Source organism: Agrobacterium vacciniicorymbosi, assembly GCF_040427045.1.
Taxonomy (GTDB): domain Bacteria; phylum Pseudomonadota; class Alphaproteobacteria; order Rhizobiales; family Rhizobiaceae; genus Agrobacterium.
The window spans coordinates 1-56,857 of record NZ_JBETMF010000006.1 but is presented as its reverse complement, the minus strand read 5'-3'; the positions used below and the strand labels follow the sequence as shown (position 1 = coordinate 56,857).

Here is a 56,857-nt window from a genome sequence, read left to right as displayed (position 1 = left end):
GCGGCCACGACGCAATGCATCGGCTCGGTTTCCGCCAACGCTATGGCGCGCGCCCAGGGCAAAATGGTGGCGTCGTAGTCCACGCCCGTGCGTTCGAATATGATCTTCAATTGGTCCATATAAACGCCAGTCGGCTGCCCATCGGCACCACGGGAATTATAGGGCGGGTATTCCTCGGTAGAAATGGTCAGATGTTCGGCGGAGGCCGGTAGAGCGATGGAAAAGACCATCCATGTCAAAATGTTTCGCCACATTGACTTCATCCTCCCCGATGCAGTTATGTTCCAACCTTCGCGACTATCTGACTGTTCTGCTGCTCGAAAGCGGCGATGTAAGCGCTGATCGGCTGCGGTCTGGCGAAGAGATAACCCTGGCCGCAATCGACGCCGATCTCCTTGAGCATGGCTTCCTGCTCGCGGGACTCGATGCCTTCGGCAATCACCACGCAGTTCATCTTGTGCGAGATCGCGCTGATCCCCTCCACCAGCATGCGGCTTCTCTGGCTGATTTCCGTGATGTTATCACCGATCGAGCGCGTAAAGGACTGGTCGATCTTGACGATATCGACCGGGAAACGGTTGAGATAGCTGAGCGACGAATAGCCGGTGCCGAAATCATCCAGCGCGATGCGGCAACCCAGGTGCCGGATGGCGTCGAGGACGGCACGAATCTGCGGATCGTCATGCATCAGCACCGCCTCGGTGATCTCGATCACCAGTCGGCTGGGCACGATGTCGTGGCGGTATAGGAGCCCGGCAATCCGGGTCGGCAGGCCGGGTTCGAACTGCAGGGCGGAGAAGTTCACCGCGACATAGGCGTTTTCCAGTCCGGGCAGCTTGGAGAGGGTGGCCAGATTTTGGACGGAACGCTCCAGAATGGTGTTGCCGATGCGGCCAATCGTGCCGTTCTCTTCCGCAACCGCGATGATGGCGGCGGGCGGGAGGATGCCTTTGCGCGGGTGGTTGAGGCGCATCAGGGCCTCGAAACCAACCGTCTCGCCGCTTGCCAATTTCTGGATTGGCTGAAAATGAGCTTCCAGCCAGTTCCCATCCAGAGCCTGCTCGATATCCTGTTCCATTTCCGCCCGCTCGCGCGCTTCGTTCATGATGGCGGGGTCGAACATCTGCGCGCCGTTCTTGCCAGCGCGCTTCCTGCTATACATCGCCATATCGGAGTTTTGCAGAAGTTCGGCAGCCGTCTTGGCGTGGGTCGGGTAGAGCGCCAGACCGATACTTGCGCTGAGGCGCACGCTGTGGCCGAAAGCGTTGAACGGTGTATCGAAGATCGCGCAAATTTCGTCGCAAATGCGGGTTGCCCGCTGTTGTGTCATCGGGCCGGTGAGCAATACTGCGAATTCATCACCGCCAAGGCGCGATGCGCTATCCTGCGGCGACAGCAAAGTCTCCAACCGCTCGACGAAGGCTTTGAGAACAGCGTCACCGGCGGCGTGGCCGAGATTGTCGTTGATGATCTTGAAGCGGTCCAGATCGATGAAAAGGCATGCGAGTTCGGTGCGGTTGTCGTCTGCTTCCAGAATTTTTTCGTCCAGAATGGCTTCGAAACCCTGACGATTGAAGAGGCCTGTCAAATGGTCGGAGATAGCTTGCAGACGGTTGAGCTGTTCGGAGCGGCGTAGTTCCGTCACATCGGTCATGACGCTCAGACCTTCGGAGCGGCGCTGGCCATCACCGACGCTCAAGGCTTTTTCCGCGATCAGAACGTCCATCAAACGGCCATCGCCGCATTGAAAACGGATCGTCAGTTCAGAGCTTCCTGCCATGCCATGCGTGGTGGATTCATTGTGCCTACGCAGCACGAAGCGGGCGCGGTCCTCGGCGTAAATGAGATCGGCGAAACCGAGTCCCAGAACTTCGGCGCGCTGATAACCTGTGGCCTCCACCCAGTAATCGCTGACAGCGGCGATACGGTCCGTCGGATCGAGCGAGAAGAGCATGGCTGGCGTGCGGTTATAGATTTCCGTGGTGCGCAGATGCGCTTTCTTGATTTCCTGCTCTTCGCTATCGAGCTGGATTTGCATTTCGTTGAAGCTCTGCGCCAAACGGCCCATCTCGTCTTTCGAGCGCCAGTCCACATGGTGGCGGGAGCCAAGCCGTCGTGTCGCCTCGATGGCCGCAGTCAGCCGCAACAGCGGCTTCATGATCATCAGGCGATTGCCGATAATGGCGGCGGCGAAAATGGTCAGAATGGCCAGAACAAAAATAGAAATGAAGGCCAGTTCGAGATTGCTAAGCGAGGTGAATAGGCCGACATTCTGGAAGAACACTGTGATGGTGCCGACCTTCGTCTCGCCATCGAGGTTCTTGTAGGTGATGTCCCGGGTAATCGAAGAGGTGTCGTCGGAGGCGCTAGCACCCGCCGTCTGCGTCACATCCAGATGGCCAAACGTATCGCGCACCTTGACCATATAGACGGCGGGGTCTGCAACCAGCGTACCGGTGATCTGGTTGATGCTCTCGTCGTCTAGATCCCAAAGCGGGCGACCAAGCGCCTGCGAGTTGGCGACGAGCAGAATTTCAAGGCGGTCCCGCTGATTGACGACCGATTCATGGTGGGAGAGCATCAGGAGAATGGTGAAGAGCGGTGCAACCAACGCGAAAAGTGCGCCGGAAACGATCGCAACGAAGCGACTTTCTACGGAATGGGTCATCTGCCTTTACTACCGCCCCTTGCCCTTCAAACCCCTGTCACGCAATCCCAGCCTGCGCGATAAAAAGTCTCGTTCTCAAATACTTACGAGATTTAGATTTTCGGTGGAGTCATGCGTAACTCCGAACGTGCTAATGTGTGATTTATAAACCTAAAGTTTTGATTGAACGTTTCCGGAAATGCTTAATTGTTGCTGAAGAATTTCATTGGCGAACAATACAATTTCTCAACATTGCAATAAGACATAAAAAATGCCCCGCATCTTGCGATGCGAGGCATTGAATAAAAAGAAAAATACAGCGCCGTAGCGCAGATATTATTCTTCGGAAGCTTCTTCTGCCGGAGCTTCTGCTTCGTCAACAACCGCGACCGTTGGTGGCACGATGGTTGCAATTGTGAAGTCGCGGTCAGTGATGACTGGCGATACGTTCTTTGGCAGCTTCACATTCGAGATGTGGATGCTGTCGCCGATCTTGGCGCCGTCGAGATCAACCGTGATCGCTTCAGGAATGTCGTTTGCAGGAACGTGAGCTTCGACAGTGTGACGAACGATGTTGAGAACGCCACCCTTCTTGATCTCGGACTTGTCTTCATTGATGAAGTGGACCGGGATTTCGACCGTAACCTGCGAATTGCCGGATACGCGCAGGAAGTCTACGTGTACCATGAAATCGCGGACTGGATCGCGCTGGTAGTCCTTTGGCAGAACCTTGTACTTCTTGCCATCGACGTCGATCGTCGCGACAGTGGTCATGAAACCGCCAGCCTGGACGCGCTTGGTGACTTCGTTGGTCGAAATCGCGATAGAAATTGGGGCTTGCTTGTCACCATAGATGACAGCAGGAATCAAACCGTTGCGACGAAGTTCACGAGAGGACCCCTTACCAACTCGTTCGCGCGCCTCGGCCTTGAGCTCATACGATTCTTTGCTCATGGCATAATCCTTTTAGGTTGTCTGGAGAGTTCATTCCGGCGTACCGGAGCAAACTGGAGAAGGCGTTTGACAGCCGTCTCGCCCGCGTTGCCTCCAAGGGTGTCTACACGGATGCGGGCGCTATAGTATAAAGAGGGGGCAAAGGCAAGCCTTCGTCATCCGCATGACACAAAGCTCTCCCGCTCATCTCCTGCTTTAACTGCGCGGAGGCGGCACCATTTAGGGGAGAGTATTTTAACCTCTGCTTATCTATATCGATAAACGCAGTAAAAACCCATCATCATTATGCTCTGCAACAATTCAACAGATGCGTGATGTTAATGTATCAAATTCTGACCTGCCTCGCTGTAGACCACGACGTTCGCTATACATTAGCCGCAGTCACTATCTGCGTTCTGGGCAGCTTCCTGACCATGCGCCTGTTTTCCCGTGCGCGGCAGTCAACCTCCATCCAGCGCGTCAACTGGCTGTTTCTGGCGGGCATGATTGGTGGCACCACGATCTGGACCACGCATTTTGTGGCCATGCTGGGATATCAGGCACCCGGCAATGTTGGCTTCCTGCCAGTTTTCACCGGCCTGTCCTTCATCATTGCCGTCGCTGCAACCATGGCTGGGCTGGCCATTTCCACCTATGGCGGCCACACGGCGCTGGCGGAAGGCGGCGGCCTTGTCGTGGGTCTTGGCATTGCCAGCATGCATTACACCGGCATGGCAGCCTATGCCGTTCAGGGCTCACTCGTCTGGGATCAATATTACGTCGTTGCGTCCATGGTCTTTGGCGCTGTTTTCGGCATGCTGGCCACAAACCGCATCGTGCGGCCGGTCAACTGGTTCTGCAAATATAGCGGCATGACCTTTCTGGTGCTGGCCATCGCCTCCACGCACTACACCGCCATGGCCGCCTTTTCGGTCGCCTTCGACCCGTCCTTTATGATCGCCCCTTCCTTGATGTCGCCAGCCCTTATGGGTGGTAGCGCAATCATCATCACCTTCGTGCTTCTGGCCTTCGGCTTCTCCACCTATGTCATCGATTCTGAAACCAGTTTGCAGGCCGTTGCGCGCTACCGCCATCTGTCGCTGCATGATGCCCTGACCGGTATTCCCAACCGTGCCGCGTTTCAGGAGCATTTGCAGGCGCTGTTGAAGCGCAGCGCTGACCCAACGGCGCGCATTGCGCTTCTGTCTTTCGACCTCGACCGTTTCAAGGAAATCAACGACGTCCACGGCCACGGGGCAGGGGATGCGGTGCTGCGGTCTCTGGCAGACCGCATGAGCTCCGTTCTCCAGCCGGGTGAATTCGTAGCGCGCGTGGGCGGCGATGAATTCGTGGCCGTGCTGCACCGTTATTATTCGCGTGCGGATGGTCTGGCATTCGCCAACCGCCTTCTGGCCGAGGTTCTGAAGCCCATCGAGTGGAAAGAAACGGTTCTGTCGGTCGGTGCCAGCATCGGCATTGCTATCGGCAACTCGCACACAAAGAATGTCGATACGCTGATCTCGCAGGCGGATGTGGCCATGTACCGCGCCAAGAGCGATGTGACCGGCACGATCTGCTTTTACGACAAATCCATGGATGAAGCCTCGCGCGCCCGCAACGCCCTTGCGGTCAGCATGCGCTCCGGGCTGAGCAACGGTGCTTTCGAGCTTTATTTCCAGCAGCAGAACGATACCAGCAGCGGCGCAATCGTCGGCTTCGAGGTGCTGTTGCGCTGGAACCACCCGGAACGCGGCATGATTTCGCCTGCCGAATTCATTCCGATTGCAGAACAGACAGGCTTTATCATCGAAATGGGTGAATGGGTGCTGCGCGAGGCCTGCTTGCACGCCGTGCGCTGGAGAAACCCGCTGAGCGTTGCTGTCAACGTCGCGCCTTTGCAGCTGTCCGATTCCGATTTCGTGCAGAAGGTGCAGCGCATTCTCAAGGAAAGCGGTCTGGAGCCCAGCCGACTTGAACTGGAAATCACCGAAAGCGGCATCATTGCCGATCACCGCCATGCGCTGGTGACGATCCGCCGTCTGAAGTCGCTCGGCGTGCGCATCGCCATGGATGATTACGGCACGGGCTACTCGTCGCTATCGACCTTGCAGAGCTTCCCCTTTGACAAGATCAAGATCGACCGTGGCTTTGTGGAAGGCTTGGGCACCAGCATCCAGTCTCAGGCCATCGTCCGCTCTACGCTCATCCTTGCCAACAGTCTCGACATTCCGGTTTTGGCGGAGGGCGTTGAAACGCAGGCACATATGGAGTTTCTGCGCCGCGAAGGATGCCAGCATGTGCAGGGATATTATTTCGGTCGTCCGGGGCCAGCGGCAACCATCGATGCCATCGTGAATTTTGTGCCTGACATCGACAAAATCGTCGAAAAAGCGGGCCTTCCACTGGCAAGCTGAGCGAGGTCCGCACTCATAACGCTTTTTTTCATTGAAAGAGCGGCACTTCCGGCGCACCATCCCGAAAAAATCGGGAGGAGCATATGTCCATCGGCACGGCACATGCGGAGCATGTGTACCAAAGCGCCAGTCAGCCCTCGGCTGCTGCCAGCTCGCCTATCATTGCGTCCTGGCGGCGCTGCATGACAATGCACCATCTGGCACCGGAAAAAAGCAGCAAGCCGATCTTTCTGGCTGATGCCGAGTTTCGGCGTGCGCGGGAAATCTCTGCCGGACTGATTGCCGAAAGCGCCGACGAGTTGGACCGGATTTTCACAGCAGTTGGCAAGGCCGGGTGCTGCCTGCTTTTGACGGACGCCGATGGCGTGGCGCTGGAAAGACGCGGTGCCGCGACCGACGATCAGGATTTCCGCCAGCTTGGCCTGTGGTCCGGTGCGGTGTGGAGCGAGGCGAGCGTGGGCACCAACGGCATCGGCACGGCGCTTGCCGATGAGCGTTCCGTCACCATCTACCGTGACCAGCACTTCTTCTCATCCAATATCAGCCTGTGCTGCACCACTGCTCCCATTCGTGATCATCTGGGGCAGGTCACGGGCGCGCTCGACATTTCCACCTGCCGCGATGACGTCAACGAGTTCACCTTCTCCATGCTGACGCAGGCGGTGCGTGATGCCGCGCAGCGCATTGAGGGCAATCTGTTCCGGCGAGCTTTCCCCGGCGCACGCATTCTCATGCTGCCATCCGGCAACGCGACCGCCCTTTCACTTTTGGCGGTGGATCAGGACGATATCATCTTAGGCGCGACACGGGCGGCAAGGCTTGCGCTGCGGTTGGATGATGCGCATCTGGCCGCTGGCATTCCTGCATCGGACGCGTTGCGGGAAGATCGCCACGACCGGGGTGCCGAGCTTGCCGAGGCAGAACGGGCAGCCCTTCGCCGCGTTCTATCCCGTGCCAATGGCAATATCACCCAGGCAGCCTCCCTGCTCGGCATCAGCCGCGCGACCCTGCACCGCAAGATGAAGAAGCTTGCGGTTCACTGATCGCGTTTATGGTGCATTGATGGATTGTGCTGTCGCAGAAGTGAAACACTGTGCAGTGCGGAATGTCCCCTCGGCCCTATGAAATGCGCAATTCTGCGCCCACCTTCCTCTCACGCGGTCAGACAAGGGCCGCCTGTCATCAGGGAGGATGAACTCATGAACATTCAGGTCCAGCACAAGGCCGGTGAAACGCCGTTCAAGCTGAAATATGGAAACTACATTGGCGGCCAGTGGGTGGAGCCGAAGTCCGGTCGCTATATGGACAACCTGTCTCCGGTCACGGGTCACAAGATTTGCGAAGTGCCGCGCTCCGACGCCAGCGACATTGAATTCGCTCTGGATGCCGCCCACAAGGCGCGCGCCGCATGGGGCCGCACAAGTGCGACAGAACGCTCCAACATTCTGCTCAAAATCGCCCAGCGTATCGAAGACAATCTCGAGCTGATCGCACGCGCCGAGACATGGGACAATGGCAAGCCGCTGCGCGAAACCACCAATGCCGATATTCCACTCGCCATCGACCACTTCCGCTATTTTGCCGGTTGCATTCGTGCGCAGGAAGGCTCGATTGCCCAGATCGACAATGACACGGTAGCCTATCACTTCCATGAGCCGCTGGGCGTCGTCGGCCAGATCATTCCCTGGAACTTCCCTATCCTTATGGCGACATGGAAGCTGGCTCCGGCGCTGGCCGCAGGCAACTGCGTGGTGCTGAAGCCTGCGGAACAGACGCCCGCATCCATTCTGCTCGTTATGGAGCTGATCGAAGATCTGCTGCCGCCCGGCGTGGTCAACATCGTCAATGGTCTTGGCACCGAAGCGGGCAAGCCGCTGGCGCAAAGCAACCGCATCGCCAAGATCGCCTTTACCGGCTCCACATCGGTCGGCAAGGAAATCATGCGTTATGCTGCCGATAACGTCACCAACATCACGCTGGAACTGGGCGGCAAGTCGCCGAACATCTTCTTTGCCGACGTGATGAACGAGGATGACGCTTTCCTCGACAAGGCACTCGAAGGCTTTGCGATGTTCGCGCTCAATCAGGGCGAAGTCTGCACATGCCCATCCCGCGCGCTGGTGCATGAATCCATCTATGACCGCTTCATGGAAAAAGCCATCAAGCGCGTCGAAGCCATCAGCCAGGACGATCCGCTGAACGCCGGAACCATGATCGGCGCACAGGCCTCGCAGGAACAGTTCGACAAGATCATGAGCTATCTTGAAATCGGCAAAAAGGAAGGCGCGAAGGTGCTGACTGGCGGCGACAAGAAGTCGCTCTCCGGCAACCTGAAGGACGGCTTCTACATCCAGCCGACTGTGTTCGAAGGCAACAACAAGATGCGAGTGTTCCAAGAAGAAATCTTCGGCCCCGTCGTCTCCGTCACCACTTTCAAGACCGTGGAAGAGGCCATCGAAATCGCCAATGACACAGTCTACGGTCTCGGTGCTGGTGTGTGGAGCCGCGATACCAATACGGCTTACCGGGCAGGGCGTGGCATCGAAGCCGGTCGCGTCTGGACCAATTGCTACCACGCCTATCCAGCCGGTGCCGCTTTCGGCGGTTACAAGCAGTCGGGCATCGGTCGCGAGACACACAAGATGATGCTCGACCATTATCAGCAGACGAAGAACCTGCTGGTTTCCTACAGCCCCAACAAGCTCGGCTTCTTCTGAGGGCTGTCACTTTTCTCCCCGGAGCCGGCGGTACCTGCCGCCGGTCTACTCCCGGAGGTTCTCATGAGCTTCCGGGAGGCCCTGAAAATCCCTGACAGCGGATCACGCGATCCGACTTAAAACTGTAACCTGTTTGGCGCATATCGTTACCGTTCATCAAGCGGTGGGGCGATATGCGCCACTTTATTTATAGTATTTTACGCGACCAGCGGGGGCAGGTTGCCTTCATGAGATATTGCGAAGCCGGATTTTCAAAAGCGAAGAGCCACGACCTGCCGACTCATTGCGATGCGGGTCGTTCTCTCCTCCACCTTACCATCGAGGCAGGGCGCGTTATGGCCCGTCGTTCAATCACGCGGATCGTTTCGCGGGCGCAGCGCAATTTTGGCTTTGGGCTGAAGTAACCCTTCAGCGCTTGCTGGTTAAACGCATAGGGAATTCCGACAATGCAACCTGATCTCCTTCACATGCGCATAACTGTCTGGCTCATGATCGTCACGTTGTGCGCCGTCATCTTCTTTGCCGTGTTCCCATTCGTAGACCTCTACGTTGCCCAATTTTTCTTCAAGAACGGCCATGGTGCCTGGATCGGGGTTGAGAAGCCTTTTCCAATGTGGCGGAACATCTTGCGCCATGCCACCGGAACCATCGTCGTCATCACCTTCCTTGTTTTCGTCGGCAATCTGATGCTGGCTTCAGAACAGAAAACAGGATGGCGTGTCTGGGCGTTTCTCTGGTCGCCCATGTTTCTGTGCGCTGGAATTCTGGTGAACATGACGCTGAAAACGCATCTCGGACGGGCGCGGCCCAATGGCGTCATGGAATTTGGAGGCTCGCAGACGTTCACGCCTCCCTTCCAATGGTCGGATCAATGCGTTTCGAATTGTTCCTTTTCCTCCGGCGAGGCCGCGATGATGGCGTGTTTCGTGTTGCCGCTCTGCGTGTTGATCTGGCCGCAGCTTTCACGTCTCCGAAAGATCATCTGCGCCAGCACCGCGAGCTTTCTCATCGTCAACATGGGTCTGTTGAGAATGGCGGCAGGCCGTCACTTCCTAAGCGACGTCGTGATGTCCGTCCTCTTCGCGGCCCTGACGACGCTGTTTCTTTATCGCCTGCTCGGCATCGGCCAGCACCGCGAGGTCTTCACGCTCTCAGCGGTCTGTCATGACTGTCACAGGCTATTGCGCGATGCTTTTGTGTGGGGACGCAAGGCAACGGTCCGTGGCCGTAAAGCTGTGGCAGTCGCTAGAAATTTCATTGCGAATGATAACGGTCGCCGCTCCACCGAAAATCGTGTGAGCACATCGAATTCGGGCGGTACCGTGTAAACGGTACCGCTCCAAATTCAGAAGACATGCGTCAGTGCCGGTTGCCTTAGTCGAACAGGCCCGAAACCGACTGTTCCATCGATGTACGGTTGATTGCTTCGCCGAGCAGGGTGGCCGTGGTGATGACGCGGATGTTGTGCGCAGATTGCACGGCTGTCGTTGGCTGGATGCTGTCGGTGATGACGAGTTCGCGCAGCTTGGAGGAGGCCACGCGGGCGACGGCTCCACCGGAGAGAACGCCGTGGGTGATATAGGCGGTGACGCTGGTTGCGCCGTTCTTGAGCAATGCCTCAGCCGCGTTGCAGAGCGTGCCGCCGGAATCGACGATGTCGTCGATCAGCAGGCAGTCCTTGCCGGTTACGTCACCGATGACGTTCATCACTTCGGATTCACCGGGACGGTCGCGGCGCTTGTCGACGATGGCAAGCAGACAGTCCAGGCGCTTTGCGAGCGACCGAGCACGCACCACGCCGCCGACGTCAGGCGAAACGACCATGACGTTCTTGGTGTCGTAATGTTCCTTCACGTCGCGCGCCAGAATGGGCGCTGCGAAGAGGTTGTCGGTTGGAATATCGAAGAAGCCTTGAATCTGGCCCGCATGCAGGTCGAGCGTCAGAACGCGGTCGGCACCGGCTTCTGTGATGAGATTGGCGACGAGCTTTGCGGAAATCGGTGTGCGGGGGCCGGCCTTACGGTCCTGGCGGGCATAGCCGAAATAGGGAAGAACCGCCGTGATGCGCTTTGCCGAGGAACGACGCATGGCGTCGATCATGATCAGCAGTTCCATCAGGTGGTCGTTTGCCGGGAAAGACGTGGACTGAACGACGAAAACGTCTTCGCCGCGCACGTTTTCAGAAATTTCGACGAATATTTCCTGGTCCGCAAACCGCTTTACAGTGGCATTTCCAAGAGGGACATTCAGATACTTGCAGATCGCTTCGGCCAGATGCCGGTTCGAATTGCCTGCGAAAACCTTCATTGTTGCCGCCTGTTTCCATGCCATCGCCTGAGACCCGACAGAGAACATTCCCTGGGGTCTGTGCGTCGTTCAACGGGGAGGAATACCCGACCCAAAGGGTGTCGGACACGCCGTTTTGCCATGGGCGCCTTAATAGCGGTGTTGCCCGTGAATGCAAGAGGTCAGAGGGAGTTACCCGTGATTTTCGTGAAAACTTTGTGACTTGGCCACTGCTAAAAAAGTTTCCCACTATTTAAAGTTGATTATCCATGTCCGGCCTGTCGCCATGACTGATAATCGTTCAGTGTCTTCGCGGCGATTTTCTGCATGGTGGTATCGGTCACGGCCGCCCATGGATCGCTGCCGCGGGCAGGCACGGTTTCCTGCCCCTGAAGACGGTGCAGCCGCGCGCCATTGGCATCAAGAACATCCCACACATAGACCACGGTCACGCTGCCGCCATCGGCAAAGGCGGAAAGATAGCCCTTCAGAATGTTCTCAGCAGATGTGTCCGTGGAGGGCCGGATGGTCAGGCCCTTCGCCCGCGCTTCCGCTCCCAACTGGCGCGACAGAGGCGTCACGGCCTGAACGGGTGCGCCGATGATGGGTAAAAACCGAATGGTGCCAGCGGCGGAAGCAGAGGGCAGGGATGCCGTCTGGGTCTGAGGCTGTGCGGGCGCTGTCTGCTGCGTGGCGACGGGCTGGCCGTATTGTGCGCCGCTTGTCAGTGCTTGCGCCTGAGCCTGCCGGGTGTTTTGCGGTGCATAGGCCGGGACCTGCGATGAAACGCCCGATGGAGACCGATCAGCTGCTGCGGCCATCTGGTCGAGATCGCCTTGATTGACCGGGGTTGATTGCGTGTTGCCATGGCCGACATCGACCAGCGGCGTCAGCGTATCCGTCGTGTTGCAGGCCGATAGGGTGAGGGCAAGGCTTGGGATTGCAATAACCAACCCTAGCCGCCGCATGCCAGATGTCCCTTCATGATGTCTCCCGCCGAACCGTCATTTTGGCGCAATGTACGGTTCGACTTCGCTGGGAGTCAAATCGAGATTAAACCGTCAGCAAATCCAGGCTGTGGCGCGAGAGCGATTCCGGAGCGCCTTCGGTGGTCAGATAGGTCTGTCCCAGCGTCATGGCGAAGCCTGAGTCACTGTCCATGATGATCATGTGGACGAATAGCGTCATATTCGGCAGGATTTCCTGCGTATTGCCCGCATAGAACATCTGATGCTCCATCCAGGATGGCGAGAAGCGCGCGCCGAGCGAATAACCGCAGGCATTGAGACGGTGACGCGTCAGGCCGCGCTCATCCATGATGCGGGCGTGAACGTCGAAGACGTCGCCAAATGTGTTGCCGGGGCGAAGAACCTCTTCGATGGCGCGGATGTTCTCCGCGCAGGCATTGTAAAGTTCTTTCTGACGAAACTCCGGCTCGCCAATGACGATGGTCCGCATCATTGCGGCATGATAGTGCGCGCTGACGCCAGCCCATTCCAGCGTCAACTGATCCTTCTCATCCAGCTTGCGGCGACCGGCCTTGTAACGGCAGAGCAGCGCATCCGGGCCGGAGCCGATGATGAATTCATTGGCCGGATAGTCACCACCGCCTGCAAAGACGGCACCCTGCATGGCGGCGAGGATATCGGCCTCATCGGCAGCGGGTGCCACGATCTTCAGCGCTGCATCCAATGCGTCATCCGCCAGTTCACCCGCACGCTTGGCATGAGCCACTTCGGCAGGGCTCTTGACGAGGCGCAGCGTGCTGACGAGGCTCGATGCGTCGATGATCTGGCCGAAGCTAGCTAGCTGGTTGTCGAGAAGACGAGCGACGCGCCCGGTCATGCCGTGGGTGTCGAATTCGATGCCGATGCGGCAGCCCAGCAGGTCCATCTCGCTCAAAAGGTTCTTGAGATCGAGAGTCGGGTCGGCGTTCAGCCGGTCCACCCAGATGACGATGTCTTCGATGATGGAGGTCTGGCGGGCCTGACGCAGATCGGCGGAGCGCGTCAGAAGCGTCATGGTGCCATCGGCCTTAACGATCAGCGTCTGGAAAAAGCAGTAGCCGAACGTGTCGTAGCCCGTCAGCCAGTACATGCTCTCCTGCGCAAACAGCAGCATGGCATCCAGCTTCTCTTCCGCCATCTTGTCCATCAGGCGGGTGCGGCGTGCCTCGAATTCGGCAGTGTCGAAGTGCAAGGCCATATTAGTTCTCCAGAATTGCTATTGCTGAAATCTGCCGCCCGTAATCCGGTTCCGAACGATGTGTCGTCCGACGGAAAGAATAAAAGCGGTCATCATCGGGATAGGTGCAGAGCCCGAGGTTTTCTGCCTGCACGCCAGCGGCGATCAGGCGGTCCACGGTCAGTTGCTTGAGATCGAAAAAGGCATGACCCGCATTCGGGGACGGCGAGAAATAATCCGCATGGGCCGGGTTCATGTCTTTGAGGCTTTCCACGCGCTCCGGCCCGACCTCGTAATTTTCCTGGCAGATGGAAGGGCCGAGAGCCGCGACGATGCGCTCGCGCCTGGCACCGAGCGCGATCATCGCTTCGATGGTGTTTTCCAGAACGCCTGACACGGCACCCTTCCAGCCTGCATGGGCCGCACCCACCACGCCCGCCTGTGCATCCGCAAACAGGATCGGCCCGCAATCGGCGCTCAGAACGCCGATGACGACGCCCGGCGTTGCCGTCACCATGGCATCGGCCTGCGGGCGGTCGCCTTCATAAGTGCCATCCACCACGACGACGTCGGGTGAATGGATTTGATGGACGGTTGCGAGTTTTTCCAACGGCAGATCAAACCATTGCGCCACGCGTTTTCTGTTTTCGAGAACCGCGTCGCGCTCATCCTGAGAGCCCAGACCAACATTGAGCCCACGATAAATGCCTTCCGAGACACCGCCATGACGGGTGAAGAAGCCGTGGCGGATATGTTTGCCAGAGGCGGAGGCGAGCAGAGGGCTTTGAAGGGGAAGCGGCAGAGTTTCGTCCTGCATTACGGTGTCAATCCTTGGCGATGTCGCTGATTTGAAACGAATATTCGCGAGCGAGTGTTTCCGGTGAAGGGCATCACATGGGATGCAGGCGGCAGTTTGTTACTGCTTCGAATTGGCGCGATGTTGGCCCAAGCCCGGTGCCGCTGTCAATCCAGTGCGCGAAACGGCAGCAGATGCACGGGCGCGCTGGAGACGGCCAGCACCTTGAAAAGCTCGCCCATCTTGCCCACGCCTTCGCCCGCCAGCCGGTTGACGGCCTCGGCAATCTCCAGCGTCTGGTCAGGCGTTGCGTTCGCGGCCAATGCTTGTGCACGTTCCCTCAAGCCCAAGCCATATAAAAAGTCGCCCTGCGGCAGGCAGCCATTGATGTGGATGCCGTTGCTCTCAGCGGTTTTGACAAGGCTTTCGAAATCCACATGGCTGGTCAAATCCGCTTCGCCGGGATGCGCCAGAACCGGGTCGAACTCGTGCATACGCAGCGCCTGCAAAGTATCGCCGAAGCCGGAAACGATGTGGCCGTAATCGATGATGAGGGCGGTGCCGCCCTGGATTTTCAGTTTCTGCGCAATCGCCGCCATCACGGCTTCGCGGGCAGGGGAATATTCGAAGATCGCACCGATCGGCTGACGCTCTGGGAAAGGCGGCAGAAGGTCGGGATCGACGCTGGCAAGGCCCGTCGTGAAGACGAGTTCGTCCTGCGCATCGAGCGCCACGACCCGTTCGCGAAAACCCTGTGGCGTTTTGACGAACTGGCGGATGGGGATGGCGTCGAACAGTTCATTGGCGGCAATCAGCAGGAAGCCGGGTGGAACATCCTCGAAGCTTTCATGCCAGGAAATCTTTGTCCCATGGTTGGCAAGCGTCTTTTGCTGTGTCTCGGTCAGCCGCGGGCTGGTTTCCACCAGATGTACGCTCATGGTTTCATAGAGCGGCGGGGCGATGCGCTGGATCACCCGCAGCATATCCGCCATCATCGTGCCGCGACCTGGGCCGATCTCCACCAGACGGGCATTGGCCAGCGTACCGTGGCGCTGCCAGGCGTGAACGATGAAGACGCCGAGCATTTCACCGAACAACTGGCTGACTTCCGGCGCGGTCACGAAATCGCCCGTGCGCCCGAAGGGCTGACGGGTCTTGTAATAGCCGTGTTCCGGGTCTGCCAGGCACAGCGAGAAGAAGTCGGTCACGCTCATCGGGCCGTTGAGACGGATCAGCGATTTGATGCGGCGTGCGAGCGGTGTCGGCATGGTGTGTTATCCGGTTGTCTCTGTTGCCACCGCGCGGCGCGCGCGTAGAACGGCCCAAACGCCGAGAAGGAACATGGGCGTCGAGAGTACCATGCCCATGGTCAGCCAATTTCCTGCAAGATAGCCGATCTGCGCATCCGGCTCGCGGAAGAATTCCACGAAGATTCTGGAAAGCGCATAACCGCACACAAAAACGCCCGTCACGGTGCCGGGACTTTTCAGCGCCTTGAATCCATAGATAAGAATGGCAAGCACGATCAGCAATACGATGCCTTCTAGACCTGCTTCATAAAGCTGGCTGGGATGGCGCGCAAAAGGACCGCCCGTCGGGAAAACCACCGCCCAAGGCACATCCGTCAAGCGGCCCCACAATTCACCGTTGATGAAATTGGCGATGCGACCGAAGAACAGGCCGAGCGGGGCGACCGCTGCGATGATGTCGAACATGCTCCAGACGGGAATGCCGTTGCGCCGTGCAAACAGGATCATCGCCAGTGTCGTGCCGATCAGACCGCCATGGAACGACATGCCGCCATTCCATATCTGCAAGGCGCGGATCGGGTTTTCGACCACCGCTGCCATATCGTAAAAGAGGATATAGCCAATGCGTCCGCCCAGCACGATGCCTGCGGCTGCCCAAACGATGAAATCATCGAGATGAACAGGCGTTACGGGCGATTTCTCATGCGGCCACAAGCGGTCGGCAAGGCTTAGGGTGCGGGCATAATACCAGCCAAGCATGATGCCGAAGACATAGGCGATGCCGTACCAATGGATGGGCAGCGGGCCCAGGTTGAATGCCACCGGATCGATGTTCGGGAACGGCATGATCGAAAACTGGGCGAGGGGTCCAAACAAATCGCGTATTCCATTGTCATTGCGTTAAGGGCAAGGAACTTCAGAGGGCTCACTTTAAGAAACGGATATCTCAATCATTCTTTTCCCGGTGCGGGAAAATGGCGACTGAAAAGGGTGCGGTCAAGGCGATTCTTCGGCACGATCGTGACAGCGTTAAACTGAGTGGCTGTGAGGGGTGGTTCCTTATTTTGCTTGCAACGTCGCAAGCGAGTGCCTACCTGAAAGATATGGACCGGAAGGGCGAGCGGCCTTTCCTGATACTGACGAGGACATCGCCCCATGAGTACGACAGGAACCAACCGTATTTTCGATGAATTCGCAAAGCTGATGACGGATGCGGCGGGCGCAGCCCAAGGCATGCGCAAGGAAGTGGAGCAGGCATTTCACGCGCAGGCGGAGCGGTGGCTGAACAGCCTCGATCTGGTCAAGCGCGAGGAATTCGAAGCTGTGCGCGAAATGGCCATTCAGGCCCGCGACGAAAACGATGCGCTGCGTGCACGCCTCGATGCGCTGGAAGCAAAGCTGTCCACGACCGCTTCGTAAAGCCGCAAACAACCCCTTTGATTCTGATGCCGGGCCTTTCCCAAGGTCTGGCATTTTTCGTTTTTGTGTCATTTCGAAGCAGTTTGCACCGCAGTGGGGATTCGGCAGGGGTAAGCAAGCGATTTCATTCAGTTTTTTTTAACGTCTGTGGAAACACCCGAAAAACGCAATTGGCAGAGTCAGTTATGACTCACAACTGAGGTTTTGTACGAGGAGATATACACAGTTCTGATTGCAAAATCCCCAAGCTGGGGGTGGCGCGCGGACTCGCTCGTTATACACTGATTTTAAATGATGATTCGTAATGTACTCGGTAAGCTCCAGACAGGTTAACTGCGTTATTCTGGCGGCGTCGGGCATCATCCCAAACTGTTGTAACCCGGCATTTGTGTGTGCGTTTTTGTGCCTCTTGCGTGCGAGACAAAACATTCATTTCCGGCTGAGAAGGTGCCGTATGAGCCTAATGGAATTTGAAGTCGAGCGTCACTCCAACCCGGTCGATATGATCGAGTTCGTTGCCGCGTCCAACGACTGGTCGTTCGAACGCTCCGGCGAAGATGAAATTGCCATGACGGTCGAAGGCCGTTGGGCGGATTATCATGTTTCGTTTTCATGGATGGAACAGTTCGAAGCGCTGCATCTTGCCTGCGCTTTCGATATCAAGATTGCCGACCACAGGGTCAACGAAGTCATCCGTCTGCTGGCGCAGGTCAATGGCCAGACGCTGATGGGTCATTTCGATCTGTGGCGTCAGGAAGACGTCATCATCTTCCGCCAGTCCTTGTTGCTGGCGGGCGGTGCAGAACCAACGAACCAGCAGGTCGAGGTTCTTCTGTCCAGTGCGCTCGAAGCCTGCGAGCAGTATTTCCAGGCATTCCAGTTCGTCGTCTGGTCCGGTATGGAAGCCAAGGCTGCCATGGAAGCCGCCTTGTTCGAAACGGTTGGAGAAGCCTAAGGCCATGGTATCGCTCGCATCGGGTCCACTCGTTCTCATCGGCGCTGGCAATATGGGCGGCGCTCTGCTTTCGGGCTGGTTGAAAAAGGGTGTCACGGGATCTTCGATCATCGTTGTCGATCCAGGCCCCTCCGATGCGATGATGGGCCTGATCCGGGAGGCTGGTGCAACGCATTTGACGCAAGCGCCGACGGATAAGACAGCCGGCATCCTGTTTCTGGCCATCAAGCCACAAATGATGGATGCCGTGCTGCCGCCGTTAAAGCCCATCGTTGGGCCGCAGACCGTGGTCGTTTCGATTGCGGCGGGCAAAACGCTCTCCGGCATCGAGGCCCTTATCGGCAAATCTGCCGCCATTCGTGCCATGCCGAATACGCCTGCCATGGTCGGGCGCGGTGTGACAGGTGCTTATGCGAACGAAGCCGTCACCGAGCAGCAGCGCTTGCTGGTGGAAACCCTGTTGAAAGTCAGTGGCCCGGTGGAATGGGTAGCAACGGAAGCGGATATCGATGCCGTGACCGCCGTTTCCGGCAGCGGTCCGGCTTACGTCTTTTATCTCGTGGAGTGCATGGCGGAGGCAGGCCGTAAAGCCGGTCTGCCGGCGGACCTCGCCATGCGTCTTGCTCGGGAAACCGTCGCGGGGGCTGGTGAATTGCTTCACCAGTCCCCCGAAGAGGCCTCGCGCCTGCGCAAGAATGTGACTTCGCCCGGCGGCACCACCGCAGCGGCGCTGTCCGTTCTGATGGCGGACGAGGGCATGCAGCCGCTGTTCGACAAGGCCATTGCCGCCGCGAAAAAGCGAGCGGAAGAACTGGCTGTCTAAGGAGAGTGCCGATCCGTGAGGGTTTGGCAGTTCTATGCTTTGCGTAAGGAGACTGGATGATGAGCGAAGAGATCAGCTACGCCGATTTCGAAAAGGTCGATATTCGTGTCGGCACCATCATCGAGGCCGAACCTTTTCCAGAAGCGCGCAAGCCCGCATTCAAGATCAAGATCGATTTCGGACCGGAGATCGGTATCAAAAAATCCTCCGCCCAGATCACCGTGCATTATACGCTGGAAACGCTGGTCGGACGGCAGGTGCTTGGCGTCGTCAACTTTCCGCCCCGCCAGATCGGCCCCTTCCGCTCCGAAGTCCTGACGCTCGGCTTTGCCGACAAGGACGGTGCTATTGTTCTCGCCGCTGTGGAACAGGCGGTTCCCAATGGCGAGAAGATGTGCTGACGCGAATTGTCTAAGCGCACTACCGCCCGTTATGCCGGGATTTTCACGATCACACGCAAGCCGCCCAATGGGCTGTCATCCAGCGTCACATCTCCGCCGTGGCTTCGGGCAATATCGCGGACAATGGAGAGGCCGAGCCCGGTGCCAGATGCGTTGAGATTGCGCGCCTCGTCCAGACGATAGAACGGCTTGAACACGTCTTCGCGGGATTGTTCGGGTATGCCCGGGCCATCGTCATCGAATGTCAACATGATTGACCGTGGCGCCTGATGCGCTTCCACATTGAGCGTGCTGGCATAGCGATGGGCGTTGGCGGCCAGATTGCCAATCAGGCGGGCGAAAGCGTTGGGCCGTACCGAAAGCTCAGTGACGCCGTTCAGCTTGTAGCTGAAGCTTTTGCCGCACATCTGGAAATCGCTGGAGAAGCGGTCGAACAGGGGCGTGAGTTCCAGTGTTCCAACGCTTTCTTCGGCATCATCACGCGCAAAGGCAAGATAGGCCTCCAGCATGGACTGCATGTCGTCCACGTCCTTGTCCAAGCCCTCCATATCCGGATTGTCGCCTGCCAGCGCCAGTTGAAGCTTGAAGCGGGTGAGGATAGTGCGCAGATCGTGGCTGACACCGTTCAGCATGGCGGTGCGCTGTTCCATCTGCCGTTCTATGCGTTCCCGCATAAGAATGAAGGCGAGACCGGCACGGCGGACCTCATCGGCTCCTCGCGGCGAATAGGCGGTTATCTTCTGGCCGCGACCGAAGCTTTCCGCCGCCTTCGCCAGCGCCAGAATGGGCCTGATCTGCCCGCGCAAAAAGAGAATGGATATCCCAAGCAGCACCAGCGACGCGCCGCCCATCCAGACCAGGAAGATATGGGTGTTAGAGGCATAAGCCTGGCTGCGACGGGTAAAGACGCGCAGCGTCTTGTCGGCCAGCTGAATGCGGATTTCCACCAGTGCACCATTGCCGAACGTATCCAGCCAGAACGGCTTGCCGATTTGCTGCTGAATCTGGTCGGACAGGATGGTGTCGAGGATAGAGAACAACGGCTGGGCGCGGGGCTCCGGCAACGGCGTTTTCGGCTCGATGTAGATGCTGAGGTCAAGACGCTCGCGAGCGATGCGGATAACACGCTGATAATCGTCCTCTTCCGGGTCGGTTTCCAGCAATTGGATGACGGCGGCGATATCGCGGGTCACGGCTGCGGAAAGCCGCTCCGTTACCATCTGCCAGTGGCGTTCCATAAAAACGGCGGCGACGACGACCTGCAACAGCACCATTGGCAGAATGATGATGAGCAGCGAACGCGTGTAGAGGCCAGTCGGCAGCCAGTGGCGAAGCCAGCGCATGGAAAACCGCCAGGCGCGGGCAGGCCCGCTGTTTCTCGCGGCGTTGAGGACATCAAGGCTTGCCATTTTTTCGCCTATTCCAATCCGCGTGCGCTATGCACACGCTTTAATCGACGCTCAGACGGTATCCGATGCCGCGTACGGTCTGCAAGTAAACCGGGTTTGCCGGGTCGTCCTCGATCTTGCGACGCAGCCGGTTGATCTGCACGTCGATGGTCCGTTCACCCACATCGGCGTCCGCATCCACCAGTTCGTGGCGCGGAATGGTTTCACCGGCGCGCAGGGCAAAGAGCAGCATGATGTCCTGCTCACGATCCGTCAGGCGGATGACCTCCGCTCCGCGCCGCAATTCCTTGCGCGGAACCGAGAAATTGTACGGCCCGAAAATGATCTGTTCGATCTTCGGCGTATCGGGCGATGCGTTGCGCCGCAGAATGTTGTTGATGCGCAGCACCAGTTCCCGCGGGTCGAAAGGCTTGGGCAGGTAATCATCGGCACCCGCTTCCAGCCCGGCAATGCGGGCGTCCGCTTCCGAGCGGGCGGTGAGAAGGATGACCGGTACCGACTTGTTTTCATTGAGCGAACGCGTCAGCGACAGGCCGTTTTCGCCCGGCATCATCACATCGAGAATGAGGAGGTCGAAGCGGATGCCCAGCATCTTGCGGCGGGCTTCCGCTGCATCGGCAGCGGCAGTGATGCGATAACCCTTGTCGCCGAGAAAGCGTTGCAGCAGATCGCGGATACGCGCGTCGTCATCAACGATCAGCAGGTGAGGGGCGTCGTCTTCCGCCAGTGGCTGTTTGGGTGCACCGCTTGGCATGGTCACTCCTTCCCCTCAATCGAGGGCGTGTCCGTTTTTTGGCCGTCCGTGATCGGGTCACGCATGCGGGCCAGAAATTCCCGCACGCAGGCGCGGGCTTCCGGCTGCATGGCCTCCAGCGCCCGGTCGATGCGCCGCGATTGCGGATCACTCAGCGCCAGCGCCAGCTCGCGGCCTGTCAGCGTCGGGTAGAGCCTGCGCTGGCGGCGATCTTCCGGCCCGGCCATCTGGCGAATATAGCCGTCATCGATCAGCTGCTTCAACACCCGCGCAAGGCTCTGCTTGGTGATCTGCAACGTGTCCAGCAGATCGGCGACCGTCATGCCCGGCTGGCGGCAGACGAAATAGACGACGCGATGGTGTGCCCGGCCATAATCAAGCTTGGAGAGAATGACGTCGGGGTCGGACACAAAATCGCGATAGGCGAAGAAGAATGCCTCGATTGTATCGAAGTCGATCTTGCCATCATCGACATGCGGAAGCGCTGGGGTTTGTTTGACGGCGGCCTTTTTCATCGACTGGGCAGGCACTGTCGTTCCTTCTTATCGTTATCAACCGCCACCGCGCCGCCTTGTATTGAACCGGCTACAAACGGTGGATCTCCTCGTTTTTCGAACGTTCTGTCGTCAAAGCCGGTCCCGGTCTTGAGCGACGTGGTGCAGACTATCCGAAAATCCGCGATGTCGGGAGGATGCCCGTAATCATTTTCTGTTGCGTTCGATAATATGCCGCTGGTTGAACATCAACGATATTATGCGGTTTTCATGGTCGTAAACGCAAAAAGAGCGCGGACTGGCCGCGCTCTTTTCATATCGATTCTAGCTGTCTCGTTTACTCGTAAACGTAGACGATACGGCGAGTGCTTGGTTCTACCAGAACACGGCGGTCGTTGACGCGCACATAGCTGTATTCATAGTCGGGGATCGTCACCAGTTCCGCGCTTTCGGGAAGGGTCTCACCGATGGCGACATCACCTTCGACGCGAACGACGCGTGCCGGGTGCTTGTCGATATAGGTGATGACGTTTTCTGGTGGGTTCACCTCACCGACACGGCCAAGGTTCGGGTCACCGGGGTTCGGTTCGGCCTGAACGCTAGACGTCTTTTCATAGGTGACGACGGGCACGTTGATGTCCGCACGACGTTCATGCAGGATGACTGGCGAACCTTCATACATGACATTCAGGTAATCGGCATTGGCCCAGCCGCGAAGACCGTTCACCTCAATGCGGCACCATGCGCTGCCGTCCAGACATCCATCCAGAACCGCGTCACTGCCGCGTGTTGCCAGACCGACTTCCGGGTAATCTTCGCCTGGACCCGACCGCACAGAGATATCGGAGGCCGTGGTGGCAACCATTGCCGCATTCGCATATCCAGCAAGCAGCGTAAGTGCGCCACCAGCGATCATAAGTTTCAGCTTCTTGTTCATTGTCTCGCTCCTTTGAAGACTGGTCCAAGAACGCACGAGTTACAGGTCTGTTCCCGTTTTCGTGATTGCTAAAGTTTGAGCCGCACTGTTCCAGCAGCCAAAGCTCTGGCCTTTCAACGACTTTAAACCGGTCGATAATCCTTGGAGTTTTATTGTGCGGCCCGATCTGCCGGTCTATAGAAAGGCCCTGTTTTTGCGAAAAGGAGAGACCATGGGCAAGTTACAGGCAGGCATCATTCCCGTGACGCCATTTCAGCAGAACTGCACCATTCTCTTCGATGAAGACACCAAGGAAGGCGTGATTGTCGATCCCGGCGGGGATGTGGATGTCATCGTCCAGACCGTGGCCGAAAACGGCATTACGCTGAAGGAAATCTGGCTGACGCATGGGCATCTCGACCATGCAGGCGGCGCCAAGGAACTGAAAGAAAAACTCTCGCTGCCGATCATCGGTCCGCATGAGGATGACAAGCCGCTGCTTGAGCGCATTGAAACGCAGGCGCAGAAATACGGCATCACCGGCCTGCAAAATGTTCTGCCGGATCGCTGGTTGAACGATGGCGACACAGTCTCCTTCGGCGAGCACCGCTTCGAAGTCTACCACTGCCCCGGCCATGCGCCTGGCCATGTCATCTATTACAACCGCGAGCAGGCTTTTGCCCATGTCGGCGACGTGCTGTTTTCCGGCTCCATCGGTCGCACCGATCTTCCCGGCGGCAACCACGCACAGTTGCTAGCCTCCATCCGCGATAAGGTTCTGCCGCTGGGTGATGAGATCGGCTTCATTTGCGGCCATGGTCCCGGCGGCCGCATCGGCGAAGAGCGCAGGACGAACCCGTATTTGCAGGGAATTTATGCGGACCAGACTGGTGCAGCGGCGGGGGAGCAGGCCAAGCCTGCCGAATAGGGTGACTTTGCCGGAGTTCAGCCGTGTCGGTGAACTGAGACGGCTGTTTTGTTAGGTCCATAAACCAAAAAAACCCGGCATTCCTGCCGGGCTTCAACTAGAAGAGAAAGTCGTTAGGGTTCAGCCATCAATCTGAAGATTGACTGCCTTCGGCCCTTTGCCGCGACGATCCGGTTCAGTGTCGAAGCTCACTTTCTGGTTTTCTGAGAGTGCGGACAGGCCGGAGGCCTGTACGGCAGAGATGTGAACAAAGATATCGGCGCCACCATTGTCTGGCTTGATGAAGCCGAAGCCCTTGTCGGTATTGAAGAATTTAACGGTGCCAGTCTCGGCCATGCATCAGGTCCTTTTCGCTCTGCCCGTGTTCAGCTCCAGGCAGCATTACAGTTTTGCCCGTGAGGGCGTACGGCAGGCAGTTTTTGATAATTGAGAAAATGGACCTTCGCGTGGAAAGCTTTTGACGTTCTGATCAACGTTATTTTGTCCCCGCTGCCCGGAGTTTTTTATCCCCGGAGCACTTGTTTTATAGGCCTTCCCATGCTCGCAACTTGCCCGAACCGCAACAGATTGCTGTGTTTATTTAAAATTGGCAAGCGAAAGTTTTTAGACATGCAGAAAGCCCGCCAGCCGCTGTAAATGCGGCTTACGTCAGGACTGGCAGAATTTTTCGTCTGTTTTCGCAGTTGTGAAACGAAAACATCGCTGGCGATGAAATTTCGCGCTCATTTTCGCGCGAAAAGAGTAAATTTTCACTCAATATAGAAAAGCGCAGAAATGCTTATGTTTCTGCCATCATACGGCTATTTCGTCGTTTTGATAGCTCCGGGATCAGCTCAACCAGCAAAATCGCGGCAAAAATGATCGCGCAACCGATATATCCGGCAGTCGGAATTGTTTCATGCAGAAAGATCGCAGCAAAAAGAGCCCCGAATAAGGCCTCCGACGACAGGAAGATCGCCGCCTGCGGCGCAGTGGTGTAACGCTGCCCGATAACCTGCAACACGAATGCCAGCCCGGACGACACCAGCCCGACATAGAGAATTTCGGTGATCGAGGAGGCGATAGCGGTGTAATTGATCGGCTCCACGAAAATCCCGATCAGCATGCTGAGCCCGGCGCAGACCGCAAATTGCGTGCAGGAGAGCGCCAGCGGCCTGTTGCTCTGCATGACGAAGCGGCCGGCAAGCGTGATCTGGATGGCCCAGAAGACGGCGCAAGTGATACTCAGCATATCGCCGGTCGTCAGGCGGGAAATCGCTCCGCCCGAGAGAAGGAAGATACCGGTCAGCATCATCAGCGCGCCCGGCCAGACAATCCAGTGCGGATTGCGACGATAGATGATGACGGCGATAACGGGAACGAAGATGACGTAGAGCGCAGTCAGAAAGCTGGAATTGGTGACACTCGTCGTCAGCAGGCCCACCTGCTGTGTGGTTGCGCCCATGAAAAGGGCAAGGCCGACAAGAACGAAAGCCTTCATTTCTCCGCCGCTAGGCGCGGCTTTCATCTTACGGCTTTCCATCATGGCGAAGGGCAGCACGGCCAGCGCGGCAATGGCAAAGCGAAGACCGACGAACCAGAAGGGGCCAATCGTATCCATCGCGGTCGATTGCGCCACGAAACCACCACCCCAGATAGCTGCAGCGAGCAAGAGAACGAGATTGGCCTGAATACGCGTCATGGGTCACCAGAAAAGAACGGCCCCGCCACCGTGAATGTCGATGTTTTGAATCTGGCTTGATGCCGGGTTTGGCGGTGCTCTACCAATTAAGCACACAAGCAGCAAGGCGCGGTCCTAATGGGACCGTAGCGGTCCATTCATAATATTTTCCCCTTAGCGCTGCACATTATGTCCTATTTCGAATTTCTACCGATAGATAGATTCCTATTAAAGCGAGTATTAAAATTATAACGGGAAAATCTTATCATACCTATTTTTCTAGTAGAATTTTTAATCCTCTATTCAGCATTCCCCGGCAGTATTTACTCGTATTTTTAGGGCATGCAGGTTTGTTATGACGAGTATTTTAACCAATTCATCAGCGATGGCTGCCCTTTCGACGTTGCGAAATATTAACGCCGATCTCGCGACCACGCAGACAAATATTTCAACGGGCTATCGTGTTCAGCAGGCGTCTGATGACGTGGCATACTGGTCGATTGCCACAACCATGCGCTCAGACGAAACAGCACTTTCAGCGGTACAGGACGCGATGGGCGTCGGTGCGGCAAAAACCGATGTTGCCTATGCGGGGATGGAGTCTGCCATCGAGCTCGTGTCGGAATTCAAGGCCAAACTCGTTCTGGCATCGGAGCCCAGCGCGGACAAGCTCAAGATCAATGACGAGCTGACCAAACTCAAGGAGCAGCTTCGCGCCGTTGCCGGTGGGGCAAGTTTCAACGGCGAAAACTGGCTTAAGTTCGATACGGATGAAGATCCTATACAGATTGGTAATCCGACGGTCGTGAGCTCATTTGTGCGCGGCGATGACGACTCGGTGTTCTTACAGACGATGACGTACGATAAGATCGATTTTCCTGCCTGGCCTTACTCTGATGCGTTGATCGATGATTCATCGGAAACCCATGGCGAATTCGGTATCCTGACTACGGATACGTACGCTTGGAATCTCGGACTTTCCACGGGTTATATGCTGATTCAGGGGAAGGGAACCGGGACCACCTACACCGGATCGCCAGCATTGCCACAGGTCGAGATCGGTCTCACCGAAACGACGACCCAGCAAGAGATCGACGATATGATGTCTGTGGTCGAGTACATGCTGAGCGATATGCAGGACAGCGCGGCTAAGATTGGCGCGCTGGGCATGCGAATCGACCTTCAGGATGATTTCGTCGGCAGTCTTCGCGATTCCCTGAAAAGCGGTGTCAGTCGTTTGGTCGACGCCGACTTGGAGGAGGAGTCAAGCCGCCTGAGTGCTCTGCAAAGCCAGCGGCAGCTTGGTGCTCAATCGCTTTCGATTGCGAATAACAGTTCCCAGACTTTGCTCACTCTGTTTCGTTCGTGATTTGAGTGGTGGTCCATATCTGAGCTTGCCTCGCTTCAACGCACCTTTTTTCGGTTGGCGCTTTCACGGATTGTGGTCATCGTCAGAACGACGCCGCCTGCGGCGAGCGTGAAGAAGCCCATCGTCAGCAGCACGATGACGAAAATGCGGTCGGACGCCTTGGAGATCGGGGCAGAGGCGATAGATGAGGTCGTCATCGGATCGACCATTTCCGCAGCGTGGGACGTCGTGGCAAGTCCTGCTGCCATGGTGACAATAACAACGATAGCGGCCACTGCCATCCACAGCGAAAAAAGCATTCTTTGCGTTCTCAGCCGGTATGCCGAATTCCGATCATTGAGAAACATTGTTCCGGTCCCTTGTGCACATTTTTGCGCGTCTACTTCGCTCGCATGTCGGCATTGCAACGCACCGCTGAAATTTGCGCGACATGCTTTAAAATTGGCTTCGAAGTGGACGGCTTGTGGACCGAATTCAGACAGTCCGGCGTATTTATTGTGGCGATATCAAGGCAGCGGTTAACAGCTGTTAAACAGTGGTCATATTCCGCGTTTTCCGAAGGTTCGCACGGGCTTTGGGCCACGCGGTTCAGGTCCCGCATGAAGGCTTGGCGGCCTGGCGGCTGGCGCACTGAAAAGGGCGGGTCGGGTGCTACCCAGCAGCTCTGGAAAGCGCTCATTGAAGGTGGTGGGTGCAAGTTCCGGTCGTGCCAGTGCATAGCCCTGCATCAGAGAGACACCGAGGTCGAGGCAGAGTTCGATCTCGCGCTCATCCTCCAGCGCTTCGAAGATCGGCTCGATGCCTTCGCTGGCGAATTGCTGGACGATGACGCGCAGCAAAGCGGCACCGGCGGAATTGCGCATGAAATGGCGTGCCCATGCGGCTTCGAACTTGACGTAATCAGGCTTGATCAGCTTCACGCGCTCTATATCGGAATCGCCCGCGCCGTAATCGGCAATGGCAACGCGAAAGCCGATTGCGCGCATATGCTCGGCAAAGTCGGCAACGAGGCGTGTTTCGGAGCCCTGATTGTCTGCAACTTCGCAGACGATACGATCCGGCGACATGCCTGCCTCATGTGCAGACAGGCGCATGCGCTCGACTTCCTGCCGCATCTTGGCCGGTGTGCGAAACAGGCCGGGGTGGAAGTTGACGAAGATGCGGGCGCGGGAGCGTTCCAGCGCGCCGGTGTTGAGAATGTGGATGGTGCGCAAAATGCTGTCGATGGCTTCGATATCGTCGGGATGAACCTGCGCGAAGAGCTGCGCCGGCGGCACTAGGTCCGTACCCTGATAGGGTCGCACGAGACCTTCGAAGGAATCGATATCGAAACGCCCATCCAACAGGCGTCGGAAAATCGGCTGAAGTGCGGATTTGAGGGTGAAGGGCGCATAGGTCGTGGACCAGGAACCATCGGTTTCGCGCGCAAGATTTGAGAAAATGCTTTTCGGTGCCACGGCGTCTTATCCGGAAAATCATTTCAACCGTGCAATCATAGCATGGAAAGCGTTACGCGCCAGTTAAGCAAAAGTTAAAATAGCCTGAAGCCCCGTCGTTTCCCGCCTATCGGCGCTCAAAGGCGCATAGTTTGGCGGTAATTGCTGCGGGGGTAACGTTTTGCCGGCTTTTGCTCTTGAAACAACGTGCGTCTTTCGACATACCACTTGCCGCAGAGGGCGACCGTCGCAAACTTCTGCCGATGTCAACTTCAATAGGACCGATAAAAATGGCCTTCCTTGCCGACATTCTCTCCCGCGTAAAGCCGTCCGCCACCATCGCCGTTTCCCAGAAAGCCCGTGAATTGCAGGCTCAGGGTCGTGATGTGATTGGCCTTGGCGCAGGCGAGCCGGATTTCGATACTCCTGACAATATCAAGGAAGCAGCCATTGCCGCGATTAACGCCGGCAAAACGAAATACACGCCCATTTCCGGCATTCCGGAATTGCGCAAGGCGATTGCCGAAAAGTTCAAGCGCGAGAACGGTCTGGATTACAAGCCAGAGCAGACGATTGTCGGCACCGGCGGAAAGCAGATTCTTTTCAACGCCTTCATGGCGACGCTTAACCCCGGCGATGAAGTTGTTATTCCAACACCTTACTGGGTCAGCTACCCGGAAATGGTGTCGATCTGCGGCGGCACACCGGTGTTCGTCCACACCACGCTGGAAGGCAATTTCAAGCTGACAGCAGAAGCGCTGGAAAAGGCGATTACGCCGAAGACCAAGTGGTTCCTGTTCAACTCGCCGTCCAACCCATCGGGCGCTGCTTACAGCCTCGATGAGTTGAAGGCGCTGACGGACGTTCTTGTCAAGCACCCGCATGTCTGGGTTCTGACCGACGACATGTATGAGCACCTGACCTATGGCGACTTCAAGTTCGTGACGCCTGTGGAAGTGGAGCCCTCGCTCTATGACCGCACGCTGACCATGAACGGCGTTTCCAAGGCCTATGCCATGACCGGCTGGCGTATCGGCTACGCAGCTGGCCCGCTCTCGCTCATCAAGGCCATGGACATGATCCAGGGTCAGCAGACCTCCGGCGCGACATCCATTGCGCAGTGGGCGGCTGTAGAAGCGCTGAATGGCACGCAGGACTTCATTCCTGAAAACAAGAAAATCTTTGAGGGCCGTCGTGATCTCGTCGTGTCTATGCTGAACCAGGCCAAGGGCATCAATTGCCCAACGCCGGAAGGTGCCTTCTACGTTTATCCATCCTGCGCAGGCCTGATCGGCAAGACCGCACCTTCGGGCAAGGTCATTGAAACCGATGAGGACTTCGTGACCGAGCTTCTGGAAACGGAAGGCGTGGCCGTCGTCCACGGCTCGGCCTTCGGCCTCGGCCCCAACTTCCGCATCTCTTACGCGACATCGGAAAAGCTTCTCGAAGAAGCCTGCAACCGCATTCAACGCTTCTGCGCCAATTGCCGCTAAGTGATTGATTTATCGGTGAAAGGCCCGGCAGCGATGCCGGGCTTTTTTTGTTGAGAATCTATGCGAGTTTTGTGGCAATAAGCCTCGTCTTGCTCCGTCACCCCGGACTTGATCCGGGGCCCAGCCGACGCGCGTCTGCGCGTCGAGAAAAGTTCTTTCAGCCCAAGGACTTGGGCTTACTGGATACCGGGTCAAGCCCGGTATGACGGCGAAGGTGTGCCCGCCGCTCACAACCCCAGAAACAGCAGCATGACGAATGTCGCGAACAAGATGAAATGCGTCATGCCCTCAATGGCATTCGTCTCGCCATCATTCAGATTGATCGCTGCTGCGAAGAGCGTGATGAAGACCATCACCGTTTGCACCGGGGTCATGGCCATGATGAAGGGCTGGCCGGTGTAGAGCGCGATGGCCTCCATGACCGGTACTGTGAGAATGACGGTGGAAAGCGACGCGCCCATGGCGATGTTGACCACCGACTGCATACGGTTGCGCATGGCCGAGCGCATGGCGGTCATGATCTCCGGTGCGGCGGAGATGGTGGCGACAACCACGGCCATCAGCGCAACGGGCGCGCCGCTGCCTTCCAGCCCATTGCTGAGAAATGCCGACATGAATTCCGCCAGCGCGCCAATGATGACGACGCCAATGAGAATGATAGCGATGGAATAGGATGCCGGGCCTTCGTCTTCTTCTTCCTCAGCTTCGGCTTGCTCCTCGGCGGCGGTCTTCTTGCGGTCGGTACGAGGGTAGCGGTAGCTGAAAAAGTAGCTGTGCGGCCCGACCTGCATTTTCAAAAACAGGGCATAGAGAGCAATCATCGCGCCGATGGTGAAAATGGAATAATAGTGCCATTTCGCTTCCGGAATGAATTCCGGCACGATCATCGAGATGCCCATCGCGGTGAGGATCATCACCACATAGGTGCGCGCTGAATCGTCATTATAGGGCTGCTCGCCATGCCGAAGTCCGCCGAGCAGGGCGGCGATGCCGAGAATGCCGTTGATGTCGATCATGACGGCGGAATAGATCGTGTCTCGCACAAGGGTAGGCGAGGTGGATTCCTGCATGATGATGGCGAGGATAAGCACTTCCACGGCAACGGCGGAAAGCGTGAGGATCATCGTGCCATAGGGATCGCCAACCTTGGCCGCCAGAATTTCCGCATGATGCGCCACGCGCATCGACACCAGAATGATCACGCCGATCAGCGCTGCTGCAACCACGAAGGACAGCACCTTGCCCTGTTCCATGACAGCATGTTCGGCAAGATAGGCCGCAACGGCGCAGGGTACCGCGGCAAGCAGCATGCGCTCCTGTTTCAGCGTGGTCGCAATTGACATATTCGCCCTTCCGTCATCGTGAGCTTTGCATTGACTGAGGTTGCGACAACATGCGGGATTTGCACATTGGGCATTTTGGTAGGATAGTAGCGTCCAAGGACATGGCGACAATGCCGCAATCTAGTCCTTCAAATGCGCGTTTGCGGCAAAGGTTGCCACGCTCCTTCACTCTATAGGAGGAAGTGTGCATGACCAAAGTGGTGTATGAGATTGTGGAGCATGATGGCGGCTGGGCCTACCGTATGAACGGCGCCTATTCCGAAGCATTCCCCACCCATTCCGACGCCGTCCAGGCCGCTCGAATCGCCGCTGCGGAACAACAGGTCGGCGACGAAGACACGGAAATCAACTACCAGGACGAGGCAGGCCGCTGGCATGAGGAACACAGCCAGGGCGGTGACAGGCCGGAGGCTGAGGTGGTGGACAGTTTTGAGGAACCGCAACCGAGCCGCAATGCCATCTGATCGCGCCACCGTCACCTCTTGCTGACGATTGCATCTGGGTCCGTCGTTTTCAAAAACCCCTTCAACCCATCAACCAGTGCGTTGAAGACGGCGCGGCAGCGGGGGGAGGTTCGCAGGTTTTCGTGCATGGCGACCCATGTATGCAGCGGTATTTCTAGTTCCGGCAAAAGATGGGTGAGGGTCGCGTCGCGGCTGGCGAGGCCGACTTGGCATAGGCCGACACCTGCACCGGCCCGTATCATGGAAAGCTGTGCGAGATTGCTGTCGGCGCGGATGGCGAATGGGATATTTTCGGCGTCGGGAATGCTGGGATTGTCTTTTCGCATCCGCTGCAAGATGGCCCTTATGAAGGGGGTCTTTCGGTCAAAGCCGATGAGGCGGTGGTTGATAAGGTCGTCTTTGGACAGCGGTGTGCCCATTTTCTGGAGGTAGTCGCTGTTGGCATAAAAGCCCACCCGGAAATTACCGATGTAGCGCATGATGATGGCATCCTGCACCGGCTCGGTCATGCGGATGGCGATGTCGGCCTCCCGGCGCAGCAAATCCTCCAGCGTATCGGAAAGCGACAGCTCTATTTCCAGCTTTGGGTGCAGTTCCTGAAGCGAGGCAATGATCGGCGGGAGGATTTCCACGCCGATGACGTCGGACGCGCTGATGCGCACGGCTCCTTCGATCTTGCCAACTTCACCTGAGGCGGCGCGCATCAGGGCCGATGCGGTGGCTGCGAGGTTTTCGGCATAGGGTTTCAAGGCAATTGCGGCATCCGTCGGGACAAGCCCGTGGGGCGAGCGGATGAAGAGCTGGAACCCCATGCTCTCCTCCAGCGCACCAATATGGCGGCCTACCGTCGGCTGGGTAATGCCAAGCTCGCGGGCGGCGGCGGAAAGCGATCCGTCTCGCAGCACGTTGAGAAAGGTGCGGTAATAATCCCAGCTGATCTCACGTTCTCTGATCATTGATTTCCGTATAGCGGCTCAACAGTTTTAGACAATTTCGTATAGCTTATAACGCGCCCATACTCCAGCCATCAATTCAGATTGGAGTTTTAGCAGTGACCAGCAATAGAGAGACGATCAAGCCATTGGCACTGGTTCTCGGCGCGCGTGGCGGCATTGGCGGACATGTCATGGATATGCTGCTGCGCCGGGGCTGGCGGGTGCGCGCATTGGTGCGCGGCAATATGCCGACATCAGCCAATCCCTCGCAGGAGTGGGTGCGCGGTGATGTGATGAACGCAGCTGATGTGGCGAAAGCAGCCGATGGCGCTTCCCTCATCGTGCATGCGGTTAATCCGGCAGGTTACAAAAACTGGGAGACACTGGTTCTTCCTATGCTGGATAGTACCATTGCCGCTGCAAAAGCGGTGGGAGCCCGGATTTTGCTGCCGGGAACAGTCTATAATTTCGGGCCGGATGCGTTTACCGCTCCAACCGAGCACAGCCCGCAACATGCCGTAACCCGCAAGGGCGGCATTCGTGTAGAGATGGAGCGCCGTCTGCGCGCCGCCGCGACACTGGAGACGCCGGTGCTGATTGTTCGCGCTGGTGACTTCTTCGGGCCGGGTGCGAACAACAACTGGTTCAGCCAGGGTCTTGTCACACCGGGCAAAAAGATCACCAAGGTTTCCAACCCCGGATCGCCGGGCGTCGGCCATCAATGGGCCTATCTGCCTGATGTAGCCGAAACCATGGGTCAGTTGCTGGATCGTGCTGACGAACTTGAACCATTCGCCACCTATCACATGGACGGATTTTGGGATGCCGATGGAAGCGGCATGTCGTCTGCGATAGAGCGGGTTGTCGGGCATAAGATTTCGGTCACGCAGACGCCATGGTGGCTGTTGAAGCTGGCTTCGCCCTTCGTGCCGATGTTTCGGGAAGTCATGGAAATGCGCTATCTCTGGAAGACGCCGATCAGGATGAGCAATAAAAAACTCACCAGCTTTCTGGGCGCAGAACCCCAAACACCCATCGATGAGGCCGTGCGCGCCACGCTCATTTCGCTGAAATGCCTGGAGCCGGAAGCGACCCGAGAAACTCCGAGAGCCGTATCGCACGCGTGATACACGATAAGAAAAGCCGCGCACCCTCAGGAGTGCGCGGCCATTTTGTCTTTATGCCAGAGCAGGATAGTCGGTGTAACCTTCCGCACCACCACCATAGAAGGTCGGCTGGTTCGGCTCGTTCAGCGTGGCATTCTCCCTCAGACGACGGACGAGGTCTGGGTTGGAGATGAAGGCCTTGCCGAAGGCGATGGCATCGGCCTTGCCGCTTTCTGTTGCAGCAATCGCGCTGTCGCGGTCGTAACCGTTGTTGGCGATCCACAGGCCCTTGCCACCGGCATTGGTATAGGCTGCCTTGAGAGCATCGTAATCGAACGGCTTGTCGCCCTGCTTGAAATCACGCGGGCCGCCGGTGGCGCCTTCGATGACGTGGATGAAGGCCAGACCACGGCTGCCGAGTTCGCGCACGACATATTCGAACAAAGGCTGTGGTTCTGCTTCGAAAATGTCATTGGCAGGCGTGACCGGGGAAAGGCGAATGCCGGTGCGGCCAGCGCCAATTTCCTTCGTCACGGTATCAACGACTTCCAGCAGGAAGCGGGCGCGGTTTTCGATGGAGCCGCCATAATCATCCGTGCGCTTGTTGGTGCCGGATTTCAGGAACTGGTCGATCAGATAACCATTGGCCGCGTGAATTTCCACGCCGTCAAACCCGGCATCGATGGCAGCTCGGGCGCCGGTGCGGTAGTCTTCCAGAACGACCGGGATTTCGCCCAAGCCCAGTTCGCGTGGCTCGGATGTGTCAGCAAAGCCGCCGGTGCCATCGTCATTGATGATGTAGGTCTTGGAATTGGCCTTGATGGGCGACGGCGCAACCGGCTGGCCGCCATGCGGCTGCAGAGAGGTGTGCGAGATACGGCCGACATGCCAGATCTGCGCCACGATCTTGCCGCCCGCCTTGTGTACGCCTTCCGTCACGGCCTTCCAGCCATCGATGGCTTCCTGCTTGTAAAGGCCGGGAACATCCGCATAACCCTGTCCCTGCTGGGAAACCGGTGTGCCTTCGGTCACGATGAGGCCGGCAGTTGCGCGCTGTTCGTAATAGGTGGCGTTGAGGTTATTGGGAATGGCGCCTGATGAACGGTTGCGGGTCAGCGGTGCCATGACAATGCGGTTTGCCAGCGAAATGTCGCCTGCCTGAGCGGGTTCGAACAGTTTGGTCATGAGAGTGCTTTCTCTTCTGGTTGATAGAGAGCGCCTGAGGCGCGCTTAAAGCTTCTGGTTCAGATAGGTGAGGAACGCGGCAATATTCTCCTCGTCACGCTCGTAAAAATTCCACTGCCCGACCTTTCGCGATCTCACCAGACCCGCAGCCTGCAAGGCGGCGAGGTGGGAGGAGACGGTGGATTGCGAAAGACCGCTGATCTCGAACTGATGCGCACAGACACCCATGGAAAATGGGTGTGCCTGGTTGAAATGCTGCTCCGGCTGTTTCAGCCATTCCAGAAATTTCAAGCGCACGGGATGAGCAATGGCCTTCAGGGCGTCTTCGTGGTTCATGTCGCTTCCGTATATCTATCCATACCGATATTTATATCGGCAATCATCGATATCAAGGGAAAGGCGCTGATTTATTCGACCTGGGCTTAGGGCAAAAAAGACGAGGCTTAGCGCAAAAAAAAGGCCGCTGGATTTCTCCGCGGCCCGACAGTTTTGAAGGTCAAACCTCCAGAGGGGAACAGCTGTCTGATGCGCTAAGCATCGGTGACAACCAGTTTCAATATGGAAATGGCAGCGGCTGAGAACAAGGGTGTTTCGTTTAATTAACTTACGGTAGCGGGAAAATTATTGCGGGTAAAAAAAAGAGGGCCACCGGATTGCTCCAGGGCCCTTATAAGTGTGAAGGTCAAAAAACCTCCAGAGGGGAACAGCTGACGCGGCGGAACTGGGAGGAAAAGCCGCCGTGTGCATCAGCTGTGTGCGATATGATGCTTTCTTGGGCAGCATTCAACTCTTTTTTGTGCAGGCCAGCCCTGCGTGTGGCGCATCACTGCTATTCACTGTCATATTTATTTCGCAAATCTGCGGCGATGATGATTCTGGGTGAAGCGCGGAATATGCTTCTAACCTATTGTTAAGTCGGTATATTTTTAAGTTTTCTCGGCGCGGGTTGTTGTCGTTTGCTGTGCCAAAGATTCGGACTTCGGTTGTCATAACAGCCGAGATGCGATGTGCTATTACGCTGCCCGTAGCAAAGTGTCCAAGGTGGTGCTGTGACAATAGAAATCAGACTTGCTCAACAGTCCGATGTTCCGGCGCTATTTCACGTTAGAACGTCTGTCCTCGAGAACCACATTTCCGTCGAGCGACTTGCCCAGATGGGCATCACAGAGGCCTCCATCGGCCAGATGATCGCGCGCTCGCCGTGTGCATGGGTCGCCATCGTGGGCGGCGAGGTGGTCGCGTTTTCAATGATAGATATTGCGGACGCTTCGCTTTTTGCAGCCTTTGTGCTTCCTGCATACGAAGGCAAGGGCATTGGAAGAAAGCTCGTTCTTGCTGCCGAAGAAGAACTCTTCCAGCACCATTCGGAAATATGGTTGGAGACGGATGAGGAGAGTCGCGCAGCCGGTTTTTATCGGCATCTCGGCTGGGGCAATCAGCTCGAGGCAAAGGGAAGGCAAATCCGGTTGACGAAAATGCGGCCTTGATGCCTCACGGATCAGAAGGGCGATATTGCGAGAAGCCGCATGAATGCAGCGGCTTGCCATGTCGCAACACCAATCAGAAATTCCAGTTGCGCGCCTTGGCCACGATGAAGTCTCTGAACACTTTCAGCTTGGCGGCATTCTTCAATTCATCCGGATAGCAGAAATAGGTATCGAATGAGGGAATATCTGCGGGCAGCGAAAGCTGGATGAGGCCTGGGTCACGACCGACAATGTAGTCCGGCAGACAGGCAATGCCGATTCCCAAAAGGCAGGCGCGCTTGATGGAGGTCTGGCTGTTGATCTGCAAATGCGCAAGGCGGGTGTTATCCGATGAACGACCGGCATTTTCCAGCCAGTTCACGTCCAGAAGATAATTCGGGGCTGGCTCGCCAAAGGAAATGACCTTGTGGTTGTCCAGATCCTCGATCGACTGCGGCTCTCCATATCGGTTGATATAGGACGGGGCGGCATAGACGTGCATGTGCACGGTAAACAGCTTGCGCTGAATGAGGTCCGATTGCTGCGGCTGGCGCAGGCGGATGGCGCAGTCCGCGTGGCGCATGTTCACATCAAGCTCTTCATTGTCGAGAATGAGCTGAATGGCCATTTCTGGATAAAGCTGAAGAAATTCCTGCACCTTATCCGTCAGCCAGCCCTGGCCGAGACCCACGGTGGTGGTCACGCGCAGCTTGCCACTCGGCTTTTCCGTCGTTTCCGTCAATTGCATTTTGACGGTTTCGAGCTTCAGTAGAACATCATGCGCGGTTCTATACAGCAACTCGCCCTGTTCCGTCAGGATCAGGCCGCGCGCGTGGCGGTGAAAAAGCTTGACGCCGACATCCTGTTCCAGCGCGCTGACCTGGCGGCTGATGGCCGACTGGGACAAATGAAGCTTGTCTGCTGCATGGGTGAACGAGCCAGCTTCGGCGGCCGCATGAAATATGCGCAGTTTGTCCCAGTCCAATGGCATAGGCATGCGGTGTTTAGCCTTTCTTATTCAGCGGCAACGGCAAGCGGCGCTTGCGCTGCGAGAAAACGTTCCGCCTCGAGCGCGGCCATACAGCCCATGCCCGCCGCGGTAATGGCCTGGCGGTAGTTATCGTCTGTCACATCGCCTGCTGCAAAGATGCCCTCTACGTTGGTCGCAGTCGAATCCGGTGCCGTCCACATGTAGCCATTCGGCTTCAGCTTCAGCTTGTCCTTGAACAGTTCCACCGCTGGCGCATGACCAATGGCCACGAACACGCCGTGGATCGGCATCTCGGTGATTTCACCTGTCTTCGTGTTGCGAATCTTCGCGCCGGTGACGGAAGGCGGCATTGGCGGCTTGGCAGGCGTGCCGGTGATTTCCGCGATCTCGCTGTTCCAGAGAATGTTCACATTCTCCTTCGCGAAAATGCGCTCCTGAAGGATTTTTTCCGAACGGAAGCTTTCGCGGCGATGCACGACCGTCACCGATTTGGCGATGTTGGAGAGGTAGAGCGCCTCTTCCACGGCGGAGTTACCGCCGCCGACCACGATGACATCGCGGTTACGATAGAAGAAGCCATCGCAGGTGGCGCAGGCGGAAACGCCGAAGCCCTGAAAATGCTGCTCGCTCTCAATGCCCAGCCACTTGGCTTTCGCACCGGTTGCGATGATCAGCGTATCGGCGGTCCACACCGCACCGGAATCCGTCTTGACGGTAAAGGGGCGGTTTGTGGTTTCGACTTCGGTCACCAGATCATTGACGAGTTCGGCGCCGACATGCGTCGCCTGCTTCATCATCTGGTCCATCAGCCATGGTCCCTGAATGGGATCGGCATAGCCGGGATAGTTTTCCACATCGGTGGTGATCATCAACTGACCGCCCTGTTCCATGCCGGCAATCAGAACAGGCTCAAGCATTGCGCGCGCTGCATAAATCGCGGCGGTGTAACCTGCGGGGCCGGAGCCGATGATCAAAACCTTTGCGTGGCGGGCGGACATGGGACGTTCCTTTCAAAACAAGGGTGTCAGATATTGCAGCCACTATACCAGCGCAATCACGATACACCCCTTCGATGCCCGGTATTTAAGAGTGTCCAGTGTCGTTATTCAAGGGCAGCCTTGCGTTACCAACAGGGCAGAAGGGTATCTACACGTAATTTTGTGTCGCTGTCGCGTAGGATTATTGCGAATCCCGTCGCGTAGAGTAGAAGGAAGCATTCAAGCTCAATCAAGGAAGAGCATAGTGGCCAGCGTCGAACTCGATGCCATCGATCTGAAAATACTGCGCGAATTGCAACGCGACGGGCGAATGACCAATGTCGATCTCGCCGACCGCGTCGGAATTTCCGCGCCACCCTGCCTGCGCCGCGTTCGCAAGTTGGAAGAAGCGGGCATCATCGAAGGTTACCATGCCATGCTGAATGCCCCAAAGCTTGGCTTCGACCTCGTGGCCTTTTGCATGGTGGGGCTGAAGCGCCAGTCCGAAACCAACCTAAAAGCCTTCGCCGCCGCCACAGAGCGCTGGCCGCTGGTGCGCCAAGCCTGGATGGTCTCCGGCGACAGCGACTTCCTGCTCCACTGCGTGGCCGAAAACCTCACCCAATTCCAGGACTTCGTGATCGAAGTGCTGACCGCTGACGAGCATGTGGACACGGTGCGGACCATGCTGACGATACGGCAGGTCAAGCGGGCAGGGCTGGTTGGGGTTTGAGCGACTACTTCAAACTATCCCAATCTATAGGTGTTATAAAGCCGAGGTCGATCAGTTGGTGTGAGCCGGAAAATTTCACTGAAACGTCGCCGTCATAGAGGTCGATAGCGCCGTTCTGCTCGATTTCATCGAGCAGCTTCACATAATGAGCTGAACCACCGAAGTGCTGTTTTTCTCGAACGGCTTCTGCGATTTTTTCCTTATAGTCCACGAAAAACTTGAAATGCAAAAGGGCGCCCCATGTTTTTGGGAAGTTGCGACCATAGGGTAAAGGTCTATGGGGGCTGCTGCCAAAATAACAGGAGTCATCCCAGTAAATCACCGGGTACTTCATTAACTCGTTATCTTCGCCAAACTTGCGTCCGCGCGGGCCACCTTTGATGCTGACACCACGTTTTTCAACAGTCACATCGTAGCTATTCATGTCGAAATGATCTGACAGAAGCCAAGGCGGATCGTCCGGGCCGTAATCACGTGTGCCGCCGCCGCTATACATATCCAGCATTGGTGCCGCCAGTCGCTTGTCCCCTGCGGCTTCCAGCGCTTTTATAAGATCTGAGATCGTCCGGGTCTCGCTATGAGCGAAGACGAGAAGCTCATCGGAATCGACATTGATATACCAACGCTTCTTTCCATAAATTTCAAATAATTGCTCTCGCCATTGCCGCCCGCGCCGTGCTTCGGAATAACGCACGGGAGATGTCCATATATCGACATCAGATTGCTCGAGTAGAAACTCTCTGGTGCCATCAGTCGAGGCGTCATCTACAGCGATGAAACGTGAAACGCCCAGCGATCGATAGTGCTTTAGAAAAAACGGAATTAAATTTAAATCATTATGGGTGACAAAAACAAGGTCTGTACCGTTCTGGACACGTATATTTCTCCGGACTAAGGCGGACATTGGTACGTTTTGCCGGCGTCTTTTTTCTCTCGATGCAATACGAAAGCTTTCATATCCTGTGCGGAGTTTATCAAGGACGCCCCTTGACGGCTTTTCTATGAATTTTGCAAAGAGCGGCATTGAAACTTATCTCGATATGGGTTGCGAATTTTATGTAATGTCTCTTTATCTAAAGGACATATGTGTTTCAACGGAGCAACTCGTCCCGTTTGTTGTCCAAGGCGGGTCTTTCATCTAAGGAAGGTAGCTCGCTGGCGTCGCCAATCCAGCATTCTAAGTCGGCACAATCATCCTATGTATCTCGCAGTACGGGGCGTTCTTGGAGGTTTTTTCTAAATGATAATATTCGCGTTCCACTATAATAGGGGTGAATATTTGGAAAATCTTGTTCGTTCAATCGACAAACACTTTAACGCTCCGCTTGTTATTATAGATGATGGTAGTACTGATCAGTTGTCCGTTCAGGTTCTGGAGCGCTTGTCTAAGAAATATGAAGTGGTAATTAAGCCTGTTTCTGCTGGCGAGGATCGAGTCACGGGTGGTTTACATGCGAATATGCAGTGGGCACTCTCTCTTGCTGCCGAGCGCGGTGTCAAGCTTGCACTTATGGTGCAGGAAGATATGCAGTTGGTGCGCAATGTTGTCTCAAACGACCTCGAAGTGGTGTTGCGCGGCTTCGATCAACCTCACTCATCCTTTGTTATACAGACGTGTTTTTTAAAAGCTAATCGAGCAAAACGCGTCGATGACGGCACAATGCTTGAAGTTGCGCCGGGTCTTTACGAACGTAGTAAAACTGAATCAGGGATACGTGGAGGCAAGTGTTTCGCATATTCTGACACCGGATTTTTCTCGGTTCCTTTATTCCAAAAATATATGGGTGACCTTAGGACCGGCGAACGAGCAAATGAGATTGCTGCGGATGAGAAGGGTTTGCGGTTACGTTTCATGGCCGACCCATTCATGCACTTTTTGCCGCTGCCAAGCGATAGGTCTCGACGTGTGAGGCGCTGGCAAGATCAAGTAGCCGACAGATTAGCAGGAGCGGCCATTCATCCAATTCGTTCCTTATCCGATGAGGAAGCCTCACTCTTCACCAATAGGGACAAACGGATTCTGCCTTACGCCGAGGATTTTTTGGACGTTCCCACCATGCCCCAATCTGAATACTGGTCCTTGAGAGCAGGCCGATCTAATCTGCATGCTCGAGGTGGATGGCGACGAATTATAGCCCGACTTTTGTGAAAGGCATCTCTCCAAAAAAGTGGGTTGTAGAACTTCTATCTATTTGGGATGTCGATTTCTGCAGGTGATTACCATATATGATTTGGGTTGATTTGATAATTGCGGACGCGCAATCCAGTTAAATGTATGATAAAGGCACGATAGCAAATGCGACCAAACGATTTGTTTCCTATTTGGTTTTGGGCCCGCTCTTTCGGAAAAATTACGATTGGATCTAAGTGCCGCATCGAGCCCGGCGCTATTCTCGATATGAGAGAAGGCGGCAGGATCAAGGCCGGATCAAAATGCCGAATTCGTCGCGGCGCGATGCTTATCCCTTATGGCGGCGATATCATCATTGGGAACGACTTCAGTTTAAACCCTTATTCGGTGCTGTACGGGCAGGGTGGTCTAAAGATTGGTAATGACGTTCGCATTGCTGCAGGATGCGTTGTCATCCCGTCCAACCATATTTTTAGCGACGCTAACAAACCAATAAGATTACAAAAAATCAGCAAGCTAGGAATCGTGATTGAAGACGATGTTTGGATAGGAGCCAATGTTACGGTTTTGGACGGATCTCACATTTCAAAAGGCTGCGTTATTGCTGCCGGGGCCGTTGTCAGAGGGCGCACAGAGCCTTATGGCATTTATGGAGGTGTTCCAGCGAAGTTGATTAAGATGCGTGGTAGTGATGCGGATGCAATTGTTACCTGATTCATTGCTTTTCTCTTTCCTCTTTAATCACGCTGGTTCCAAAGCGACCTACACCTGAAATTTCCGAACCAGGTTAAAAGTGCAACGAATCAATGGAAATGAGCGTATTGTTACCCTGCTCCGCATTCATCATCTGCCTCAATGAAGAGGCCTATCTTGGCAATTGCATTGAGAGTCTTGAAGGTTTCCCCGAGATCGTGATTGTCGATTCCGGCTCTGTGGATGGAACGCCTGCTCTGGTGCAATCCTACATCGACAAGGGCTGGCCGATCCGGTTCATGCATGAGCCCTGGCGAGGGTACGCCGGGCAGAAGCAGTTTGCGCTGGAGCAGTGCAGCCAGCCTTGGTGCCTGAATATCGATGCCGATGAGCGACTGGATGCGGCTTTACGTGCAGCTTTGCCTGAATTGCTTTCTGCACCGGAGACTGTTGTCGGCTGGAAGGTGGCGCGCAGGCCTTATCTCATTGGTTATGGCTACACGCCTGAAAACGTGCGCGAGCGGAAGAACCTTCGGCTCGTCCGAAATGGCAAGGGCGGCTATGATCTTGCGCAGAAGGTGCATGAAGGCATCGTCCCTACAGGTGAGGTCAGGTCATCTGAAAAGGGGAGCCTGTTGCACTATCGGCCGCTCATCATCGATGAGCAAATTCTGAAAGAGAATAAATACTCGACCCTGAAGGCTGATCAGCAATTTGCGGAAGGCCGCAACGCGAAGCTTTCGAAACTTCTGTTTTCGCCCTGGCTCTATTTTCTGCGGCTCTATTTCAAAAACGGTTTGTGGCGCTGCGGTGTACCCGGCTTCATCGAAGCGGCAACAGGCGGCATTTACGCATTTCTCACCCAAGCGAAAATCCATCAGCGTCACGCGTTGAAACGTCGGCCCAATGTCGATGACATGGAGCGTGGAAGGACAAAAATATGAAGGTTCTGCATATTCATTTTGGAAAAGACGGCGGTGCGGAGCGCTTTTTTGTAAACCTCGTCGATGCTTTGGGCGAGCGGGGAGTTGAGCAACGAGTCTTAATTCGTCCTGACCGCAGTTGGAAGGCGGCAATCGAGCGACGCGCTACCGTCTATGAGGGCGTGTTTCGTCGTATTTCCCTGTCGCGCTTCGTGCTGGCTTGGCGGATGCGTCGAATACTTAAGGAATTCAAACCCGATGTGATCATGACGTGGCAATTGCGCGCAAGCCGCTTCATGCCGAACGTAAAGACAGCACTTCGCATTTCTCGATTGGGAGATTATCCAGAGCATCTCGGTTACTATCGGAATTCGGAAGTTCTCGTCTGCATCACGCCTGACATGGCGGATAGTGTGAAGCGATTGGGCTGGACGCGACGCATTGAAGTGATACCCAATTTCAGCAATGCAACGCCCATTCCTCCGATCTCTCGCAGCGCTCTCGATACCCCGGAAAAGGCCTTCGTCGTCGTTGCCATGGGCCGGTTTGTAAAGCGCAAGGGGTTCGGACATCTCATCCAGTCCGTCAAAAATATAGAGGGCGCTTATCTCTGGCTTTTGGGTGATGGTCCAGAGCGGGAAGAGTTGGTTAAGCTGGTCGAAGAGCTAGGCCTGCAAGAGCGAGTGAAGCTTCCGGGATGGAAGACGGATGCTTATGCTTATCTGGCGGCTGCGGATGTTTTTGCTATCACATCCCTACATGAGCCACTTGGAAATGTTTGTTTTGAAGGTTGGGGTGCCGGAAAGCCGACCGTCGCTTTTCGAGCTGAAGGGCCCTCGTTCGTGATGACAAACGAGGTTGATGCCTTGATGGTCGATTGCGCGGATGAGGTTGGCTTGACGAATGCCCTTACCCGTCTGCGGGACGATCCGGAACTTCGTGAAAAACTGGTGGAAGGCGGGCACGCAACGACACGCGCCCGTTTTTCCAAAGAAGCAATCACAGCCTCTTACATGAAGCTGTTTGAAGAGGCAGCAAACACGTGAAAGTCTGCCATTTTCATTTCGGCAAAGACGGCGGCGCAGAACGCTTTTTCGTTCATCTCGTCAACGCGTTTGCGAAACGGGGGCTCGAGCAGAGCTGCGTCATCCGTAAAAATCGTGTGTGGCGGAAGGACATTGAGGCCGTTGCAAATATTACAGAGAGTAATTTCCGTAATCTTTCATTGGACAGAATCCTACTTCCCATAAAAGTTCGTTCCATGGCTCAATCTCTCAAGCCTGATGCGATCATGTCATGGGCGCCGCGTGCCAGCGAGCTGATGCCGAATTACAAAGGCTGCATCAAGCTTTCGCGCCTGGGCGATTACCCCACCAAGCTGGATTACTTCAAGAATACAGACATTCTGGTTTGCAACACGCCGGGCATTGCCGAGCATGTCAAGGCCATTGGATGGACGCGCGGTGTGGAGGTCATTTCCAACTTCACCAGCACGCAGACGATTGTGCCGATTGCGAGGACTGAGCTGGATACGCCGCAGGATGCGCCGGTGGTTATGTCCATGGGGCGTTTTGTGAAGCGGAAAGGGTTTCACACACTGATCGATGCCGTCGCTGGGTTACCGGGTGTATATCTGTGGCTGGCGGGTGATGGGGAAGAGCGGGAAAGTCTGGAGGCGCAGGTCGATGCGCGCGGCATGCGCGACCGTGTTCGCTTCATCGGCTGGAAAGATGAGACGCGACCCTATGTCTCCGCTGCCGACATCTTCGTCATGCCTTCCAGCCACGAGCCGCTTGGTAACGTCATCCTCGAAGCCTGGGCCCAAAAAAAGCCTGTGGTGTCTTCGAAGTCCGAGGGGCCGATGTGGTTTATGCGGGATGGAGAAAATGGCCTGCTGGCAGAGATCGGCGAAGCGGAGAGTTTTGCCGGTGCCATCGGCAATCTGCTGAGTGATCAGGCGCTTTCTCAGCGTGTTGCTGCTGGCGGACATGAAACGCTGATGAGCCAGTTTTCGGAAGAGGCCGTCGCCTCTGCCTATATCGACCTTTTCAAACGGAAGCCTTGACCGCGTCATAAATCCTGCCGAGATTTTCCGCTTCACCTGCAATGGTGAACTTCTCGGCTACATCTTGGCGTGATGCTATTGCCGCTTCCAAGCGCTTTTCATCGTTTTTCAGCCATTTCAAGGCCGAATCGCTCATGGTTGTCAGGTCATCTCGCGCAATAACCTCCCCAGTCTCCCCCTCAACCAACTCCGGAAACGCCCCCACATCCGTCGCGATCACCGGTACGCCTGACGCCATTGCTTCCAGCGGGGTGAGGCCAAAACCTTCCCAGCGTTGGGGGGCGATGAAGAGGTCGAGGGTGCGGTACCATTCGTTGATGTTGGTGTGTTCGCCGACGAAGAGGATGCGGTCTGCGAGACCGGCGGCGCGGACCTTTTCTTTCAGGCCGTTTTCGAATTCCACATGCGGCCCAGTGGCGCGGCCGGCGATGATGGCTTCCCAGTCGGGATTTTGCGGGAGCACGGCGATCATGGCATCGACGAAGAGGTCCGTGCCTTTCTGATGGCGCACTCTGCCGAAGCAGCCGGCGTATTTTTGGTTCGGGTCGAGGCCAAGCGCGCGTTTTGCCTCAGCCTTATCGGCGGGCGGGGAGAAGCGCTCGGTATCAATGCCGTGCATAATGACGGTGCTCGGTACATCCATATAGGAAGCCGTCTTTGCGCTGGTTGCGATGATCGCGTCCATGCGGGAAATCAGGAATTTCGTCCAGCCGCTGTGTTTGCGCTGCGAGGCGGAGGTGAAGACGATCTTCAGCTTCATGCGCAGGATGTCGCGCATGATGATGGCGGGCAGCATTTCAATATTGCGGCGTGCGTGCCAGACGCGTGGCTTCTTATCCGGTCCCAATTGCCATAGCCGCCACAAGTCGCGAAAGCGGACATGTGGCAGGCTTTGCGGCAAACCCGGCCCTATAACGGCAACCTTTTGCCCGAGCCGGTTTTGCACCGGCACGAGCTGGATGATCGTGGATGTCACGCCGGAGAGCCTGCGCTTGAAATTCGGCGCAAGCACCCGGACATCAGCCAAGTCGATATAGGGCAAAATCGGGATCTCGTGAGGGAGGCGCTGGCAATCAGCCCCAGTTGATGGAGAGGATTTCGTAGCCGCGCGAACCGCCGGGGGCATTCACTTCGATGCTGTCGCCAACTTCCTTGCCGATCAGCGCGCGCGCGATGGGCGAGGAGATGGAAATGCGACCCTGCTTGACGTCGGCTTCCTGGTCGCCAACGATCTGGTAGGTCTTCTGTTCGTTGGAATCTTCGTCCACGAGCTTGATGGTGGCACCAAACTTGATGGTTGTGCCGGACATTTTCGACAGGTCGATGACTTCCGCGCGTGCGGTCAGGTCTTCCAGCTCGGCAACGCGGCCTTCATTGTGGCTCTGCGCTTCCTTGGCAGCATGGTACTCGGCGTTTTCAGACAGGTCGCCATGGGCGCGCGCTTCTGCAATAGCCTCGATGATGCGTGGGCGCTCTTCCTGCTGGCGCCAGCGAAGTTCTTCCTGCAGCTTGACGAATCCGCCCTGAGTCATCGGTACTTTTTCTACCATTTTTTCTTCCTTCGCATTCTAACCGCGGTACCCGCAGACACAAAAAGAAACAGGTTCCGGAGCAAAACTACGGAACCAGTCAAAATCACAATTCGGCAGACTATATCAGAAGACCGACGCCAATTGCCAGCAAATTTGAGACTGCCAATTTTCAGCAGACTGGAACTTGATCTTAGCCAAGGATTGACAGTTTGCGCAAGAACATATAGTGAACACACCTATGAAAAAGTCGATAAAAGAGCGGTTGGCAGTCCTTTCCGATGCGGCGAAGTATGATGCGTCCTGCGCCTCCAGTGGCACGACGAAGCGTAATTCGTCCGCATCGGGAGGGCTGGGGTCGACGGAAGGTTCAGGTATTTGCCACGCCTATGCGCCGGATGGCAGGTGCATTTCGCTCCTGAAGATTCTGCTCACCAACTTCTGCATTTATGACTGTGCATACTGCATCAACCGTTCCTCCAGCAATGTGGAGCGGGCGCGTTTTACGGTGGAAGAAGTGGTGTGGCTGACGCTGGAATTTTACCGGCGCAATTATATCGAGGGCCTGTTTCTGTCGTCCGGTATCATTCGCTCGTCGGACCATACGATGGAAGAACTCGTGCGGGTGGCGAGGGAGTTACGCGTCACGCACGGCTTCCGGGGCTATATCCATCTCAAGTCCATTCCCGAAGCCTCGGCGCGGCTGGTGGAGGAGGCGGGACTTTATGCAGACCGCCTGTCGATCAACATCGAGTTGCCAACGGATAGCGGCATCGGACAGTTTGCGCCGGAAAAGCAGCCGGGAAACATCCGCAAGTCCATGGCTGATATTCGTCTGAAGATCGAAGAAGCGGGTGAACCGACGGTTCAGACGAAGCGGGTCAGGAAGTTTGCGCCTGCGGGCCAAAGCACACAGATGATCGTGGGTGCCGATGGTGCCAATGATAGCACCATCCTCAACACCAGCGCGCGCCTTTATGGCAGCTACGGTTTGCGACGCGTCTATTATTCCGCTTTCAGCCCCATTCCTGATTCGTCCAAAAACCTGCCGCTCATCAAGCCGCCTTTGATGCGCGAGCATCGGCTCTATCAGGCCGATTGGCTGTATCGATTCTATGGCTTCGATATCGCAGAAATCGCCTCTACCCAGAAGGACGGCATGCTGGATCTGGATATTGATCCGAAGTTGGCTTGGGCGCTGGCGAACCGGCAGAGCTTTCCTGTCGATGTGAACAAGGCGGAGCGCGAAACCTTGCTACGGGTTCCAGGGTTCGGCACGAAAACAGTCAATTCCATCCTGTCGTCGCGCCGGTTCAGGCAGTTGCGGCTGGAAGATTTGGCTCGCTTTGGCGTGTCACTGAAAAAGGTCAAGGCCTTCGTCGTGGCGGGCGGATGGTCACCGGGCAAGCTCACGGAGCGACCAGATTTGCGCGCCATGTTTGCGCCGCAGCCTGAACAGCTGTCGTTGCTCTGATGTACAGGGTGTCGCTGGAGGGACGGGGCGATTTTACCGAGTGGCGGGATGCTGCCCGCACGTTTCTCTCTGCCAATGTCTCTCCGCATGAGATCGAGTGGCGGTGCCGCGGCGAAGAAACTGGTCTGCTAGGTTTTGAGGAGGAGAACCTTCCCGCTGCCGTGGACAATGCCACTGGCGTCCAAGTGCCCTCGGCCTTCATGCCGCTGGCGCAAACCATTATTTGCCATAGCGATCCGAAGCGATTTTCGTTGCTCTATCGGCTTTTGTGGCGTCTGGGGCAGGACAGGGCGTTGCTGCAATTCAAGTCTGATCCTGATGTGGCGGAAGCGCGTAAACTAGAGAAATCCGTTCGTCGCGATAGCCACAAGATGACGGCTTTCGTGCGTTTCAAGGAGGTGGCGCTGGCCACGGGTGAGGCGGGCCGGCGACGGTTTATTGCATGGTTCGAGCCAGATCATTTCATCGTGGAGCGAAAGGCTGCGTTTTTCCAGCGGCGTTTTACCGATATGGACTGGCTGATTCTGACGCCGAAAGGCTCGGCTCGCTGGGATGGTGAGGCGCTGGAAACATCGCGGCTGGCAGCTGAGCAGCCGGATTTGTCCGATGAGACGGATGAGCTTTGGCGCACCTATTATGCCAATATTTTCAATCCGGCTCGCTTGAAGATCAAGGCGATGACTGCGGAAATGCCGAAGAAGTATTGGAAGAACCTGCCGGAGGCCGATCTTATTCCAGACCTCATCCTCAACGCTGAGCGACGGGTGCTGGAGATGGGCGCCAAGGCGGCGACCGAGCCGCAGCTCTTCCACCACCGTATTCAGGCCGCAGCAGAAAACAAACTCGCGCCCGCGCTGCCCGATGCCGATACGTTGGAAGGGTTGAGGCATGAGGCGAAAGACTGCACGCTTTGTTCTCTCCACTGCAAGGCAACGCAAACAGTGTTCGGTGAGGGGCCGGCCAATGCGGATGTGATGATTGTCGGCGAGCAGCCGGGCGACTTCGAGGATTTGGCCGGGCGTCCCTTTGTCGGTCCGGCAGGCAAGATGTTCGATCAGGTCTTGGGTGAAACCGGCATGGAGCGCCAGAAACTCTATGTCACCAATGCCGTCAAACATTTCAAATATGAATCGCGCGGCAAAAAGCGCATCCACCAGAGGCCGGATGCGGGCGAGGTGCAGCGCTGCCGCTGGTGGCTGACGCGGGAGATCGATCTGGTCCAGCCCAAGCTCATCGTTGCGATGGGAGCGACCGCAATGTTCGCACTGACGGGTTTGAAAGAAAAGCTGTCGGACCTGCGCGGCAGGCCCATGCCCATGGATGGCGGCAGGATGCTCTTCGTCACGGTGCATCCTTCCTACCTGCTGCGAATACCGGATGAGCAAAGGAAGGCGGAGGAGTTTCAGCGGTTTCGCGAGGATATGCAGGCGGTTCGCAGGCTCATGGAAGCGCGCCAAGAGAGCGAATTGCTTGTATCAGCCGTTGGATAAGGATGGGTTTTGTAGTTTCATATTGGCTTGCTCATTGGCAGCTTTGATGAAATCGATGAAAGCTCGAAGCGGGGCGGGGACCAACCGTCTGCCGGGATAGTAGAGGAACGGGCCGGAAAAGCTCTGCCACCATGGTTCAAGCACTGGCTCCAGCGCACCGCTGTCGAGATAGGGCTGCAACCAGTCTTCGAAAAGCATGGTGATGCCCGTGCCTGCGATGGCGGCATCGACAGCGAGGTCCGTTGCGCCACCTATCCTCACGATCAAAGGCCCGCCGGCATCGATGAGGATCACTTCGCCATCGCGTTCGAATTCCCATGGCGGGATGGTGCCGCTGGCAAACCGGCCCCTGATGCAGGCGTGGCTGAGCAGATCGCGCGGGTGTTGTGGTCTGCCAAAACGGTCGAGATAGGCGGGTGAGGCGGCAGTCGCCAGACGCTGGCTGCGTGGGCCGATGGGAACGGCGATCATGTCCTGCTGGAGGCGCTCATCATAGCGGATGCCTGCATCGCAGCCTGCGGCCAAGATATCCACGAAGTTTTCATCGGTGATGACCTCCAGCTGAATATCGGGATAGGCAGCCAGAAACTGCGACACAAGCGCAGGCAAAACAAGACGGGCTGCGCTGACCGGCACATTCAGCCGCAGTGTACCCGCAGGTTTGTCGCGGAAGCCGTTGACGACATCAAGCGCGGCCTCGACCTCGGTTAATGCGGGCGACAGGCGTGCCAGCAAGCCTTGCCCGGCTTCCGTGGGTGAGACACTGCGGGTGGTGCGATTGAGAAGGCGAACGCCCAGTTCCGTCTCCAGCCTTCGAATAGCTTCACTGAGGCCGGAAGCACTGCTGCTTCTAATTCTCGCCGCCTCACGAAACCCGCCAGCCCGCACCACTGCAACAAAGATGTTCAGATCATCCAGATTGATTTTCATTGTTCATATTCCCGCACAGTCCGTGCTGATCGTACCCCATTATCATACGCGCTGACAGCGTCTATCTTTCCTTCAGATCATCAGGAGAACGATCATGACCAACATCGATAAGGCCGGAACATTTAAACTTGGAAGCCGCAGCGTGAACCGCCTCGGTTACGGCGCCATGCAGCTGGCAGGCCCGGGCGTATTTGGCCCGCCGAAGGATCGTGACGGCGCGCTTGCCGTACTGCGCGCTGCCGTGGAGGCCGGGGTCAACCACATCGATACCAGCGATTTTTACGGGCCGCATGTCACCAATCAGCTGATCCGCGAGGCGCTGCACCCTTACACGGACGATCTCGTCATCGTCACCAAAATCGGTGCCAAGCGTGGCGAGGATAAATCCTGGAACCTTGCATCCTCGCCGGAAGAACTGACCAGTGCGGTGCATGACAATTTGCGCAATCTCGGGCTCGACGTCATGGATGTGGTTAATCTGCGTGTCATGTTCGATGTGCACGGACCGGCAGAAGGCTCCATCGAACCATTGCTGACGCCGCTTGCCGAGTTGCAGCGGCAGGGTCTGATTCGCCACATCGGGCTGAGCAATGTCACGGCCAATCAGGTCGCGGAAGGTCGTAAGATCGCTGAGATCGTCTGCGTTCAGAACATGTACAATCTGGCGCACCGACAGGATGACGCCTTGATCGACAGCTTGGCGAATGATGGCATTGCCTATGTGCCGTTCTTCCCGCTCGGTGGTTTCAGCCCGCTTCAGTCTTCGGCTTTGTCGGATGTTGCGGCGCGTCTGGAGGCGACACCCATGCAGGTTGCCCTTGCATGGCTTTTGCGCCGGGCGCCCAACATCCTGCTGATCCCCGGCACATCCTCCGTTGCCCATCTGCATGAAAATCTGGGTGCTGCAGATCTCGTTCTGTCGGATGAGATCATCACGGAACTAGACGGCGTGGCTGCTGCAAGCGTTGCGAATTAATTTTCGCATGCCGAAAAGACAAAGGGCGCGTCTCAGACGCGCCCTTTCTGTATTCAGGAGATGCTGTCGCTTATGCGAAGTAGCTCTGCAGCGGCTTCACATCCAGGCTGCCGGCCTTCAGCGCCTTGATGGCGAGTGCTGCGGATTCTGCACCGGACATGGTGGTGTAGTAGGGCACCTTCTGCATCAGCGTGGCGCGGCGCAGCGATTTCGAGTCCGAGATCGCCTTGTTGCTGTCGGTGGTGTTGATGACCAGCTGGACCTGACGGTTGCGGATGGCGTCTTCAATGTGCGGACGGCCTTCCTGCACCTTGTTGATCTTTTCGGCATCGATGCCCTGTTCAGCGAGGAAACGCTGGGTTCCGCCGGTTGCCAGTACCTTGAAGCCGATTTCGACCAGATGGCGGATGGCGGGCAGGACGCGTTCCTTGTCTTCATCGCGCACGGAGACGAACACCGCGCCGGAGCGGGGCAGATCGACACCGGCACCAAGCTGCGACTTGGCGAAGGCCAGAGCGAAATCGCTGTCGAGGCCGATGACTTCACCGGTGGAGCGCATTTCCGGTCCCAGTAGAATATCGACGCCGGGGAAGCGGGCAAACGGGAACACGGCTTCCTTGACGGCGATGTGCTTGAGATTGCGCGGATCGGGCTTTTCGCCGTAAGCGGCAATCGCCGCATCCAGCTTTTCGCCGGTCATGATGCGGGCAGCGATCTTGGCAATCGGCGCGCCGATGGTCTTGGCGACGAATGGCACGGTACGTGATGCACGCGGATTGACTTCCAGAACGTAGATCGTGCCGTCCTTGATGGCATATTGCACGTTCATCAGGCCGCCAACATTGAGAGCCTTGGCCATAGCCGTCGTCTGGCGCTCCAGCTCGTCCAGGGTTTCCTTGGAAAGCGAGCGGGATGGCAGCGAGCAGGCGCTGTCGCCGGAGTGAATACCGGCTTCTTCGATGTGCTCCATGATGCCGGAGACGAAGACGTTTTCGCCATCGCACAGCGCATCCACGTCCACTTCGACGGCGTTGGTCAGGTAGCTATCGAACAGCAGCGGGTTCTTGCCCAGCAGCGTGTTGATCTGACCGGTCTTGTCGTTGGGGTAACGCTGCTTGATATCTTCTGGCACCAGGCCCGGAACGGTGTCGAGCAGGTAGGTCTGGAGCTGTCCTTCCGAATGGATGATCTGCATGGCGCGGCCACCCAGAACGTAGGATGGGCGCACGACCAGCGGGAAGCCGATTTCGGAAGCGACCAGGCGGGCCTGTTCGACGGAATAGGCGATGCCGTTGTTCGGCTGGTTGAGGTCCAGCTTCATCAACAGCTTCTGGAACCGGTCACGGTCTTCGGCAAGGTCGATCATGTCGGGTGCTGTGCCGAGGATCGGAATACCGTTCTTTTCCAGTGCTTCAGCGAGCTTGAGCGGTGTCTGGCCGCCGAACTGCACGATAACGCCGACCAGTTCGCCCTTTTCCTGCTCCGCACGCATGATTTCGATCACGTCTTCAGCCGTCAGCGGCTCGAAATAGAGGCGGTCGGAGGTGTCGTAGTCGGTGGAGACGGTTTCCGGGTTGCAGTTGATCATGATGGCTTCAAAGCCTGCATCCTTCAACGCGAAGGCGGCGTGGCAGCAGCAATAGTCGAACTCGATGCCCTGGCCGATACGGTTTGGACCACCGCCCAGAATGACGACCTTCTTGCGGTCGGAAACCTGAGCTTCCGAGCGCAGTTGGCCGACGAATGGCGTCTCGTAGGTGGAGTACATGTAAGCCGTTGGCGAAGCGAATTCGGCAGCGCAGGTATCGATGCGCTTGAATACCGGGCGCACGTTGAGGCTGTTGCGCAGCTCGGCCACTTCCTTCGGACGCTTATTGGTCAGGCTCGCAAGGCGGGCGTCGGAGAAGCCCATGGCTTTCAGCGAACGGAGGTTTTCAGCGTCCTGTGGCAGGCCATGTTCACGAACGCGGGCTTCCATGTCCACAATGGCCTTGAACTGCGCGATGAACCATGGGTCGATCTTGCTGTTTTCATGCACTTCGGCTTCGGACATACCCATGCGCAGCGCCTGTGCGACCATGCGCAGACGATCCGGCGTTGGTGTGCCGATGGCGGCGCGGATGGCGTTCTTGGAGCCTTCGCCGTCCTCGTAGCCCGGTATTTCGATTTCATCGAGACCGGTGAGGCCGGTTTCCAGACCGCGCAGCGCCTTTTGCAGCGATTCGGCAAAGGTACGGCCAATCGCCATGACTTCACCGACCGACTTCATGGCCGTGGTGAGGATGGGTGATGCGCCCGGGAATTTCTCGAAGGCAAAACGCGGGATCTTCGTAACGACATAGTCGATGGATGGTTCGAAGGACGCAGGCGTCGCACCGCCAGTGATGTCGTTGTCCAGCTCGTCCAGCGTATAGCCGACAGCGAGCTTGGCCGCGACCTTGGCAATCGGGAAGCCGGTGGCCTTGGAGGCGAGCGCAGACGAGCGCGAAACGCGCGGGTTCATTTCGATGACGACCAGACGGCCATCCTTCGGATTGACGGCGAACTGCACGTTCGAGCCGCCGGTCTCGACGCCGATTTCGCGAAGAACCGCAATCGATGCGTTGCGCATCATCTGATATTCTTTGTCCGTCAGCGTCAGGGCAGGGGCAACGGTGATCGAGTCGCCGGTGTGCACGCCCATCGGGTCGATGTTTTCGATGGAGCAGATGATGATGCAGTTGTCCGCCTTGTCGCGAACCACTTCCATTTCATATTCCTTCCAGCCGAGAACCGATTCTTCGATCAGCACTTCGGTGGTTGGCGAAGCATCGAGACCGCCGCCGATGATTTCGAAAAATTCCGAGCGGTTATAGGCAATGCCGCCGCCGGTGCCGCCCATGGTGAAGGACGGGCGGATGATGGCGGGAAGGCCGACGACATCGATGGCCTGTGCGGCAATGGCCATGGCGTGGCTGATGTAGCGCTGCTTACGGTCGGTTTCGCCAAGGTTCCACTGGTTTTCGAGGTTGTCGAGCGCCTTGTCGAGTTCAGCACCGGAAAGCTTCGACTTAAGGTCGGCGCGGGCTGCTTCATGGGTCTTGCGGTCGGCGTCCTTGATGTCGGTGGCGTTGGCCAGCATCGACTTCGGGGTTTCCAGACCAATGCGCTTCATGGCTTCGCGGAACAATGCGCGGTCTTCAGCCATGTCGATAGCTTCAGGCTTTGCGCCGATCATCTCGACATTATAGCGATCCAGAACACCCATGCGCTTCAGGGAAAGTGCGGTGTTCAGCGCCGTCTGGCCACCCATGGTGGGCAGCAGCGCGTCCGGGCGTTCCTTGGCGATGATCTTGGCGACGACTTCCGGTGTGATCGGCTCGACGTAAGTGGCGTCGGCCAGACCCGGGTCGGTCATGATGGTGGCAGGATTGGAGTTGACGAGGATGACGCGGTAGCCTTCCTCTTTCAGCGCCTTACAGGCCTGCGTGCCGGAGTAATCAAATTCACATGCCTGACCGATGACAATCGGTCCAGCGCCGATGATAAGGATGGACTTGATATCTTGGCGCTTCGGCATGGCTCTCGTTCCGCTTTTCGTGTTGCGCAAAAAAAACCGGCCAAGGTGATGGATCACCGGTCGGGGCGCGCAATTCAAATCTTTTCAGGCTAGAAGCGGCTTATAGGCAAATGTTTTGTTGAACGGAACCCCGAATCTTCGCTTTCTGACAGGAAAGTTGGCTCCATATATAACTGTGTTGCCAGCTGATCCTTTCGGGTCTTAAAAACGTATAGATATTTGAATGCATTAAGTTTGTTTCCACAAGGAAGAGCAGGCCCTCATGATTACTGTCCATTATCTCGAAAATTCCCGCGCGCACCGCATTCTTTGGCTGCTCGAAGAACTCGGCCTTGATTATGAGGTGAAGACATACAAGCGCGGGCCGGACATGCGGGCACCGAAAGACCTCAAGGCCGTGCATCCGCTGGGCAAGTCTCCGGTCATCGAAGATGGCGGCAAGATTTACGCCGAAAGCGGCGCGATCATCGAATATCTGCTCGATACATATGGCAAGGGAGCTTTCAGGCCGGAGCAGGGAACGGACGCCTATCGGCGTTATGTCTATTGGCTGCATTATGCGGAAGGCTCGGCCATGCCGCTGCTGTTGCTGAAGCTGTTGTTTTCGCGCATTCCCGGTCAGGTTCCGTTCTTCCTGCGGCCTGTGGCAAACATGATTTCGCAGGGCGTGGCCAGCAAGCTGGTCGATCCGCAGCTGGCCGACCACACCGCCTATTGGGAAAGCGAGCTTGCGAAAGACGGCCTGTTCGCGGGCAGTGAACTGACGGGCGCAGACATCGCCATGAGCTTTCCGGTAGAGGCGGCCATGAGCCGCGTGGACGGTGCAAAAGCACATCCTGCTATCCGCCGCTTTCTTGAGACCATCCGGGCGCGGCCAGCTTACCAGCGCGCGCTTCAAAAGGGCGGAGCCTATATCTACTCAAACAGCTAACCCGGAAATGCTCTAGCCGGAACGCTTTCGAGACTATAGCGTTTAGCAAGGCACTGAAGGGGAGACTGAATATGCAGTGGAGAGGGCGACGCCAATCCGACAATATTGAAGACAGACGCGGCATGTCATCCGGTGGCATGGGCGGCGGTGGTTTTCGTCTGCCCACCGGCGGTGGGCGTGGCGGCGGCATAGGTATCGGTGGACTTGTCGTGATCCTGCTGATCAGCTGGGCGCTGGGCATCAATCCGCTGACGCTGCTATCAGGCGGCGATGTCTCCATGGATGGCGGCACCAGCAACCAGCAGACGACGGGCACACGTCCGCAGGGCCAGTCCAGCGATGAGACGACTGCCTTCGTGCGGACCGTGCTGGCGGAAACCGAGGACACCTGGGGCAAGATATTCAGCTCCGCCGGTGAGACCTATGAAAAGCCGACACTGGTGCTGTTTGCAGGTCAGGTTCGCTCGGCCTGTGGCAATGCCTCTTCCGCCAGCGGCCCGTTCTATTGCCCGGTTGACCGAAAGGTCTATCTGGATACGGATTTCTTCCGCGAACTGGACAGGCGCTTCGGCGCATCTGGTGACTTCGCACAGGCCTATGTGATTGCCCATGAAGTCGGTCATCACGTCCAGAACCTGACGGGCGTGCTGCCGGAGTTCAATCGCCAGCGCCAGTCCATGGGCGAGACGGAAGCCAACAAGATGTCGGTGCGCGTCGAATTGCAGGCGGATTGCTATGCCGGCATCTGGGGCAAGTCCACGCAGCAGAAGGGCATTCTGGAAACCGGCGATCTGGAAGAAGCGCTGAACGCCGCGCACCAGATCGGTGACGATACGTTGCAGAAGAAGTCCCAGGGCTATGTCGTGCCCGACAGTTTCAACCACGGTACATCTGCCCAGCGTGCAGAGTGGTTCAAGCGCGGTTTCGACAGCGGACGGCTTGAGGATTGCGATACGTTTTCGGCTGATATCTAATTAATTGATCAAGACGCAGAAGAGGGGGCAAAAGCTCCCTTTTTTTCAGCGAATGATCAGCGCTGTCACGAACATCCCAAGCGCAAAAATCGTGTGTGCTACAAGGTTCAGGGCGCGCACCTTGTTCGGGTTGGGTGTCTTGGACGCTGCCCAGCCTATGCCAAGCCCGGGCTGGAGCAGAAACCAGCCTGCACCCACCGTCACGATACCGACGATCCATGGCAAAACAAAAGACGGCGCGGCAAACCATCCCTGCGGCACAATCAGCGCCAGAATAATTCCGTAAACAATGCCGACTGCATAATGTGATATCCAGCCGAAAGCCACCTCGTGCTCGTAGGGTGCAGCCTTGGCGATGGTGTCATGGAACACCTTGCCCTTTGGCAAATGCCAGAACCAGCGCCCCACAGGTCCCCAATTTGCAGCCGGTTGTTTAAACAGTCGATTGAGGATGATGGCCCAGACATCCATGAAAACGGTGCCGCCAATGCCCATCACTATACCGCGCCAGACGATTTCCCACAGCATGACGTTCTCCATCCGACTCACAATTGCTTCCCGGTAAGGTGTCGGCTTTTGATCGTGTCTACAAGATGGCTTTGAGGGCCGCAAACTCACCGCCGTCATCAACTCTGTTGCATTAAGTCGTCTCTGAGCCTTGCGTTTATAGTTATGATAATTTTCCGCATGGTTGCGGC

The 56,857-nt window shown here is 56.7% G+C and carries 54 protein-coding genes (1 of these 54 cut by a window edge); 25 read left to right on the top strand and 29 right to left on the bottom strand.

The annotated features are described in order from the left end of the window. The 3 genes from ABUK73_RS11050 to ABUK73_RS11040 all read right to left on the bottom strand — a co-directional run. Window positions 1-254: the beginning of a substrate-binding periplasmic protein gene (locus ABUK73_RS11050; protein WP_353577329.1), read on the bottom strand. Its footprint begins 463 nt before the window's first position; only the first 254 of its 717 coding nucleotides appear in the window; it begins with the start codon at window positions 252-254; its stop codon lies beyond the left edge, outside the window. A 23-nt stretch (window positions 255-277) separates the two neighbouring features. Next, window positions 278-2,668 (bottom strand): EAL domain-containing protein, encoded by a 2,391-nt coding sequence (locus tag ABUK73_RS11045; RefSeq protein WP_353577328.1) that lies wholly within the window; start codon window positions 2,666-2,668, stop codon window positions 278-280. 315 nt (window positions 2,669-2,983) lie between these two features. After that, window positions 2,984-3,601, bottom strand: coding sequence for a 50S ribosomal protein L25/general stress protein Ctc (locus tag ABUK73_RS11040; RefSeq protein ID WP_353577327.1), 618 nt, complete (start codon window positions 3,599-3,601; stop codon window positions 2,984-2,986). Between the two features lie 320 nt (window positions 3,602-3,921). Between ABUK73_RS11040 and ABUK73_RS11035 the strand changes: the two genes are divergently transcribed. From ABUK73_RS11035 to ABUK73_RS11020, 4 genes are all read left to right on the top strand, one after another. Beyond that, entirely contained in the window at window positions 3,922-5,994 is a 2,073-nt protein-coding gene (locus ABUK73_RS11035; protein ID WP_353577326.1) for a putative bifunctional diguanylate cyclase/phosphodiesterase, read from the top strand. Window positions 5,995-6,077: 83 nt separating this feature from the next. Further along, window positions 6,078-7,037, top strand: a complete 960-nt coding sequence (locus tag ABUK73_RS11030; protein ID WP_353577325.1) for a helix-turn-helix domain-containing protein — start codon at window positions 6,078-6,080, stop codon at window positions 7,035-7,037. 156 nt (window positions 7,038-7,193) lie between these two features. Then, window positions 7,194-8,711 carry an aldehyde dehydrogenase gene (gene adh / locus ABUK73_RS11025; protein WP_113088534.1) on the top strand — a complete coding sequence of 506 codons (1,518 nt, stop codon included), beginning with the start codon at window positions 7,194-7,196 and terminating at the stop codon, window positions 8,709-8,711. A gap of 446 nt (window positions 8,712-9,157) precedes the next feature. Beyond that, window positions 9,158-10,039, top strand: a complete 882-nt coding sequence (locus tag ABUK73_RS11020; protein ID WP_353577324.1) for a phosphatase PAP2 family protein — start codon at window positions 9,158-9,160, stop codon at window positions 10,037-10,039. A 46-nt stretch (window positions 10,040-10,085) separates the two neighbouring features. Here the strand turns inward: ABUK73_RS11020 and ABUK73_RS11015 are convergent, their stop codons facing one another. The 6 genes from ABUK73_RS11015 to lgt form a co-directional block, all read right to left on the bottom strand. Beyond that, complete coding sequence (locus ABUK73_RS11015) at window positions 10,086-11,018, bottom strand: ribose-phosphate pyrophosphokinase (protein ID WP_113088535.1); 933 nt, start codon at window positions 11,016-11,018, stop codon at window positions 10,086-10,088. A gap of 242 nt (window positions 11,019-11,260) precedes the next feature. Continuing rightward, window positions 11,261-11,965 (bottom strand): RodZ family helix-turn-helix domain-containing protein, encoded by a 705-nt coding sequence (locus ABUK73_RS11010; protein ID WP_353577323.1) that lies wholly within the window; start codon window positions 11,963-11,965, stop codon window positions 11,261-11,263. A gap of 85 nt (window positions 11,966-12,050) precedes the next feature. Further along, complete coding sequence (locus ABUK73_RS11005; protein ID WP_353577322.1) at window positions 12,051-13,202, bottom strand: M24 family metallopeptidase; 1,152 nt, start codon at window positions 13,200-13,202, stop codon at window positions 12,051-12,053. A gap of 1 nt (window position 13,203) precedes the next feature. Further along, entirely contained in the window at window positions 13,204-13,998 is a 795-nt protein-coding gene (pgeF, locus tag ABUK73_RS11000; protein WP_353577321.1) for a peptidoglycan editing factor PgeF, read from the bottom strand. Window positions 13,999-14,144: 146 nt separating this feature from the next. Next, window positions 14,145-15,245 (bottom strand): class I SAM-dependent methyltransferase, encoded by a 1,101-nt coding sequence (locus ABUK73_RS10995; protein ID WP_353577320.1) that lies wholly within the window; start codon window positions 15,243-15,245, stop codon window positions 14,145-14,147. Between the two features lie 6 nt (window positions 15,246-15,251). Beyond that, on the bottom strand, window positions 15,252-16,073 hold the full coding sequence (gene lgt, locus ABUK73_RS10990) for a prolipoprotein diacylglyceryl transferase (protein ID WP_353577520.1): 822 nt from the start codon (window positions 16,071-16,073) through the stop codon (window positions 15,252-15,254). Window positions 16,074-16,382: 309 nt separating this feature from the next. On the opposite strand from lgt, the gene ABUK73_RS10985 reads away from it, so the two are divergent. The 4 genes from ABUK73_RS10985 to ABUK73_RS10970 all read left to right on the top strand — a co-directional run bounded on the left by ABUK73_RS10985 (window position 16,383) and on the right by ABUK73_RS10970 (window position 18,825). After that, complete coding sequence (locus ABUK73_RS10985; protein WP_353577319.1) at window positions 16,383-16,646, top strand: accessory factor UbiK family protein; 264 nt, start codon at window positions 16,383-16,385, stop codon at window positions 16,644-16,646. A 454-nt stretch (window positions 16,647-17,100) separates the two neighbouring features. After that, window positions 17,101-17,601 (top strand): type III secretion system chaperone family protein, encoded by a 501-nt coding sequence (locus tag ABUK73_RS10980; protein ID WP_353577318.1) that lies wholly within the window; start codon window positions 17,101-17,103, stop codon window positions 17,599-17,601. 4 nt (window positions 17,602-17,605) lie between these two features. Continuing rightward, window positions 17,606-18,424, top strand: a complete 819-nt coding sequence (proC, locus tag ABUK73_RS10975; protein WP_353577317.1) for a pyrroline-5-carboxylate reductase — start codon at window positions 17,606-17,608, stop codon at window positions 18,422-18,424. A gap of 59 nt (window positions 18,425-18,483) precedes the next feature. After that, a complete protein-coding gene (locus tag ABUK73_RS10970) occupies window positions 18,484-18,825 on the top strand; it encodes a tRNA-binding protein (protein WP_062449035.1) in 342 nt (113 codons plus the stop codon). Between the two features lie 29 nt (window positions 18,826-18,854). Here the strand turns inward: ABUK73_RS10970 and ABUK73_RS10965 are convergent, their stop codons facing one another. The 4 genes from ABUK73_RS10965 to ABUK73_RS10950 form a co-directional block, all read right to left on the bottom strand. After that, window positions 18,855-20,234, bottom strand: a complete 1,380-nt coding sequence (locus ABUK73_RS10965; RefSeq protein ID WP_353577316.1) for an ATP-binding protein — start codon at window positions 20,232-20,234, stop codon at window positions 18,855-18,857. Between the two features lie 40 nt (window positions 20,235-20,274). Then, window positions 20,275-20,988: a response regulator gene (locus ABUK73_RS10960; RefSeq protein WP_113088544.1), complete on the bottom strand. Its 714-nt coding sequence runs from the start codon at window positions 20,986-20,988 to the stop codon at window positions 20,275-20,277. A 2-nt stretch (window positions 20,989-20,990) separates the two neighbouring features. Then, window positions 20,991-21,518, bottom strand: coding sequence for a MarR family winged helix-turn-helix transcriptional regulator (locus tag ABUK73_RS10955; RefSeq protein ID WP_113088545.1), 528 nt, complete (start codon window positions 21,516-21,518; stop codon window positions 20,991-20,993). A gap of 301 nt (window positions 21,519-21,819) precedes the next feature. Then, window positions 21,820-22,419: a DUF1236 domain-containing protein gene (locus ABUK73_RS10950; protein ID WP_113088546.1), complete on the bottom strand. Its 600-nt coding sequence runs from the start codon at window positions 22,417-22,419 to the stop codon at window positions 21,820-21,822. 211 nt (window positions 22,420-22,630) lie between these two features. Here ABUK73_RS10950 and ABUK73_RS10945 point away from each other — a divergent pair, with 211 nt between their 5' ends. After that, complete coding sequence (locus tag ABUK73_RS10945; RefSeq protein ID WP_353577315.1) at window positions 22,631-23,326, top strand: MBL fold metallo-hydrolase; 696 nt, start codon at window positions 22,631-22,633, stop codon at window positions 23,324-23,326. 120 nt (window positions 23,327-23,446) lie between these two features. On the opposite strand, the gene ABUK73_RS10940 is transcribed toward ABUK73_RS10945, so the two are convergent. Next, window positions 23,447-23,662 (bottom strand): cold-shock protein, encoded by a 216-nt coding sequence (locus ABUK73_RS10940; protein ID WP_042617292.1) that lies wholly within the window; start codon window positions 23,660-23,662, stop codon window positions 23,447-23,449. A 442-nt stretch (window positions 23,663-24,104) separates the two neighbouring features. Continuing rightward, window positions 24,105-25,007 (bottom strand): DMT family transporter, encoded by a 903-nt coding sequence (locus ABUK73_RS10935; RefSeq protein ID WP_353577314.1) that lies wholly within the window; start codon window positions 25,005-25,007, stop codon window positions 24,105-24,107. 334 nt (window positions 25,008-25,341) lie between these two features. Between ABUK73_RS10935 and ABUK73_RS10930 the strand changes: the two genes are divergently transcribed. Then, the gene (locus ABUK73_RS10930; RefSeq protein WP_353577313.1) at window positions 25,342-26,355 is read left to right on the top strand and encodes a flagellin N-terminal helical domain-containing protein; all 1,014 of its coding nucleotides are present in this window, start codon (window positions 25,342-25,344) and stop codon (window positions 26,353-26,355) included. A 35-nt stretch (window positions 26,356-26,390) separates the two neighbouring features. Here the strand turns inward: ABUK73_RS10930 and ABUK73_RS10925 are convergent, their stop codons facing one another. Both ABUK73_RS10925 and ABUK73_RS10920 read right to left on the bottom strand, forming a co-directional pair. Continuing rightward, a complete protein-coding gene (locus ABUK73_RS10925) occupies window positions 26,391-26,654 on the bottom strand; it encodes a hypothetical protein (protein ID WP_353577312.1) in 264 nt (87 codons plus the stop codon). A gap of 240 nt (window positions 26,655-26,894) precedes the next feature. Further along, window positions 26,895-27,812, bottom strand: coding sequence for an EAL domain-containing protein (locus ABUK73_RS10920; RefSeq protein WP_353577311.1), 918 nt, complete (start codon window positions 27,810-27,812; stop codon window positions 26,895-26,897). 269 nt (window positions 27,813-28,081) lie between these two features. Between ABUK73_RS10920 and ABUK73_RS10915 the strand changes: the two genes are divergently transcribed. Then, entirely contained in the window at window positions 28,082-29,284 is a 1,203-nt protein-coding gene (locus ABUK73_RS10915) for a pyridoxal phosphate-dependent aminotransferase (RefSeq protein WP_353577310.1), read from the top strand. 227 nt (window positions 29,285-29,511) lie between these two features. Here the strand turns inward: ABUK73_RS10915 and ABUK73_RS10910 are convergent, their stop codons facing one another. Beyond that, window positions 29,512-30,627 carry a calcium:proton antiporter gene (locus ABUK73_RS10910; RefSeq protein WP_353577309.1) on the bottom strand — a complete coding sequence of 372 codons (1,116 nt, stop codon included), beginning with the start codon at window positions 30,625-30,627 and terminating at the stop codon, window positions 29,512-29,514. A gap of 188 nt (window positions 30,628-30,815) precedes the next feature. On the opposite strand from ABUK73_RS10910, the gene ABUK73_RS10905 reads away from it, so the two are divergent. Continuing rightward, a complete protein-coding gene (locus ABUK73_RS10905) occupies window positions 30,816-31,091 on the top strand; it encodes a DUF2188 domain-containing protein (RefSeq protein ID WP_353577308.1) in 276 nt (91 codons plus the stop codon). 11 nt (window positions 31,092-31,102) lie between these two features. Here ABUK73_RS10905 and ABUK73_RS10900 read toward each other — a convergent pair whose 3' ends face one another. Continuing rightward, a complete protein-coding gene (locus ABUK73_RS10900; RefSeq protein ID WP_353577307.1) occupies window positions 31,103-32,047 on the bottom strand; it encodes a LysR family transcriptional regulator in 945 nt (314 codons plus the stop codon). A 95-nt stretch (window positions 32,048-32,142) separates the two neighbouring features. On the opposite strand from ABUK73_RS10900, the gene ABUK73_RS10895 reads away from it, so the two are divergent. Continuing rightward, window positions 32,143-33,153, top strand: coding sequence for an NAD(P)H-binding protein (locus ABUK73_RS10895; protein WP_353577306.1), 1,011 nt, complete (start codon window positions 32,143-32,145; stop codon window positions 33,151-33,153). A gap of 51 nt (window positions 33,154-33,204) precedes the next feature. Here ABUK73_RS10895 and ABUK73_RS10890 read toward each other — a convergent pair whose 3' ends face one another. Both ABUK73_RS10890 and ABUK73_RS10885 read right to left on the bottom strand, forming a co-directional pair. After that, window positions 33,205-34,317, bottom strand: coding sequence for an alkene reductase (locus ABUK73_RS10890; RefSeq protein ID WP_353577305.1), 1,113 nt, complete (start codon window positions 34,315-34,317; stop codon window positions 33,205-33,207). Between the two features lie 45 nt (window positions 34,318-34,362). After that, window positions 34,363-34,653, bottom strand: a complete 291-nt coding sequence (locus ABUK73_RS10885) for an ArsR/SmtB family transcription factor (protein ID WP_113088559.1) — start codon at window positions 34,651-34,653, stop codon at window positions 34,363-34,365. Between the two features lie 713 nt (window positions 34,654-35,366). Between ABUK73_RS10885 and ABUK73_RS10880 the strand changes: the two genes are divergently transcribed. After that, window positions 35,367-35,804, top strand: coding sequence for a GNAT family N-acetyltransferase (locus ABUK73_RS10880; RefSeq protein WP_353577304.1), 438 nt, complete (start codon window positions 35,367-35,369; stop codon window positions 35,802-35,804). A gap of 73 nt (window positions 35,805-35,877) precedes the next feature. On the opposite strand, the gene ABUK73_RS10875 is transcribed toward ABUK73_RS10880, so the two are convergent. Both ABUK73_RS10875 and trxB read right to left on the bottom strand, forming a co-directional pair. Further along, on the bottom strand, window positions 35,878-36,774 hold the full coding sequence (locus ABUK73_RS10875; protein WP_062448936.1) for a LysR family transcriptional regulator VtlR: 897 nt from the start codon (window positions 36,772-36,774) through the stop codon (window positions 35,878-35,880). A 23-nt stretch (window positions 36,775-36,797) separates the two neighbouring features. Next, a complete protein-coding gene (gene trxB / locus ABUK73_RS10870; RefSeq protein WP_353577303.1) occupies window positions 36,798-37,772 on the bottom strand; it encodes a thioredoxin-disulfide reductase in 975 nt (324 codons plus the stop codon). A gap of 244 nt (window positions 37,773-38,016) precedes the next feature. Here trxB and ABUK73_RS10865 point away from each other — a divergent pair, with 244 nt between their 5' ends. Next, window positions 38,017-38,484, top strand: coding sequence for an Lrp/AsnC family transcriptional regulator (locus ABUK73_RS10865; RefSeq protein WP_113088562.1), 468 nt, complete (start codon window positions 38,017-38,019; stop codon window positions 38,482-38,484). Between the two features lie 4 nt (window positions 38,485-38,488). On the opposite strand, the gene ABUK73_RS10860 is transcribed toward ABUK73_RS10865, so the two are convergent. Next, the gene (locus tag ABUK73_RS10860) at window positions 38,489-39,508 is read right to left on the bottom strand and encodes a glycosyltransferase family 2 protein (RefSeq protein WP_353577302.1); all 1,020 of its coding nucleotides are present in this window, start codon (window positions 39,506-39,508) and stop codon (window positions 38,489-38,491) included. Window positions 39,509-39,763: 255 nt separating this feature from the next. Between ABUK73_RS10860 and ABUK73_RS10855 the strand changes: the two genes are divergently transcribed. The 5 genes from ABUK73_RS10855 (at window position 39,764) to ABUK73_RS10835 (ending at window position 44,296) form a co-directional block, all read left to right on the top strand. Next, window positions 39,764-40,633, top strand: coding sequence for a hypothetical protein (locus tag ABUK73_RS10855; protein ID WP_353577301.1), 870 nt, complete (start codon window positions 39,764-39,766; stop codon window positions 40,631-40,633). Window positions 40,634-40,780: 147 nt separating this feature from the next. Beyond that, a complete protein-coding gene (locus ABUK73_RS10850; protein WP_353577300.1) occupies window positions 40,781-41,329 on the top strand; it encodes an acyltransferase in 549 nt (182 codons plus the stop codon). 98 nt (window positions 41,330-41,427) lie between these two features. Next, window positions 41,428-42,252, top strand: a complete 825-nt coding sequence (locus ABUK73_RS10845) for a glycosyltransferase family 2 protein (RefSeq protein ID WP_353577299.1) — start codon at window positions 41,428-41,430, stop codon at window positions 42,250-42,252. Next, window positions 42,249-43,277, top strand: coding sequence for a glycosyltransferase (locus ABUK73_RS10840; protein WP_353577298.1), 1,029 nt, complete (start codon window positions 42,249-42,251; stop codon window positions 43,275-43,277). Before ABUK73_RS10845 ends, ABUK73_RS10840 begins: the two co-directional genes overlap by 4 nt. Further along, a complete protein-coding gene (locus ABUK73_RS10835) occupies window positions 43,274-44,296 on the top strand; it encodes a glycosyltransferase (RefSeq protein ID WP_353577297.1) in 1,023 nt (340 codons plus the stop codon). The genes ABUK73_RS10840 and ABUK73_RS10835 overlap by 4 nt, the downstream gene beginning before the upstream one ends. On the opposite strand, the gene ABUK73_RS10830 is transcribed toward ABUK73_RS10835, so the two are convergent. Together ABUK73_RS10830 and greA are read right to left on the bottom strand one after the other, a co-directional pair. Further along, window positions 44,280-45,338 (bottom strand): glycosyltransferase family 4 protein, encoded by a 1,059-nt coding sequence (locus ABUK73_RS10830; protein ID WP_353577296.1) that lies wholly within the window; start codon window positions 45,336-45,338, stop codon window positions 44,280-44,282. The two genes, ABUK73_RS10835 and ABUK73_RS10830, sit on opposite strands and share 17 nt — an antisense overlap. Before the next feature lie 31 nt (window positions 45,339-45,369). After that, entirely contained in the window at window positions 45,370-45,846 is a 477-nt protein-coding gene (gene greA, locus ABUK73_RS10825; RefSeq protein ID WP_113088573.1) for a transcription elongation factor GreA, read from the bottom strand. Between the two features lie 220 nt (window positions 45,847-46,066). Here greA and ABUK73_RS10820 point away from each other — a divergent pair, with 220 nt between their 5' ends. Together ABUK73_RS10820 and ABUK73_RS10815 are read left to right on the top strand one after the other, a co-directional pair. Further along, a complete protein-coding gene (locus ABUK73_RS10820; protein WP_062448955.1) occupies window positions 46,067-47,299 on the top strand; it encodes a putative DNA modification/repair radical SAM protein in 1,233 nt (410 codons plus the stop codon). Next, window positions 47,299-48,789: a UdgX family uracil-DNA binding protein gene (locus ABUK73_RS10815; RefSeq protein WP_353577295.1), complete on the top strand. Its 1,491-nt coding sequence runs from the start codon at window positions 47,299-47,301 to the stop codon at window positions 48,787-48,789. The genes ABUK73_RS10820 and ABUK73_RS10815 overlap by 1 nt, the downstream gene beginning before the upstream one ends. Here the strand turns inward: ABUK73_RS10815 and ABUK73_RS10810 are convergent. Beyond that, window positions 48,775-49,719, bottom strand: a complete 945-nt coding sequence (locus tag ABUK73_RS10810) for a LysR family transcriptional regulator (RefSeq protein WP_353577294.1) — start codon at window positions 49,717-49,719, stop codon at window positions 48,775-48,777. The two genes, ABUK73_RS10815 and ABUK73_RS10810, sit on opposite strands and share 15 nt — an antisense overlap. A gap of 94 nt (window positions 49,720-49,813) precedes the next feature. Here ABUK73_RS10810 and ABUK73_RS10805 point away from each other — a divergent pair, with 94 nt between their 5' ends. Further along, window positions 49,814-50,695: an aldo/keto reductase family oxidoreductase gene (locus ABUK73_RS10805; RefSeq protein WP_353577293.1), complete on the top strand. Its 882-nt coding sequence runs from the start codon at window positions 49,814-49,816 to the stop codon at window positions 50,693-50,695. Window positions 50,696-50,765: 70 nt separating this feature from the next. Here ABUK73_RS10805 and carB read toward each other — a convergent pair whose 3' ends face one another. Further along, window positions 50,766-54,254, bottom strand: a complete 3,489-nt coding sequence (gene carB, locus ABUK73_RS10800) for a carbamoyl-phosphate synthase large subunit (protein WP_353577292.1) — start codon at window positions 54,252-54,254, stop codon at window positions 50,766-50,768. Between the two features lie 262 nt (window positions 54,255-54,516). Between carB and ABUK73_RS10795 the strand changes: the two genes are divergently transcribed. After that, window positions 54,517-55,185 carry a glutathione S-transferase family protein gene (locus ABUK73_RS10795; RefSeq protein ID WP_353577291.1) on the top strand — a complete coding sequence of 223 codons (669 nt, stop codon included), beginning with the start codon at window positions 54,517-54,519 and terminating at the stop codon, window positions 55,183-55,185. A gap of 71 nt (window positions 55,186-55,256) precedes the next feature. Then, a complete protein-coding gene (ypfJ, locus tag ABUK73_RS10790) occupies window positions 55,257-56,159 on the top strand; it encodes a KPN_02809 family neutral zinc metallopeptidase (RefSeq protein ID WP_353577290.1) in 903 nt (300 codons plus the stop codon). Window positions 56,160-56,204: 45 nt separating this feature from the next. On the opposite strand, the gene ABUK73_RS10785 is transcribed toward ypfJ, so the two are convergent. After that, window positions 56,205-56,684, bottom strand: a complete 480-nt coding sequence (locus ABUK73_RS10785) for a DUF2938 domain-containing protein (protein WP_353577519.1) — start codon at window positions 56,682-56,684, stop codon at window positions 56,205-56,207. Window positions 56,685-56,857 lie beyond the last annotated feature (173 nt).

Excerpts from the sequence above, each read along its gene's own strand:
- ABUK73_RS11045 (WP_353577328.1), bottom strand. The coding sequence starts at position 2,668 with ATGACCCATTCCGTAGAAAGTCGCTTCGTTGCGATCGTTTCCGGCGCA.
- ABUK73_RS11040 (WP_353577327.1), bottom strand. The coding sequence starts at position 3,601 with ATGAGCAAAGAATCGTATGAGCTCAAGGCCGAGGCGCGCGAACGAGTT.
- ABUK73_RS11035 (WP_353577326.1), top strand. The coding sequence starts at position 3,922 with ATGTATCAAATTCTGACCTGCCTCGCTGTAGACCACGACGTTCGCTAT.
- ABUK73_RS11030 (WP_353577325.1), top strand. The coding sequence starts at position 6,078 with ATGTCCATCGGCACGGCACATGCGGAGCATGTGTACCAAAGCGCCAGT.
- adh (WP_113088534.1), top strand. The coding sequence starts at position 7,194 with ATGAACATTCAGGTCCAGCACAAGGCCGGTGAAACGCCGTTCAAGCTG.
- ABUK73_RS11020 (WP_353577324.1), top strand. The coding sequence starts at position 9,158 with ATGCAACCTGATCTCCTTCACATGCGCATAACTGTCTGGCTCATGATC.
- ABUK73_RS11015 (WP_113088535.1), bottom strand. The coding sequence starts at position 11,018 with ATGAAGGTTTTCGCAGGCAATTCGAACCGGCATCTGGCCGAAGCGATC.
- ABUK73_RS11010 (WP_353577323.1), bottom strand. The coding sequence starts at position 11,965 with ATGCGGCGGCTAGGGTTGGTTATTGCAATCCCAAGCCTTGCCCTCACC.
- ABUK73_RS11005 (WP_353577322.1), bottom strand. The coding sequence starts at position 13,202 with ATGGCCTTGCACTTCGACACTGCCGAATTCGAGGCACGCCGCACCCGC.
- pgeF (WP_353577321.1), bottom strand. The coding sequence starts at position 13,998 with ATGCAGGACGAAACTCTGCCGCTTCCCCTTCAAAGCCCTCTGCTCGCC.
- ABUK73_RS10995 (WP_353577320.1), bottom strand. The coding sequence starts at position 15,245 with ATGCCGACACCGCTCGCACGCCGCATCAAATCGCTGATCCGTCTCAAC.
- lgt (WP_353577520.1), bottom strand. The coding sequence starts at position 16,073 with ATGCCGTTCCCGAACATCGATCCGGTGGCATTCAACCTGGGCCCGCTG.
- ABUK73_RS10985 (WP_353577319.1), top strand. The coding sequence starts at position 16,383 with ATGAGTACGACAGGAACCAACCGTATTTTCGATGAATTCGCAAAGCTG.
- ABUK73_RS10980 (WP_353577318.1), top strand. The coding sequence starts at position 17,101 with ATGAGCCTAATGGAATTTGAAGTCGAGCGTCACTCCAACCCGGTCGAT.
- proC (WP_353577317.1), top strand. The coding sequence starts at position 17,606 with ATGGTATCGCTCGCATCGGGTCCACTCGTTCTCATCGGCGCTGGCAAT.
- ABUK73_RS10970 (WP_062449035.1), top strand. The coding sequence starts at position 18,484 with ATGAGCGAAGAGATCAGCTACGCCGATTTCGAAAAGGTCGATATTCGT.
- ABUK73_RS10965 (WP_353577316.1), bottom strand. The coding sequence starts at position 20,234 with ATGGCAAGCCTTGATGTCCTCAACGCCGCGAGAAACAGCGGGCCTGCC.
- ABUK73_RS10960 (WP_113088544.1), bottom strand. The coding sequence starts at position 20,988 with ATGCCAAGCGGTGCACCCAAACAGCCACTGGCGGAAGACGACGCCCCT.
- ABUK73_RS10950 (WP_113088546.1), bottom strand. The coding sequence starts at position 22,419 with ATGAACAAGAAGCTGAAACTTATGATCGCTGGTGGCGCACTTACGCTG.
- ABUK73_RS10945 (WP_353577315.1), top strand. The coding sequence starts at position 22,631 with ATGGGCAAGTTACAGGCAGGCATCATTCCCGTGACGCCATTTCAGCAG.
- ABUK73_RS10940 (WP_042617292.1), bottom strand. The coding sequence starts at position 23,662 with ATGGCCGAGACTGGCACCGTTAAATTCTTCAATACCGACAAGGGCTTC.
- ABUK73_RS10935 (WP_353577314.1), bottom strand. The coding sequence starts at position 25,007 with ATGACGCGTATTCAGGCCAATCTCGTTCTCTTGCTCGCTGCAGCTATC.
- ABUK73_RS10930 (WP_353577313.1), top strand. The coding sequence starts at position 25,342 with ATGACGAGTATTTTAACCAATTCATCAGCGATGGCTGCCCTTTCGACG.
- ABUK73_RS10925 (WP_353577312.1), bottom strand. The coding sequence starts at position 26,654 with ATGCTTTTTTCGCTGTGGATGGCAGTGGCCGCTATCGTTGTTATTGTC.
- ABUK73_RS10915 (WP_353577310.1), top strand. The coding sequence starts at position 28,082 with ATGGCCTTCCTTGCCGACATTCTCTCCCGCGTAAAGCCGTCCGCCACC.
- ABUK73_RS10910 (WP_353577309.1), bottom strand. The coding sequence starts at position 30,627 with ATGTCAATTGCGACCACGCTGAAACAGGAGCGCATGCTGCTTGCCGCG.
- ABUK73_RS10905 (WP_353577308.1), top strand. The coding sequence starts at position 30,816 with ATGACCAAAGTGGTGTATGAGATTGTGGAGCATGATGGCGGCTGGGCC.
- ABUK73_RS10900 (WP_353577307.1), bottom strand. The coding sequence starts at position 32,047 with ATGATCAGAGAACGTGAGATCAGCTGGGATTATTACCGCACCTTTCTC.
- ABUK73_RS10890 (WP_353577305.1), bottom strand. The coding sequence starts at position 34,317 with ATGACCAAACTGTTCGAACCCGCTCAGGCAGGCGACATTTCGCTGGCA.
- ABUK73_RS10885 (WP_113088559.1), bottom strand. The coding sequence starts at position 34,653 with ATGAACCACGAAGACGCCCTGAAGGCCATTGCTCATCCCGTGCGCTTG.
- ABUK73_RS10875 (WP_062448936.1), bottom strand. The coding sequence starts at position 36,774 with ATGCCATTGGACTGGGACAAACTGCGCATATTTCATGCGGCCGCCGAA.
- trxB (WP_353577303.1), bottom strand. The coding sequence starts at position 37,772 with ATGTCCGCCCGCCACGCAAAGGTTTTGATCATCGGCTCCGGCCCCGCA.
- ABUK73_RS10860 (WP_353577302.1), bottom strand. The coding sequence starts at position 39,508 with ATGCCGCTCTTTGCAAAATTCATAGAAAAGCCGTCAAGGGGCGTCCTT.
- ABUK73_RS10850 (WP_353577300.1), top strand. The coding sequence starts at position 40,781 with ATGCGACCAAACGATTTGTTTCCTATTTGGTTTTGGGCCCGCTCTTTC.
- ABUK73_RS10845 (WP_353577299.1), top strand. The coding sequence starts at position 41,428 with ATGAGCGTATTGTTACCCTGCTCCGCATTCATCATCTGCCTCAATGAA.
- ABUK73_RS10840 (WP_353577298.1), top strand. The coding sequence starts at position 42,249 with ATGAAGGTTCTGCATATTCATTTTGGAAAAGACGGCGGTGCGGAGCGC.
- greA (WP_113088573.1), bottom strand. The coding sequence starts at position 45,846 with ATGGTAGAAAAAGTACCGATGACTCAGGGCGGATTCGTCAAGCTGCAG.
- ABUK73_RS10820 (WP_062448955.1), top strand. The coding sequence starts at position 46,067 with ATGAAAAAGTCGATAAAAGAGCGGTTGGCAGTCCTTTCCGATGCGGCG.
- ABUK73_RS10815 (WP_353577295.1), top strand. The coding sequence starts at position 47,299 with ATGTACAGGGTGTCGCTGGAGGGACGGGGCGATTTTACCGAGTGGCGG.
- ABUK73_RS10810 (WP_353577294.1), bottom strand. The coding sequence starts at position 49,719 with ATGAAAATCAATCTGGATGATCTGAACATCTTTGTTGCAGTGGTGCGG.
- ABUK73_RS10805 (WP_353577293.1), top strand. The coding sequence starts at position 49,814 with ATGACCAACATCGATAAGGCCGGAACATTTAAACTTGGAAGCCGCAGC.
- carB (WP_353577292.1), bottom strand. The coding sequence starts at position 54,254 with ATGCCGAAGCGCCAAGATATCAAGTCCATCCTTATCATCGGCGCTGGA.
- ABUK73_RS10795 (WP_353577291.1), top strand. The coding sequence starts at position 54,517 with ATGATTACTGTCCATTATCTCGAAAATTCCCGCGCGCACCGCATTCTT.
- ypfJ (WP_353577290.1), top strand. The coding sequence starts at position 55,257 with ATGCAGTGGAGAGGGCGACGCCAATCCGACAATATTGAAGACAGACGC.